Below are 54,758 nucleotides of genomic sequence, written 5' to 3'. Positions count from 1 at the left end.
GGCAGATTCTACAGGGATACTTGAGGCTGTCAAACCTTAATTTCGTAAAACCTCTTTATTGTTCAAACGCTTAGGCCTTTTTCGCGGTCTTCGCAGTGGCTTGAGGCCATGCTGGGCAAGGCTTTCAGCTCTATTGCGGGTGGCGCGTCGATTGAAAAAATAAATTCATTTCAAGCGCCCCGTGCAATCTGCAGCAAAGACTCAAACTACTGGTGCTATATACAGTTTCCGATGCGATACTGATGGCCCATGGTGTCCCGTCTTCAGAACTGTCCTACATGACGCAACGCAAAATCATTCATGTCGACTGCGATTGCTTTTATGCCGCGATCGAAATGCGGGATGAGCCGAGCCTGGCAGGCAGGCCCATGGCGGTGGGTGGTTCGGCGGAGCGTCGAGGTGTGATCGCTACCTGCAATTATGAGGCGCGGGCATTTGGCGTGCGCTCGGCCATGTCTTCGCGGCATGCCCTGGGCCTCTGTCCGGACCTGTTGATCGTCAAGCCACGCATGGACGTGTATCGGGAGGTCTCGAAGGAAATCCAGGCGATCTTCCGCGACTACACCGATCTGATCGAGCCGCTGTCCCTCGACGAAGCCTATCTCGATGTGTCCGATAGCCCCCATTTCTCCGGCAGCGCAACGCGGATCGCCCAGGACATCCGGCGCCGGGTTTCCCGGCAGTTGCATATCACGGTCTCGGCGGGTGTGGCGCCCAACAAGTTCCTGGCGAAGATCGCCAGTGACTGGAAAAAGCCCGATGGGCTGTTCGTGATCACCCCGGACCAGGTAGAGGATTTTGTCGCCGAGTTGCCGGTCAGCAAGCTCCATGGTGTCGGCAAGGTCACGGCACAGAAGCTGGAACGCCTGGGGATCGTCGACTGTCTGCAGTTGCGTGACTGGAGCAAATTGGCCCTGGTACGCGAATTCGGCAGTTTTGGCGAGCGGCTCTGGGGGTTGGCGCGGGGGATTGATGAGCGCCTGGTGCACAACGACAGCCGGCGGCAGTCCATCAGCGTGGAAAACACCTATGACACCGACTTGCCGGATCTCGAGAGTTGCCTGGAAAAGCTTCCGGAATTGATGGAAACCCTCGCGGGGCGCATGGCGCGACTGGACAGCAGCTATCGACCAGGCAAGCCGTTCGTCAAGGTCAAGTTCCATGATTTCACCCAGACCACTCTTGAGCAGGCCGGGGCCGCTCGGGATCTGGAAAGCTACCGGCAATTGCTCAGCCAGGCGTTTGCCCGTGGTGGCAAGCCTGTGCGCCTGTTGGGAATCGGTGTGCGCCTGCAGGATCTGCGGGGCGGGCATGAGCAGTTGGAGTTGTTCAGTCGCTAAGGGGTCCACCTGGTAGAAGGTAGACCTCCCGGGTGTTTCAGATAGCGCCTGGATCGGCCACGAGGCGCCCTGCATTCCTGGTCAGCGACTTGAGGAACTCGCGTTGTAGCTCGGGATCGTTGCGGGTCAGTTCGATCAGGCTCTGCTCCAGTTCGCTGGCTTCCTCTTCCAGGCCCAGTTCCGACAAACGCTTGACCCGATGGACCCACTGGCCGACATCGTCGCCCTCCAGGTCGTCGTAGATCAAGCCGTGGGCCTCCACCAGCTTGCCGCGCAGCTTGCTGCTGATCGACAGGCTCGAATCCGAATGGATCGCGTCCTCGGCATCCTCGACACGAATCGTCAGGCGGCTGATGAGGTTCAGATCCTGCTCGGCAAAAGGGCTGTCCAGCAGATTCAGGCGCAGCACGCCGTGCCGGTCGGTGGTCAGCTCGTAGGTCTGGCGACCTGCTACAACCTCGACCGGCCGCTCGGCCCAGGGCAGGCTCGAATGCTCCATGCGCTTGTCGCGCTGGACTTCCTCGATGCCGGCCAGGTTCTGCTGTGCGCGGCCATGGGACTGCATGTTCATGAACGGGTTGAGTCCATCGACGCCGTAGCTGAGCCAGTCGTGGGTCACGCTGGTGGGCAGGGAGCCGAGGGCGAACACGTTGACCACGTTGGCGCCGATGCCGCCGACCAATGCCACCGCGCCCAGCGGAATCTCATAAGCCTTGCGCCAGGGTTGGTAGGGCGTGTATCGGTCGTAGCGACGGGTGACATCGAACTCGGTGACTTCGAAGGTCTTCTGTTCGTGAATGCGTACGCGGCGTTGCGGCAACTCGAGGATCTTCGGGTCACCGACATCGATCTGCAGGCTATGTTCGAGCAGTTTTCGCTCGACACGCTCCTCGTGCTCGCTGCGCTGCGACATCGGGTTGGCACAGCCGCCAAGCAGCAGGGCGCCGCACAAGGCGGCGCCCCCGAGGGTCAAGGTACTTCGATTGGGCATGAGGTCTCTATCTGGGCTCAGCGACGGATACGGGCCTGGAGGAACGACAGTACATCGGCAACCGGCAGCGCTTGCGCCTCGCTTTCGGTGCGGCTCTTGTATTCCAGGTTGCCTTCAGCCAGGCCGCGGTCGCTGACCACGATCCGGTGAGGGATGCCGATCAGTTCCATGTCGGCGAACTTGATGCCCGGGCTGGTCTTCTTGTCGCGGTCGTCGAGCAGCACTTCGAAACCGGCGGCAGTCAGTTCGGCATAGAGCTTGTCGGTGGCCTCGCGAACCTGCTCGGTCTCGTAGCGCAGCGGTACCAGGGCGATCTGGAAGGGCGCGAGGCTGTCGCTCCAGATGATGCCGTTGTCATCGTTGTTCTGCTCGATGGCTGCGGCTACCACGCGGGAAACACCGATGCCGTAGCAGCCCATGGTCAGGACGACAGGCTTGCCGTTTTCGCCCAGGACCTGGCACTTCATCGCTTCGCTGTACTTGGTGCCCAGCTGGAAGATGTGCCCGACTTCGATGCCGCGCTTGATTTCCAGGGTGCCCTTGCCGTCCGGGCTTGGGTCGCCGGCAACAACGTTACGCAGATCGGCGACGGTCGGAACCGGCAGGTCACGCTCCCAGTTCACGCCGAAGTAGTGCTTGTCGTCGATGTTCGCGCCGATGCCGAAGTCGCTCATCAGGGCGACCGAGCGGTCGATGATGATCGGCAGTGGCAGGTTCAGCGGGCCGAGAGAGCCTGCACCGGCGCCGATGGCGTCGCGCAGTTCGGCGTCGGAAGCCATGACCAGCGGGTTGGCCACGCCAGGCTGCTGGGCCGCCTTGATTTCGTTCAGTTCGTGGTCGCCACGGACGATCAGGGCAATCAGCTTGCCTTCTTCCTCGGCGTGGACGATCAGGGTCTTGACGGTCTTTTCGATCGCCAGGTTGTAGCCTTCCACCAGTTGCGCGATGGTTTTCGCGTCAGGGGTATCGACCAGGCGCAGTTCCTCGGTCGGCGCAGGGCGCGAGGTTTCGCGCGGCACCGCTTCGGCCTTCTCGATATTCGCCGCGTAGTCGGAACCGTTGCTGAAGGCGATATCGTCTTCGCCGGATTCGGCCAGCACGTGGAATTCGTGGGAACCGGCACCGCCGATCGAGCCGTTGTCGGCTTCCACCGGACGGAAACGCAGGCCCAGGCGGGTGAAGATGTTGCAGTAGGCCTGGTGCATGCGGTCATAGGTGACCTGCAGCGACGCCTGGTCGGCGTGGAAGGAGTAGGCATCCTTCATGATGAATTCGCGGCCACGCATCAGGCCGAAGCGTGGGCGGATCTCGTCACGGAACTTGGTCTGGATCTGGTACAGGTTGATCGGCAGCTGCTTGTAGCTGCTCAATTCGTTGCGGCACAGATCGGTGATCACTTCCTCGTGGGTGGGACCTGCGCAGAAATCGCGGTCATGGCGATCTTTCAGGCGCAGCAGCTCGGGGCCGTATTGTTCCCAACGACCGGATTCCTGCCACAGTTCAGCCGGCTGGATGCCCGGCATCAACACTTCCAGGGCGCCTGCAGCGTCCATTTCCTCGCGCACGATGGCTTCGACCTTGCGCATCACGCGCAGGCCCATCGGCAGCCAGGTGTACAGGCCGGAGGCGAGTTTGCGGATCATCCCGGCGCGCAGCATCAGCTGGTGGCTGATCACGACCGCATCGGAAGGCGTTTCTTTCAGTGTGGCGAGCAAATATTGGCTGGTGCGCATGAATTGGCCGTTGTCGGTGCTTATGACTGGAAATGACGGAGCATTGTACGGGCGGGATACGGCGGCGTACAGGCATGTGGCGGGTCTGACGCGGGGGGAGTGGGGCTCCCCCCGTATTTACGGGGCTTCCCCTTCCGGAGACGGCACCGGGCCACCGCGGCGGATTTCCTGATACCAGTGCAGGGCAATCAGCAGCAGGGTCGGAATACCCATTATGGCGGTGATGATGAAGAACTTGTGGTAGCCGAGTTTCTCCACCATCACGCCTGAATAGCCACCGATCAGGCGTGGCAACAGCAGCATGATCGAACTGAGCAGCGCGTACTGGGTGGCGGAGAATTTCAGGTTGGTCAGGCTCGACAGATAGGCGACGAACGCCGAAGTCGCCAGGCCCGAACTGAAGTTGTCCAGGGAGATGGTGACGATCAGCATGTTCAGGTTCGGGCCCATGTCGGCCAGCAGCATGAACAGCAGGTTGGTCGCGGCCGAAGCGGCGCCACCGATGAACAGGATCGGCAGGATGCCGAAACGCACGATCAGCAAGCCGCCCATGCCGGCGCCGACCAGGGTCATGATCAGGCCGAAGATCTTGCTGACGCCGGCGATCTGGTCCTTGGTGAAGCCCTGGTCAATGTAGAAGACGTTGGCCATCACTCCCATCACCGTGTCCGACATCCGGTAAGTGGCGATCAGCCCGAGCAGTAGCAGTGCCTGCCAGCGGTAGCGCACGATGAAGTCGTTGACCGGTGTCAGCACCGGTGCCAGGCCCCGACGGCCCATGCTCGACAGGCAGAGCACGGTCAGGGTGGTGTAGAGGATCGCGCGCAGGAAAGCGCGGTCCTCAAGCAGCAGGTCGAGCAGGCTGACGCCGTGGAACAGCACGCTGGCGAAGTCGGTGTTGTAGAGCTGGGTGAACATCGCCGGTACCGAAACCAGCAGGATGATCAGCACGAAGACCGAGGCCAATTGGTGCACGAAGCTATAGCGCCCGGCCGATAGCTGCGTACGCAGAGGCACTGGCGGCTCGCGCATCAGAAGCGTTGTGATCAGTGCCGGGACCATCAGCACGCCGAACAGTACGTAGGTGCCGGTCCAGGCCGAGTGCTTGTAGCTGAACCCGGTGGAGCCGAAGCCCTCGGCGAAGAACAGCGCACCGGCGGTCGCCAGCAGCGCCGCGACGCGATAACCGGACATGTAGCTGGCGGCGAGGGCGGCCTGCTGGCTGTCGTTGGCGATTTCCAGGCGATAGGCGTCGACCGCGATATCCTGGGTGGCGGAAGCGAAGGCGACGATGACGGCAATGGCGATCAGCCAGGACAGGTGCTTCTGCGGATCGCAGAAACCCATGCCGATCAAGCCGAGGACGATCAGCGTCTGTGCGAGCACCAGCCACGAGCGGCGCCGGCCCAATTTGCCCAGCAACGGCAGGCGCCACTGGTCGAGCAGGGGCGACCAGACCCATTTGAACGCGTAGGCCAGGCCGATCAGGCTGGCATAGCCGATGGTTTCACGAGCCACGCCAGCCTCGCGCAGCCAGACCGAAAGCGTCGAAAACACCAACATGTAGGGCAGACCGGCAGCGAAACCGAGCAGCAGCAACACAAATGTCGAAGGGCTGGCATAGGCAGCAAGCGCGGCGCGCCAGGTTTTACGGGGCATGGGCTGGAATCTGCCTCAGGGTTGACGGAAACAAAGCGCGCACTCTAACCGCTGTGCTCTATCGGGCGCCAGCCATGGCGCTTCATATCGACACGATTGTTCAGGACGCTGAGGCCCTCGGTGCGTAGCCGGGCGCGTTGTTCGTCGCCAGACGGGCTACCGGCGGGCAGGCTGATCCGACCGCCGGCAGCCAGGACCCGGTGCCAGGGCAGGCGGGAATCGGCCGGCAGTTGGCTCAGGGTGCGGCCTACCCAGCGGGCGGCGCGACCGAGCCCGGCCAGTTCGGCCAATTGGCCGTAAGTGACCACCTTGCCCTCGGGCACCTGGGCCAGGGTCAGGTAGAGCGCGGTGCGGCGCATCTGGGCGGGGCTTTCGCCGGCGTCTGCTTCGCTCAAGCGGGCATTCCTGTAAGTATTCGTTGCCTTTTATGTAGGCAATTTCTGATTGCTGAGAATCATTATTGAACTCGACGCCTCTTGGCCGGTCAGTCGTTGTCCAAGCGTTATCCAGCGTGATAATGCCGGTTCATTATTGCAAACCCGAGCCCCTTGTTGCCCATGTTGTCCAGAACCCTGCTGTGCCTTGCTGTTTTCAGCGCCTCCACGCCCCTGCTGGCCGATACCGTCTGGTTGAAGAACGGTGATCGCCTGACGGGCAAGATCAGACTGTTCGACGGCGGCAAACTGGTGGTCCAGACCACCTATGCCGGCAACGTCTCGCTGGACTGGTCCCAGGTGAAGACCTTGGAAAGCGATCAGGAGCTGCTGGTCAAGCAGGATGGCTATACCGGTGAGAAAGCCAAGTCCCTGCAGCCCGCCGATGCCGGTAAGGTGACGTTGGCCAATGGCGAAGCGCCGAAAACCGTCGAGCTGGCCAGTATCCAGCAGATCGTCAAGCCCAAGCCGCTGGTCGAGGATCTGGTCTGGAAGGGGAATGTCGATGTCGCCATGGACTACAAGCGGGCAGAGAAGGACACCGACGACTACGACATCGACTTCAAGACCACCGCCCGCCATGGCGCCTGGCGCCATCATGCCGAAGGCGAGTACAACCGCGAGTTCCAGGACAACGTGGTGACCACCGACAACTGGGGCGTCGAGTACGCGCTCGACCGCTTCCTGACCGAGAAATGGTTCTGGCAGGGGCGGCTGACCTACAAGCGTGACCGGGTCGAGGACCTGTCGCGCCAGCGTACCATCGGTACCGGTCCGGGCTACCAGTTCTGGGACGACGAGCTGGGTGCCTTTTCCCTGGGCTCGTTGCTCAACAACACCAACTATGAATATTCCGATGGCGAGAAGAAAAATTTCTACTCATTGGGCATGAAGTGGGACTACAACCGCTACCTGGTCGGCAAGACGATCGAGCTGTTCACCACTGGCGAGGTCGGTCGGCCGCTGAGCGGTCCTTCGAAATACTCCCTCGATGCCGAGCTTGGCTTGCGCTACAAGGTCACCGAATGGGCGTCGCTGAACCTCAAGGCTGAGCGCGACATCATTAACGGTGACGATGACACCAGTCTGAACAAGACCCGTTACACCGTCGGGTTCGGCGTCGCCTGGTAGCCACCTCGCCAATGGCCGGCATTTGACGGACTGCCGGGTCGTTGCAGCGGGAACCTGCCCGTGGATGGCCTGGCAACTGGCGTCGATAACGTTTACCTTGTCATTGAGTTGCATTCGCATGTCCGGGTGGCGTTGCCAGTCCCGTTGCATTCGCGTGTGCCTGATGAATTCTGGATGAGGAGTGCAAAGGTGAGCGTTGAAGTGGTCAGGAATGCACGCGAATTGTTGCTCAAGGAGTATCGGGGCGTGTTGTCGACGCATTCCAAGGCCATGCCTGGGTTCCCTTTCGGCTCCGTGGTGCCTTATTGCCTGGATGATCAGGGCCGCCCGCTGATCCTGATCAGCCGCATTGCCCAACACACCCACAACCTGCAGAAGGATCCGAAGTGCTCCCTGCTGGTCGGTGAGCGTGAGGCCGAGGATGTCCAGGCGGTTGGGCGCCTGACGTACCTGGCCGAGGCGCAGAAGCTTACCGACGAGGACGCCATCGAGGCCGCTGCCGGGCGTTACTACCGCTACTTCCCGGATTCGCAGAACTACCACAAGGCCCACGATTTCGAGTTCTGGGTGCTTCAGCCGGTCCGTCATCGCTACATCGGCGGTTTTGGCGCGATCCACTGGCTGGACCAGGTGACCCTGGCCAACCCGTTCGCCGGCAAGGCCGAGGTGAGCATGGTCGAACACATGAACAGCGACCATGCCAAGGCGATCGCCCACTATGTGGAATTGACCGGGCTGCCCAGTCGCGAGCCGGCACAACTGGCGGGTATCGACACCGAAGGCATGCACCTGCGGATCGGCCAGGGGCTGCACTGGCTGGGTTTTGAAACACCTTGCAATACGCCGACAGAAGTTCGCGAAGCCCTGGTTTCCCTGGCTCGCGCTGAACAATGGCCGAAAAAGCAGGTCGTCGAGGGTTGAATTCACGGGATATCGACGTCATCTGATAGTGACTGGAAGGATTTCTTCCGAAGAGGACTTATTCGATGCGCGCTTTTCTGTTGCTCTTTCTACTGTTTCCGGTGTTGGAGCTGTACGTGTTTTTCCAGGTCAGTACGGCCATCGGGTTCTTCCCCGCGCTGGCGCTGATCATCCTCGGCTCGGCGGTCGGGGTGCTGGTATTGCGGCTGGCCGGCTTGACCACCGCCCTGCGCGCCCGGGAAAGCCTGAGCCGCGGCGAATTGCCGGCGCAGACCATGCTTGAGGGGCTGATGCTGGCCCTGGGCGGCGGCCTGTTACTGTTGCCCGGTTTCATCAGTGATGTATTCGGCCTGCTGCTGTTGCTGCCGATCACCCGTCGCCTGGCGGCCGACCGGATGCGTCGGCGGGCCGAGGAGCAGGCCGTGCGCCAACGCGCGTTCGCCGATGATCTCCACGCCCGTGGCCAGCCCGGTGCCGCGCCGACCCATGGCCGGCAACCTCAGGTGATCGAAGGCGAGTTCGAACACCGCGACTCCTGAGTGACGACTGAACACGCACGGCACCTTCGGGTGCCGTATTTTTTTTGCAGCTCGCCGATCTGCAAAAAAAATTGCCGGTCACCCTTGTAATCGCCTTTGGCGACCTTATGTAACGGTCACCGCAAGGTTTTTGGCGCAAGTCGCCAGACAGTCTTCCGCGGTTCGCTTGTCGAGCCGTAACCGGCAACGCCGGATTTGCTAACCGGCCGGTACCGATACCGGTCGCTGAAAACCATAATTAGGAGAGATCGACAATGAAGCTTCGTCCTCTGCATGACCGCGTCGTCATCCGTCGCAGCGAAGAAGAAAAGAAAACCGCCGGCGGCATCGTGCTGCCAGGTTCGGCTGCCGAGAAAGCCAACCATGGTGAAGTTCTCGCTGTAGGTGCCGGCCGCGTGCTGGAAAACGGTGAAGTGCGTGCGCTGTCTGTGAAGGTAGGTGACAAGGTCGTATTCGGCCCGTACTCCGGCAGCAACACTGTGAAAGTAGACGGCGAAGACCTGCTGGTAATGAGCGAGAACGAAATCCTCGCCGTTATCGAAGGCTGATTCCCCGCTCATTCTTCCCGTTACTACAAAGTATTTAAGGAATAACGATCATGGCTGCTAAAGAAGTTAAATTCGGCGACTCCGCCCGCAAGAAGATGCTGACTGGCGTTAACGTCCTGGCTGACGCGGTAAAAGCGACCCTGGGCCCGAAAGGCCGTAACGTGATCATCGAGAAGAGCTTCGGCGCTCCGACCATCACCAAGGACGGCGTTTCCGTTGCCAAGGAAATCGAGCTGGAAGACCGTTTCGAAAACATGGGCGCGCAGCTGGTCAAGGACGTTGCCTCCCGTGCCAACGATGACGCGGGCGACGGCACCACCACCGCCACCGTTCTGGCTCAGTCGATCGTCAACGAAGGCCTGAAGGCCGTTGCCGCCGGCATGAACCCGATGGACCTCAAGCGCGGTATCGACAAGGCCACCATCGCCATCGTCAAGGAACTGAAGGCGATGTCCAAGCCATGTGCCGACACCAAGGCGATCGCCCAGGTGGGTACCATTTCCGCCAACTCCGACAGCTCCATCGGCGACATCATTGCCGAAGCCATGGAAAAAGTCGGCAAGGAAGGCGTGATCACCGTTGAAGAAGGCTCGGGCCTGGAAAACGAACTGTCGGTCGTTGAAGGCATGCAGTTCGACCGTGGCTACCTGTCCCCTTACTTCGTCAACAAGCCGGACACCATGACCGCCGAACTGGATGGTCCGCTGATCCTGCTGGTCGACAAGAAGATCTCCAACATCCGCGAAATGCTGCCAGTGCTGGAAGCCGTTGCCAAAGCCGGCCGTCCACTGCTGATCGTGGCCGAGGACGTCGAAGGCGAAGCCCTGGCGACCCTGGTTGTGAACAACATGCGTGGTATCGTCAAGGTTGCTGCCGTCAAGGCACCAGGCTTCGGCGACCGTCGCAAGGCCATGCTGCAGGACATCGCCGTCCTGACCGGCGGTACCGTCATCTCCGAAGAGATCGGCCTGAGCCTGGAAAGCACCACCCTGGAGCACCTGGGTAGCGCCAAGCGCGTGACCCTGTCCAAGGAAAACACCATCATCGTCGACGGTTCCGGCGTACAGGGCGATATCGAAGCGCGCATTGCCCAGATTCGTGCCCAGGTTGCCGAAACTTCCTCCGACTACGACCGTGAAAAACTGCAGGAGCGTCTGGCCAAGCTGTCCGGCGGCGTTGCAGTGATCAAGGTTGGCGCCGGTTCCGAAGTTGAAATGAAAGAGAAGAAAGCCCGCGTTGAAGACGCCCTGCACGCTACTCGCGCAGCCGTCGAAGAAGGCGTGGTGCCTGGCGGTGGCGTGGCCCTGATCCGTGCCCTGCAAGCCATCAGCGACCTGAAAGGCGAAAACGCCGATCAGGACGTCGGTATCGCTGTACTGCGTCGTGCCGTTGAAGCACCGCTGCGCCAGATCTCCGCCAACAGCGGTGACGAGCCAAGCGTCGTGGTCAACGAAGTCAAGAACGGCAAGGGTAACTTCGGTTACAACGCTGCCAGCGGCCAATACGGCGACATGATCGAGATGGGTATCCTGGACCCAACCAAGGTCACCCGTTCGGCCCTGCAGGCTGCATCCTCCATCGGCGGCCTGATCCTGACCACCGAAGCTGCGATCGCCGAAGCACCGAAGAAAGACGCTCCAGCTGGCGGCGGCATGCCAGACATGGGCGGCATGGGCGGTATGGGCGGCATGATGTAAGCCACCCGGCTCCCGTATGGAAAGCCCCGCCTGGTGCGGGGCTTTTTCATGTCTGCGATTTGCCTGTCGGGGCCTGCGCGAGTGAACGTTGAGCCACTGGCAAGGCATCGGCGGCGATCGATTTTGCCGGCCCGGGCGTCCCCTGGCCGTGAACCTCAGGTGAAAAAACCATTAAATCTTCCCACCCTAGCCGTGGGCTGGACTAGACCGTAAGCTGCGCGAGCCAAGACGGTCGTTACCGCGTACGGAGGAAGTACCCATGCGAATTCTATTGGTTGAAGACAACCGCGATATCCTCGCCAACCTGGCTGACTACCTGGGGCTCAAAGGCTATACCGTCGACTGTGCGCAGGATGGCCTGTCGGGCTTGCACCTGGCCGCCACCGAACACTACGACCTGATCGTGCTCGACATCATGCTGCCGGGAATCGACGGCTATACCCTCTGCAAGCGCTTGCGCGAGGATGCCCGGCGCGACACGCCGGTGATCATGCTGACCGCCCGCGACCAACTGGACGACCGCCTGCAGGGCTTCAAGTCCGGTGCCGATGACTACCTGCTCAAACCCTTCGCGTTGTCCGAGTTGGCGGCGCGTATCGAAGCGGTCCTGCGTCGTGCCCAGGGCGGCGGGCGGCGGGCGCTGGAGGTCAGTGACCTGAGCTATGACCTCGATACCCTTGAAGTGACCCGCCAGGGACGCTTGCTCAAGCTCAACCCGGTCGGTTTGAAACTGCTCGCGGTGCTGATGCAGAAGAGCCCGCATGTGTTGCGCCGTGAAGTGTTGGAAGAAGCCCTGTGGGGCGATGATTGCCCGGACAGCGACAGCCTGCGCAGCCACGTGCACCAACTGCGCCAGGTGATCGACAAGCCTTTCGACAAGCCGTTGCTGCACACCGTGCATGGTGTCGGCTATCGCCTGGCCGAGGGTCGTGATGGAGTTTAAGCAGAGCCTGGCCCAGCGGATCATCATCGCCTTTGCGTTGATGAGTGCGCTGGTGGCGGGCACCTTTGCCATGGGCATCGTCGCGACGGTCCACCTGGTCGAAGAGAAACTCATCTCCGCCGGCCTGGGCGGTGATCTGCAACGCCTGCTGCTGATGGACAACGTGAGTGACTGGAGTCACCGACCCGAGCCCGACCAGTTGTTCTACTACAGCGGTGGCAAGGGGGACTTCGAACTGCCCAAGGATCTGCGCCATCTCGACCCCGGATTCCACGAAGTGTTTCGCGAGCAGTTGTCTTATCACGCGATGGTCGAGGTGGTCGACGGTCGGCGGTATGTGCTCCTGCAGGACCAGAGTGATTTCGAGGAGCGCGAGCGGGTGCTGTTCGCCGTGGTGCTGGTGGGTTTTGTCCTGGCCCTGGTGCTGGCGGTGTTCCTTGGCTGGGTACTCGCCCGGCGGGTGATGGCCCCGGTGGTACGGCTGGCCCGCCAGGTCCGCCACCGTGACCAGTTGCTCGGTTTTGCGCCACCGCTGGCGCCTGACTATGCCGCCGACGAGGTCGGCGAACTGGCGGTTGCCTTCGATGCAACCCTGGGGCGCCTGCGCGACGCGCTGACCCGCGAGCGGTTGTTTACCAGCGACGTCAGTCATGAGCTGCGCACGCCCTTGATGATCCTGGCCAGTTCCTGCGAACTGCTGCTGGAAAACCCGGCGCTCGATCCGCGCGGGCGCAACCAGGTCGAGCGAATTGCTCGCGCCAGTGAGGAAATGCGCGAGCTGGTGCAGACGTTCCTGATGCTTGCCCGGGCCCAGCGCGAGGATGCCAGCATGTCGCCGCAGGTTTCCCTGAGCCTGGTGGCTGAAGACCTTGTTGGCCTATGGCGTGCGCCGATCGAGGGTAAAGGCTTGACCCTCATTTTCGAGCCGGGCTGTCCGCTGAGCACACGCTACAACGCCACGTTCCTGCACGCCGTGATGGGTAACCTGCTGCGCAATGCCCTGCACTATACGGAACACGGATTTATCCGATTGACGCTGGAACCGGCGGGTTTCGTGGTCGAAGACACTGGGGTCGGGATTCCTGAGGAGAAGCGTGAGGCGATGTTCCAACCGTTCGTGCGCGGCGATGAAAAACGTGGTGAAGGCCTTGGACTGGGGCTTTCGCTGGTGCAGCGGATCTGCGAGAACCAGGGCTGGCATGTCAGCCTGACGACCACCGAGCCCAATGGTTGTCGTTTCCAGGTGGACCTGGCCCGTTCCAGCAACTGATGACCTTCCGTGCCCCGCTCGCTGGGCGCCTCTCCAAAGGGGGTTACGTTTGTGGCCCCTTGCTACTATTGTTGACCTGTAAAAATTTGTAATGATTTGTACTGGACGGTACGAATTTTTCACGGGGAGACGACCTGTTCCTGACGCGCACCTGCTTAACCTGGGGCTGTCAGTGACAGGAGATAGTTATGAATTCCCCGGTAAAGTTGGAGTTTTCCGACAAGTACGATGAGCAGCATGCTCAGGAATATTTGCACAAGCATCAGAACGGGATGGCGCGTCGGCTGTCCCATCTGCGCGATGAGCAATTGGCTCGTACGGCATTGGCACTGGCGGGTGAGCCGGGTCTGGTGCTGGATCTTCCCTGTGGTGCCGGACGGTTCTGGCCGTTGCTGGCGGAAAAGCCGAATCGGGTGATCGTTGGGGCCGACAACTCCGCCGCGATGCTGGAAACCGCACTCAAGGCGCAACCGGTCGATGTAGTCAGTCGGATACGTCCGTTGCAAACCTCGGCATTCGATATCGACCTGCCGGAGAACTCGGTCGACAGCATTTTCTGCATGCGTCTGCTACACCATATCGGTGAGTCGGCGCACCGGCTGGCGTTGCTCAAGGAGTTTCATCGGGTAACGCGTGACAGCGTCATTGTTTCATTGTGGGTCGACGGCAACTTCAAGGCCTGGCGCCGCAAGCGCCTGGAACGCAAGCGCCAGGCGATGGCAGAGCCGGACAGCTACCAGAATCGTTTCGTGTTGCCCGCCAGCCAGGTTGAAGAAGAATTCAAGCGCGCGGGTTTTCGAGTCCAGCAGCATCTGGATTTCGTTCCGTTCTACGCCATGTGGCGAGTCTATATCTTACGCAAGAGGTAGCAGGATGGCCGTTGAGTACGCTTCGTTTACCGCAGGAACCGCCACGGATCGCTTTGAACATTTCTGGACGCGCAAGGGCGAGTGGGTCGAAGAGCCCAACCGGCGTCGCGGAGGCGAAAGTGGTGTCCAGCGCGTGACGGGCACCGGCGGTCGGCTGCTGTACGTCAAGCGCCAGGTGGGACATACCTACCGCAGCCTGCTGCATCCCTTCGGCCGTCCGACCGTCCTGCGCGAGCAGAATGCACTGAAGAGCCTGCGCATGCTCGATGTTGGCGTGCCGGAGCTGGTGTTCTGCGGCGCCCGCCGCGATACCGATGGACAGTGGCAGGCGTTGCTGGTAACGGCGGCCCTGGAAGGGTTCTGCGAAATCGAGGACTGGTATGCCGGTGGCGGTCGCGAGCGACATGGCGAGGTGCTGCATGATCGCCTGCTCCAGGAGTTGGCCAACACGCTGGCACGCATGCATCGTGGCCGCTGGCAGCACGGTTGCCTGTATATCAAGCATGTGTTCGTCCGGGTTGTCGGCGAAGGTGAGTCGGCCAGTGTCGAGGTGGCCCTGCTGGATTTCGAGAAAGCTCGCCAGCGCTTGACCCGCCGGCGTGCCGCACAGCATGACATGAAACAACTACGGCGCCATTCGTCGTGGAGCGAAGCGGACTGGAGCAGGCTGAACTACTTTTACGGTATGGCGTTCGGCAGCACCATCAAAGGCTTACGGTGATGAAGTTAGAAATAGCTAGAGGTTTGTTTCTGGTCGGGGCACTGGCTGTCGCTTCCCTGGCGCTGGTGGTCTGGGAGCAGCCGCGGCCGCAGGTGCTCAGCATGGTCCAGGATGGCGAGCGTTGCCCCTTGCCACGAGTCGCAAAGGTCGGGGGCAATGTCCAGCCCACCCACGACCTGTTGTTGTTCGTGTTCGGCCTTTCCCAGGGCTTGAAACCGCAGAGTTGAAACCCTGTTCTTCCCCCGAAAGCCTCGTGATCCACGAGGCTTTTTTTCGTGGCCGCCCAGGCCGGTCGCCTCATTACTCGGCGTTGCATAGCGCCAGGCAGTTATCCAGCATGCGGTTGGAGAAGCCCCACTCGTTGTCGTACCAGGCCAGGACCTTGAGCAGCTTGCCGCTGGCTTTGGTGTGGTTGGCGTCGAAGATCGACGACAGGGGATTGTGATTGAAGTCGCTGGAGACCAGCGGCAGGGTGTTGTAGCCGAGGATTTTCGAGTGCTGGCTGGCTTCCTTGAACAGCGCATTGATCTGCTCGGCAGTGGCCGACTGCTTGAGCTGCACGGTCAGGTCGACCAGTGACACATTGATCACCGGGACGCGTACGGCCATGCCGGTCAGCTTGCCCGCCAGTTCCGGCAACACCAGGCCCACGGCTTCGGCGGCGCCGGTCTTGCTCGGAATCATGTTCTGCGTGGCCGAACGGGCCCGGTACGGATCGGTGTGGTAGACGTCGGTCAGGTTCTGGTCGTTCGTGTAGGCGTGGATGGTGGTCATCAGGCCACTTTCGATGCCCAGTTCGCGATGCAGCACCTGGGCCACCGGGGCCAGGCAGTTGGTGGTGCACGAAGCGTTGGAGATGATTTCGTGCGACTGGCGCAGGATATCGTGGTTGACCCCGTACACCACGGTGGCATCGGCGCCCTTGGCCGGTGCGGAAATGATCACCTTGCGCGCGCCGGCGCTGATGTGCGCGGCGGCTTTGGCGCGATCGGTGAACAGGCCGGTGCATTCGAACACCACGTCGATCTTCTCGGCGGCCCAGGGCAGTTCGGCCGGATTGCGGATCGCGCTGACGGCAATACGGTCGCCGTTGACGGTCAGGCTTTCGTGGTCATGTTCTACGCTGGCATCGAAGGTGCCGTGGACGGTGTCGTACTTGAGCAGGTGGGCATTGATCGAGCTGTCGCCCAGATCGTTGATGGCGACGACCTGCAAGTCCTGACGGTAACCTTGGGTATAGAGTGCCCGCAGGACGTTGCGGCCGATGCGGCCAAAGCCGTTGATTGCGATGCGTAGCGTCATGATGGAAGCGCCTGTCGTGGTTTTGTTGTTGGAATTACAAGATTATTCGCATAGAAATAGAAAACAAGCCTTTTTAATGGCAATATTTTGTTTTATCTACAACGAGTGACCTGAACCAACGGGTCCGGATGAACGAAAAGCCCCGCCAGCCGAGGCCTTCGCTCACCTCAGGACAAACAGGTCGCCATATCCGTTAGCCTGGAGTTCTACACATGCATCCCCGCGTTCTTGAGGTCACCGAACGGCTTATCGCCCGCAGTCGCGCCACCCGCGAAGCGTACCTGGCACTGATTCGGGGGGCCGCCAGCGACGGTCCCGTGCGCGGCAAGCTGCAATGCGCGAACTTTGCCCATGGCGTGGCCGGTTGCGGCAGCCAGGACAAGGAAACGCTGCGGATGATGAACGCCGCCAACGTGGCAATTGTTTCGTCATATAACGACATGCTCTCCGCGCACCAGCCCTACGAGACCTACCCGGAGCAGATCAAGCAGGCCCTGCGCGAGATCGGCTCGGTCGGCCAGTTCGCCGGCGGCGTGCCTGCCATGTGCGATGGCGTGACCCAGGGCGAGCCGGGCATGGAGCTGGGGATCGCCAGTCGCGAAGTGATCGCGATGTCGACCGCCGTGGCGCTGTCGCACAACATGTTCGATGCGGCGCTGATGCTCGGGATTTGCGACAAGATCGTGCCGGGCCTGATGATGGGGTCGCTGCGTTTCGGTCATCTGCCGACCATCTTCGTACCCGGTGGGCCGATGGTCTCGGGGATTTCCAACAAGCAGAAAGCCGATGTCCGCCAGCGCTATGCCGAAGGCAAGGCGAGCCGCGAGGAACTGCTGGAATCGGAAATGAAGTCCTACCACAGCCCCGGCACCTGCACCTTCTACGGCACCGCCAACACCAACCAGTTGCTGATGGAGGTCATGGGCCTGCACTTGCCGGGCGCTTCTTTCGTCAACCCGAATACCCCGCTGCGTGATGCGCTGACCCGCGAAGCGGCGTTCCAGGTCACGCGCATGACCAAGCAGAGCGGCAACTTCATGCCGATCGGCGAGATCGTCGACGAGCGGGCGCTGGTCAACTCCATTGTTGCCCTGCACGCCACTGGCGGCTCGACCAACCACACCCTGCACATGCCGGCCATCGCCCAGGCGGCGGGGATCCAGCTGACCTGGCAGGACATGGCCGACCTCTCCGAGGTGGTGCCGACCCTGTCCCACGTCTACCCGAACGGCAAGGCCGACATCAACCACTTCCAGGCGGCGGGCGGCATGTCATTCCTGATTCGCGAACTGCTCGAGGCCGGCCTGCTGCACGAAGACGTCAACACCGTGGCCGGTCGTGGCCTGAGCCTCTACACCCGCGAGCCGTTTCTGCAGGATGGTGAACTGGTCTGGCGTGAGGGGCCGATCGAGAGCCTCGATGAAAACATCCTGCGTCCGGTGGCCCGTGCGTTCTCGCCAGAGGGCGGCTTGCGGGTGATGGAAGGCAACCTCGGCCGTGGCGTGATGAAGGTCTCGGCGGTGGCGCCGGAGCACCAGGTCGTCGAAGCGCCGGCGCTGGTGTTCCAGGACCAGCAGGACCTGGCCGATGCGTTCAAGGCCGGCCAGTTGGAGAGGGACTTCGTAGCGGTCATGCGCTTCCAGGGGCCACGGTCCAACGGCATGCCGGAACTGCACAAGATGACCCCGTTCCTCGGCGTGCTGCAGGACCGTGGCTTCAAGGTCGCGCTGGTCACCGACGGCCGGATGTCCGGTGCCTCGGGCAAGATCCCGGCGGCCATTCATGTCTGCCCCGAAGCCCATGTCGGCGGCGCGCTGGCGCGGGTGCACGATGGTGATGTGATCCGGGTCGACGGGGTCAACGGCACGCTCAAGGTGCTGGTCGATGACGCCGAGTTCGCCGCGCGCGAGCCGGCAGTCGGTCTGCTGGGTAATAATGTCGGTTGTGGCCGCGAACTGTTCGGCTTCATGCGCATGGCCTTCAGCTCGGCGGAGCAGGGGGCCAGTGCGTTCACTTCGGCCCTGGAGACCCTTGAATGAAATTGGCCCTGGTTGGCGATATCGGCGGCACCAACGCTCGTTTCGCCTTGTGGAAAGACAACGGCCTGGACTCGGTGAAGGTGCTTGCCACCGCCGATCACGCTTGCCCGGAAGACGCCATCAAGGTTTACCTGGATGGCCTGGGATTGCCGTTGGGGGCGGTTGGCGCCGTGTGCCTTTCGGTGGCGGGGCCGGTCAGCGGCGACGAGTTCCGTTTCACCAACAACCATTGGCGACTGAGCCGCAAGGCGTTCTGCGAGACCCTGCAGGTCGACCAGTTGCTGCTGCTCAATGATTTTTCGGCCATGGCCCTCGGGATGACCCGCCTGGAGCCCGATGAGTTTCGTGTGGTCTGCGAAGGCACGGCGGAACCGCATCGGCCGGCGGTGGTGATCGGCCCGGGAACCGGCCTGGGCGTCGGCACTCTGCTGAACCTTGGCGACGCCGGTTTCATGGCGTTGCCGGGGGAGGGTGGCCATGTCGACCTGCCGCTGGGCAGCCCCCGGGAAACCCAACTGTGGCGACACATCCATGACGAAATCGGCCATGTCAGTGCCGAGACAGCCCTCAGTGGCGGTGGCTTGCCCAGGGTCTATCGGGCGATCTGCGCGGTGGATGGGCACACGCCCGTGCTGGACACGCCGGAGGCTATCACCGCGGCCGGCCTGGCGGGGGACCCGGTGGCCCAGGAGGTGCTGGAGCAGTTCAGTTGCTGGCTGGGGCGGGTGGCTGGAAACAACGTGCTGACCACGGGTGGGCGCGGCGGGGTGTATATCGTCGGTGGCGTGATTCCGCGCTTCGCCGATTTCTTCATCAAGAGCGGTTTCGCCAGGAGCTTTGCCGACAAGGGCTGCATGAGCGACTACTTCAAGGGTATACCGGTGTGGCTGGTCACGGCACCGTATTCCGGCCTGATCGGGGCGGGGGTGGCCTTGCAGCAGGCGCTGGCCGACTGATTCCGGTGTCGACCTTTTCGCGGGCAAGCCCTGCTCCTACAGGCATCGCAGTGACTTCAATATCACCGCAGTGCCTGTAGGAGCAGGGCTTGCCCGCGAAGAGGCCCTCAAGAGCAACACATCTTCACGGCTCAATCGATTGAGGCATAATCCGCGTTTCGGTCCTAACCACAACAACAGGGACACCCACCGTGAGCGCATTCAGTAAGTCCATTCTCCTGGTCGATGATGACCAGGAAATCCGTGAACTGCTGGACACCTACCTCAGTCGCGCCGGTTTCCAGGTGCGTACGGTCGGTGATGGCGCCGGTTTTCGCCAGGCGCTCAACGAAGCTTCCTGCGACCTGGTCATCCTCGATGTGATGTTGCCCGATGAAGACGGCTTCAGCCTCTGTCGCTGGGTCCGCCAGCACCCACGCCAGGCCCACGTGCCGATCATTATGCTGACGGCCAGTTCCGACGAGGCCGATCGGGTGATCGGCCTTGAGCTGGGCGCGGACGATTACCTCGGCAAACCCTTCAGCCCCCGCGAATTGCAGGCTCGGATCAAGGCGCTGTTGCGCCGTGCCCAGTTCGGCCAGGAGCGCGCCGGCAGCGAAGTGCTGGCCTTCGACGAGTGGCGGCTGGATACGGTCAGCCACCGGCTGTTCCACATCGATGGCGAAGAGGTGATTCTTTCCGGGGCCGACTTCGCCCTGCTCAAGTTGTTCCTCGATCATCCCCAGGAAATCCTCGATCGCGACACCATCGGCAATGCTACCCGTGGGCGTGACCTGATGCCCCTGGACCGGATCGTCGACATGGCAGTCAGCCGGCTGCGCCAGCGCCTGCGCGACACCGAGAAACCACCGCGGCTGATCCGCACCGTGCGCGGCAGCGGTTATCAACTGGCCGCCAACGTTACGGCTGCCAATGCTCTCTGATTTGCGCCAGCGCCTGCCGGTACCGCGTTCGCTGCTGGGGCGGATGCTGCTGCTGACGCTGTTCGCGGTGTTGCTGGCCCAAGCCCTGTCCAGCGTGATCTGGCTTTCGCAGTTGCGCGCGACCCAGCTCGAAGGGTTGGTCACCAGCGCCCGCAGCCTGGCCCACTCGATGACGGCCAGCGTCAGCTACCTGCGTTCGTTGCCCCTGGCCTACCGGCCACTGGTACTCGACCAGTTGCGTAGCATGGGCGGCACGCGGTTCGTCGTGACCCTCAACGACAAGCCACTGGACATGCAACTGCTCGGCCCGACGCCACGCAAGACAGCGGTGCTCGAAGCCGTCCACGAGGTGTTGCGCCAATCGCTGGGTAACGACGTGGACATCTCGGTGAACTTCGTCAGCCCCGACAACCTGCGGATCTTCAATGGCGGCCTGAAACTCGACGAGCTGCCGCGTTCCTGGGCGCATTACGCGTTGACCCTGGAACCGGTGAACCCGCCGGTGCTGGTGACGCAGATCCAGATGTCGCCGGGCGAATGGCTGTACATCGCCTCGCTGCTACCCGAGCCCTATACAAGCCTGGAAGAGGAAGGCCTGCCGGCCCAGCAGGTCTGGTTCATCCTGCTTACCAGCGGCTTCCTGCTGCTGTTCATCGGCCTGCTGGTGCATTGGCAGAGCCGGCCGCTCAAGCGCCTGGCCCGTTCGGCGCGGGACATGTCGCTGGGAGCGGAGGAGGTGCGACCGGTGCTGGAGGGCGGTGGCAGCGAAGTGATGGAAGTCGGGCGGGCGCTCAATACCATGCGCGAGCGCATCAGTCGCTACCTGACCGAGCGCAGCCAGTTGTTCAGTGCGATTTCCCATGACTTGCGCACCCCCATCACCCGCCTGCGCCTGCGGGTCGAATTGCTTGAGGATGAACAACTGCAATTGAAATTCGGACGTGACCTCGACGAACTGGAGATGCTGGTCAAGGGCGCCCTGCAATGTGTGAAGGACACCGATATCCACGAGAATATCGAGCCGGTTGACCTCAACCAGGCCCTCGATACACTGGTCGAGTGCTACTTGTCTCCCAGTGGCAACGGTCTGGTGAGTCTTACCGGGCGGGCGCTCGGGACCTACCCTGGCAAGCCGTTGGCGCTGCGTCGGTGCATGGGCAACCTGATCGACAATGCCCTCAAGTACGGCGCACGGGCACACCTGCACATCGAGGATGATGACAGTGCGTTCGTCCTGCATGTCGACGACGAAGGCCCCGGTGTACCCGAACAGCGCCTGGAGCAGGTGTTCGAACCGCATTTTCGCTTGTCCGGCCAACAGCAGGGGTATGGCCTGGGCCTGGGCATCGCCCGCAATATCGCCCACAGCCACGGTGGCGAGGTGAGCCTGCAGAACCTGCGTGAAGGTGGCTTGCGGGTTACTTTGTTCTTGCCGCGAAATGCCGACTGATCGATAGCGAAGCCTGTTCCGGGCTGATCAGCAGCTCTGGCTCGCCGTTATCCGGCAGTTGGCAGTTGGCTGAGTCACGCAGGCCGCGCGCCTGGCCGATGGCCGCCTGGATACGATGTTCGCGCAAGCGGGCATTGGTCTGGCTGAAGTGCTGCTGCAGGGTCTTCATGGCCTGCTCGAAGGGCTCCTCGCAAATCGCCAGTTGTCGTTGGCGCTCACCCAGGGCCAGCCGCTTGGCCTGCTCCTCGCCATGACGCTCGACGCTGAAACTGCGGCTCAGATTGTAGCCATGGATGCGGGTGCTGGCGCGCCAGTAGCCGGTGCCATGGGTCTCGACCCTCATCACGCCCGGATGACCACTGGTGTTGTTGGGCAGCAGGCGCTGGCGAGTTTCATAAGTCAGTGCTGCGGGCATTTTCAGTACCAGCGCATTACGACACGACTCGGCCGCCAGTCGCGCGGGCTGCTCGCCGCCGTAATCCTCGAAGGCGAACACCTCGCTCAGCAACTGGCCGCCTCGTTGTACTTCCACCTTCCAGGCGTACTGCCGGTCTCCCTGGCGCAACGGGAAAATGCAGCATTGGCGAGCCAGGCGCGGATTGTCGTTGACCATGGTGGAGGGCTCCTCGGGCGTCGGCGTTCATGGGGCAGGTTACGGATGCCGGTTTGCGAGATTCGCCCAGGCAAAGTCGCGTTTCAACGTGGGAAAACGCTTTAGGGATGGCTCCTACGTTTAAAAGGGAAACGGCTTAGTCGGCATTTTTCTTACATTGGCTCATGAATGATGCGTGGCGGCGTGGTGTGCCAAGGGGGCGGGAATTGTCACTGGATGGTGACATTCTCCCCGGCCTTCGTTACCTGTCGTCGACCGATGGCTGGTTAGAATCCGCTGCATCACATGCGAGCGACCTGCTCCCGGGGCGTTCGTGAATAACAAGAAAGATGAATAGCATGACAAGCGACAGCCTTGAGTTTTCGTTCGGCAGTTGGTTGAACGCTCCGGCCCACAATGCCTGGTTGATGGATGAAGGACGGCGCCTGCTAGTGTTCGCCAAGGCCGCCAGGCTCGATGGCGGCTTCGGCAATCTCGACGGCCAGGGCCGCCTGCCGGCAGGCACCATGGCCGAAACCATGAATACCGCGCGCATGACCCATTGCTTTGCCATGGCCCACATCCAGGGCGTTCCCGGCTGCCTGCCGCTGGTCGAGCATGGTGTCGCGGCGCTTTGGGGGCCGTTGCGCGATGCGACCTTCGGCGGCTGGTACGCGGCGCCGGAACACCGTGACGGCAACAGCGGCAAGGCCGCCTACCTGCACGCCTTCGTCGCCCTTGCCGCCAGTTCGGCGGTGGTTGCCGGCAGCGAGGAAGCCCCAGGCCTGCTGGCCGAGGCGATTCGAGTGATCGACACGCATTTCTGGAGCGAGGAGGAGGGCGCGCTGCGCGAATCCTTCGCTCGGGACTGGAGCCAGGAGGAAGCCTATCGTGGTGCCAATAGCAACATGCACGGTACCGAGGCCTTCCTGGCCCTGGCCGATGTCACTGGAGACAGCCGCTGGCTGGATCGCGCACTGCGTATCGTCGAACGGCTGATCCACCAGCAGGCTGCGGATAACGGCTTTGCGGTCGTCGAGCATTTCGATCGGCAGTGGCAGGCCCAACGGGACTACAACCAGGACAACCCGGCAGACGGCTTCCGCCCCTACGGCACGACGCCGGGGCACGCCTTCGAATGGGCCAGGCTGCTGCTGCATCTCGAGGCAGCCCGCCAGGCAGCGGGGCTGGTCGCTCCAGCATGGCTGCTGGACGACGCCCGCGAGCTGTTCGCCAGCGCCTGTCGTCATGCCTGGGCCGCGGATGGCCGGCCGGGAGTGGTCTATACCCTTGATTGGGAAAACCGCCCGGTGGTCAGCGAGCGCCTGCACTGGGTGCACTGCGAGGCCAGCGCGACGGCTGCGGCCCTGCTGCGGCGTACGGGAGAGCAGCAGTACGAAACCTGGTACCGCCGCTTCTGGGATTTCAACGAGCTGCATTTCATCGACCGGCTGTATGGCAGCTGGCACCACGAACTGGATGACCACAACCGGCCCAGTGCGCGGATCTGGGGCGGAAAACCCGACCTCTATCACGCCTACCAGGCAGTCCTGTTACCCTGCCTGCCGCTGGCGCCGAGCCTGGCAAGCGCTCTGGCCCGGTACTTTGCTGGCAGTTCAGTGGTCTGAATTCCTGTGTTCATTCCATGTAACCATGCGGTGACATTTGCGCGTCCCTTCGTTACCTGCGAAGGCTTTCGCCTTTACTAGAATCCGTTGCAGCGCAAGCACCAGACTTGCATGCATAACAACAAGAAAGGTACTTCAGATGAATTCGATTTCTCGCCTCGCCGCAGTGATTTCCCTCGCCTCGTTGTTTCCTCTCAGTGCATTGGCTGCCGACTCCAAGGGGAGTGTGGAAGTGGTTCACTGGTGGACGTCCGGTGGTGAAAAAGCGGCTGTCGATGTGCTCAAGGCCCAGGTTGAAAAGGATGGTTTCACCTGGAAGGACGGCGCTGTCGCCGGCGGTGGCGGTGCCACGGCCATGACCGTGCTGAAAAGCCGTGCCGTAGCCGGCAACCCACCTGGCGTCGCCCAGATCAAGGGCCCCGATATCCAGGAATGGGCCTCCACCGGGCTGCTCGACACCGACGTTCTCAAGGACGTTGCCAAGGAAGAGAAGTGGGACAGCCTGCTCGACAAGAAAGTCTCCGATACCGTCAAGTACGAAGGCGACTACGTGGCTGTGCCGGTCAATATCCACCGCGTCAACTGGCTGTGGATCAACCCCGAGGTGTTCAAGAAGGCCGGCATCGAAAAAGCGCCGACCACGCTCCAGGAATTCTACGCCGCCGGCGACAAGCTCAAGGCCGCGGGTTTCATCCCACTCGCCCACGGTGGCCAGCCTTGGCAGGACAGCACCGTATTCGAAGCGGTGGTGCTCTCGGTGATGGGGGCCGACGGCTACAAGAAAGCCCTGGTCGACCTGGACAATGCCGCCCTGACCGGTCCTGAAATGGTCAAGGCCCTGACCGAACTGAAGAAAGTCGCGACCTACATGGACGTCGACGGCAAGGGCCAGGACTGGAACCTGGAAGCAGCCAAGGTCATCAACGGCAAGGCCGGCATGCAGATCATGGGTGACTGGGCCAAGAGCGAGTGGACCGCGGCCAAGAAAGTCGCTGGCAAGGACTACCAGTGCGTAGCCTTCCCGGGCACCGACAAGGCCTTCACCTACAACATCGACTCCCTGGCAGTGTTCAAGCAGAAGGACAAGGGTACCGCGGCTGGTCAGCAGGACATCGCCAAGGTGGTGCTGGGCGAGAACTTCCAGAAGGTCTTCAGCATCAACAAGGGTTCGATCCCGGTGCGTAACGACATGCTCGCCGACATGGGCAAGTATGGCTTCGACTCCTGCGCGCAGACCGCGGCCAAGGACTTCCTCGCCGATGCCAAGACCGGTGGCCTGCAGCCGAGCATGGCGCACAACATGGCGACCACGCTGGCGGTGCAGGGCGCGTTCTTCGATGTGGTGACCAACTACATCAACGACCCGAAAGCCGATCCGGCCGACGCGGCGAAGAAGCTCGGCGCGGCGGTCAAGTCCGCCAAGTAAACCCTCGACCTGCAACCCCGCTCCTGTAGGAGCAGGGCTTGCCCGCGAAGGCGGTACATCAGCCGACCCATTCGTTGACTGACACACCGCCTTCGCGGGCAAGCCCAGCTCCTACAGGGGGCGGTGTAGTTCCTTTTTCCTGTACTGGATTTTCCCATGAGCTCTGTTGCTGCGTTCAGCAAGGCCTCGCCGTTCGATTTCCTGCAGCGCTGGCTACCCAAGCTCGTGCTGGCACCCAGCATGTTCGTCGTGCTGGTGGGCTTCTACGGCTACATCCTGTGGACGTTCATCCTGTCGTTCACCAACTCGACATTCCTGCCCACCTACAAATGGGTCGGCCTGGCGCAATACGCGCGGCTGTTCGATAACGACCGCTGGTGGGTGGCGAGCAAGAACCTGGCGGTGTTCGGTGGCCTGTTCATCGGCATCACCCTGGTCATCGGGGTGATGCTGGCGGTCTTCCTCGACCAGCGCATCCGCCGCGAAGGTTTCATCCGCACCATCTACCTGTACCCGATGGCGCTGTCGATGATCGTCACCGGTACTGCCTGGAAATGGCTGCTCAATCCGGGCATGGGCCTGGACAAGCTGCTGCGCGACTGGGGCTGGGAAGGCTTTCGCCTGGACTGGCTGATCGACCCTGACCGCGTCGTCTACTGCCTGGTGATCGCCGCGGTCTGGCAGGCCTCGGGTTTCATCATGGCGATGTTCCTCGCCGGCCTGCGTGGCGTCGACCAGTCGATCATCCGTGCCGCGCAGATCGATGGCGCGAGCATGCCGAAGATCTACTGGAAAGTGGTGCTGCCGAGCCTGCGCCCGGTGTTCTTCAGTGCGGTGATGATCCTCGCGCACATCGCGATCAAGAGCTTCGACCTGGTAGCGGCGATGACTGCGGGCGGCCCTGGCTACTCGTCCGACCTGCCGGCGATGTTCATGTATTCCTTCACCTTCAGTCGCGGCCAGATGGGCATGGGCTCGGCCAGTGCGATCCTGATGCTCGGTGCGATTCTCGCGATCATCGTGCCTTACCTGTACTCCGAGCTGAGGACCAAGCGTCATGACTAGTCTCGCCGACAAACCTTCCATCAGCCTGAGCCGTATCGCCATCCACACGGTACTGTTCATCGCCGTGCTGCTGTACCTGGTGCCTCTGGTGGTGATGCTGTTGACCAGCTTCAAGTCGCCGGAAGACATCAGCACCGGCAACCTGCTGAGCTGGCCGACGATCTTCACCGACATCGGCTGGATCAAGGCCTGGGCCACGGTCAACGGCTACTTCTGGAACTCGATCAAGATCACCGTTCCGGCGGTGCTGATCTCCACCGCCATCGGTGCGCTGAACGGCTACGTGCTGTCGATGTGGCGTTTTCGCGGTTCGCAGCTGTTCTTCGGCCTGCTGCTGTTCGGCTGCTTCCTGCCGTTCCAGACCGTGTTGCTGCCGGCCTCGTTCACCCTCGGCAAGATGGGCCTGGCCAGTACCACCACCGGCCTGGTGTTCGTCCACGTGGTCTACGGCCTGGCCTTCACCACGCTGTTCTTCCGCAACTACTACGTGAGCATTCCCGACGCACTGGTCAAGGCGGCACGCCTGGATGGCGCGGGCTTCTTCACCATCTTCCGGCGGATCATCCTGCCGATGTCGACCCCGATCATCATGGTCTGCCTGATCTGGCAGTTCACCCAGATCTGGAACGACTTCCTGTTCGGCGTGGTGTTCTCCAGCGGTGACTCGCAACCGATCACCGTGGCCTTGAACAACCTGGTCAACACCAGCACCGGGGTCAAGGAATACAACGTGGACATGGCGGCGGCGATGATCGCCGGGCTGCCGACACTGCTGGTCTATGTGGTCGCAGGCAAGTATTTCGTGCGCGGGCTGACGGCCGGCGCAGTCAAGGGGTAATCATGGCAACGCTCGAACTTCGCAATGTAAACAAGACCTATGGCGCCGGCCTGCCGGACACCCTGAAGAACATCGAACTGTCGATCAAGGACGGCGAGTTCCTGATCCTGGTCGGACCTTCGGGCTGCGGCAAGTCGACCCTGATGAACTGCATCGCCGGTCTGGAGAGCATCACCGGCGGTGCGATCATGATCGGCGACCAGGACGTCAGCGGCATGAGCCCCAAGGATCGCGACATCGCCATGGTGTTCCAGTCCTACGCGCTGTACCCGACCATGAGCGTGCGCGAGAACATCGAGTTCGGCCTGAAGATCCGCAAGATGAGCCAGTCGGCCATCGATGAGGAAGTGGCCCGCGTGGCCAAGCTGCTACAGATCGAACACCTGCTCAACCGCAAGCCGGGCCAGCTCTCCGGCGGTCAGCAACAGCGCGTGGCGATGGGCCGGGCGCTGGCGCGACGGCCAAAGATCTACCTGTTCGACGAGCCGCTGTCGAACCTCGACGCCAAGCTGCGGGTCGAGATGCGCACCGAAATGAAACTGATGCACCAGCGCCTGAAGACCACCACCGTCTACGTCACCCACGACCAGATCGAGGCGATGACCCTGGGCGACAAGGTGGCGGTGATGAAGGACGGCATCATCCAGCAGTTCGGCACGCCGAAGCAGATCTACAACGATCCGGCCAACCAGTTCGTCGCCAGCTTCATCGGTTCGCCGCCGATGAACTTCATCCCGCTGCGCCTGCAGCGCAAGGATGGCCGCCTGGTGGCGCTGCTCGACAGCGGCCAGGCGCGCTGCGAGCTGCCGCTGAACACCAGCGATGCTGGCCTCGAAGACCGTGAAGTGGTACTGGGCCTGCGTCCCGAGCAGATCTTGCTGGCGTCCGGCGATGCCGGTCTGCCGAGCATTCGCGCCGAGGTGCAGGTGACTGAGCCGACCGGCCCGGACACCCTGGTTTTCGTCACGCTCAACGACAGCAAGGTCTGCTGCCGCCTGGCGCCGGATGTGGCGCCGCAGGTCGGCGAGACCCTGACCCTGCAATTCGATCCGGCCAAGGTGTTGCTGTTCGACGCCGCGACCGGCGAACGCCTCGGCCGGATAGGGCAGCCCCAATCCCAAGCACATGGCGACAACGTGGCGCAATTCAAGGGCCGCTGAACTCAGGACGGGCGGCTTGCCGCCCGTCGCAATCGATGTAAACCACGTTCAATAAAAACTGTTAATAAAAATAAAGACGAGGATGTAGGGATGAAAAAGAGCACCACCAACACACGCCTGATCTGCCAATTGTCAGCGGCTGCGGCCTTGGTCATGGCCGGCCATGCCATGGCGGACGACGCGTTCAGCGCCGACTCCAAATGGATGACCGGCGACTGGGGCGGCGAGCGGACCCGACTCATCGAGCAAGGTATCGACATCAAGGCCGACTATGTCGGTGAAGTCGGTGGCAACCTGCACGGTGGCTACAACGACGACAAGACCGCACGCTACGCCGACCAGTTCGGCCTGGGTGTGGCACTGGACCTGCAAAAACTGTGGGGCTGGGATAACACCCAGGCCAAGATCCAGTTGACCAACCGTAACGGCTACAACATTTCCAACGACCGCGTCGGCGATCCGCGTGCCGGCACCTTGAGCTCTTCCCAGGAAGTCTATGGTCGCGGCCATATGGTGCGCCTGACCCAATTGTGGATCCAGCACCAGTTCCTCGACGGCAAGCTGGACGTCAAGGCCGGTTACTTCGGTGAAGGCGAAGACTTCAACACCTTCCCCTGCGAATTCCAGAACCTGGCGTTCTGCGGCTCCCAAGTGGGCAACTGGGCGACCGGCATCTGGTATAACTGGCCAGTCAGCCAGGCAGCCCTGCGCGTGAAGTACCACATCACCCCCGAGCTGTATGCGCAGATTGGTGCGTACAACCAGAACCCATCGCAGCTGGAGCACGGCAACGGCTTCAAGCTCAGCGGCAGCGGCACCAAGGGTACCGTGCTGCCGGTCGAGCTGGTCTGGTCGCCGAAGGTCAACAACCTGCCTGGCGAATACCGTGTTGGCTACTACAAGAGCACCGCGCCGGCCAACGACGTGCGTGAGGACGTCAACGGTGGCGACGCCGCGACGACTGGCGATGCCTATCGCGTTCACGATAGCAAGCACGGCTACTGGTTCGTTGCCCAGCAGCAACTCACCAGCCACAACGGCGATGCCTCGCGCGGCTTGAACATTGCAGCCAACGCGACCTTCCACGACAAGGACACCAACGTCGTCGACAACTACCAGTCGCTGATGCTGGTGTACAAGGGGCCGTTCGATGCACGTCCCAAGGATGACATCGGTATCGGTTTCGCCCGTATCCATGTCAACGACGACGTGAAGAAAAACGCTGAGCTGGCCAACGCCGCCATTGGTGTCAGCGACTACGACAACCCGCTGTACTCGCCACTGCGCAACACCGAGTACAACTACGAACTCAACTACGGCATTCATGTCACCAACTGGCTGACCGTGCGTCCGAACCTGCAATACATCACCCATCCGGGTGGCGTGGACCAGGTCGACAACGCCCTGGTGGCCGGCCTGAAAATTCAGTCGGTCTTCTAAGCCTCGGCTGATAAGCTCTCTCTCAATGTGCGCATCTTGCGGATGGTCCACTCGACCGTCCGCTTTTTTTTGCGCATGAGGACGCGTTTGGCTTCACGACGACAGAGATTCCAGGATTCGCGGCACATGCACGAGCAACCGCTACAACGTTTCTTCAAATCCCGGCGCGAGCAGCCGGTGTTCCAGTGGGAGCGCTTTCAGCAGCGCGAGGTGCTGGTGATTGATCATCCGCTGTGCCAGGCGGTGTTCAGCCGCCAGGGCGCGCAGTTGTTGCATTTCCAGCCTCGGGGGCAGAAACCCTGGCTGTGGTGTGCGGCGAAGTGGCCGCAGGTCGGCGCGATTCGCGGCGGCGTACCGGTATGCTGGCCGTGGTATGGCCGTCATCCAAGCGAAAATGCCTGGCCGTCCCATGGTTGGGCGCGGCTGATCGACTGGAAACTGCTGGAGAGCAGTTCCGACGAGGAGGGCGTCAGCCTGCACTGGCGCCTGCAATTGTGCGATTGGCAGGTCGACCTGCACGCGCGCCTCGGCGAGAGCATGGATTTACGCCTGAGCACCGAGCACCAGGACAGTGAACCTTGCCAGTTGAGTCATGCCTTGCACGCCTATTGGCGTATTGGTGACGTCGGCGAGGTAGCGCTGTCTGGACTCGATGGTGCACAGGGTTACGACCAGTTGAATCGCCAGGTTTGCCAGCAGCAGGGGGAGTTGCGGGTCGAGGGCGGATGCCAGCGGGTATTCCAGCATGAGGGCGAACTGCACCTCAAGGATCACGCTTGGCAACGCGAGTTGTGCATCGATACCGGCGACAGCGCCGACACCGTGGTCTGGCATCCGGGGCCGCGACCGCTACTCGGCGTGAGCTGGAGCGAGGTGATGGGCTTCGTCTGTGTCGAAGCGGCGAGTGGCGGTACCGACAGCCTGTGCCTGGCTCCAGGGGAGCAGGCGCACCTGAGCTTGCAGGCACGTGCGCAGGCCTGATTGTGGCAGCAGGCTGGTGTGTGGCTGCGGGCTTGTGTGGCGAGCGGGCTTGCCCGCGCTGGGCTGCAAAGCAGCCCTAAAACCGGCTACCACGATCCAGCAGACACAACGAGTGGCCTGAACTTGCGACTGCTTCGCAGTCGAGCGCGGGCAAGCCCGCTCGCCACCCAAGCCCGTTTGCCACAACAGGCCCGCTTGTCACAATGAGCTGATCCGGGGAGCAACCGCCGCGCTGTCAGTCGTACTCGTCGCCAACCGGGTAACGGCTGGCGTTGAGGCTTTCCTTGATCTTGCGCAAGTGTGGCTGGAAGTCTACGCCGCGGCGCAGGGTCATGCCGGTGGCCAACACGTCGAGCACGGTCAGCTGGACGATTCGCGAGGTCATCGGCATGTAGATGTCGGTGTCCTCCGGCAACGGAATGTTCAGGCTCAGGGTGCTGGCCTTGGCCAGTGGCGAGCCGGCCGCGGTCAGGCCCAGAACGGAGGCGCCGTTGGCCCTGGCGATGCGCGCCACTTCCACCAGCTCCCGGGTGCGACCGGTGTAGGAAATGATCACGAACAGCTCGCCGGTGTGGGCCACCGAGGCGATCATCCGTTGCATCAGCACATCGGCGTGGGCCGTGACCGAAATATTGAAGCGGAAGAACTTGTGCAGGGCGTCCATGGCCACGGGCGCGGATGCGCCGAGGCCGAAGAAATGGATCTGCCGGGCCTGGGTCAGGAGGTCGACGGCGCGATTGACCAGGTCCGGGTCCAGCACCTTGCAGACGCTGTCCAGGGACGCGATGGCGCTGGCGAAGATCTTCTGCGTATAGGCTTCGGAGTCATCATCGGCTTCCACCGCCCGGCTGACATAGGCCGCACCGCTGGCCAGGCTCTGGGCCAGTTGCAGCTTGAGTTCCGGGTAGCCGCTGACGTCGAACGAACGACAGAAACGGTTGACCGTCGGTTCGCTGACCGAGGCCGCCTGGGCGAGGGCGGCGATGCTGTAGCGGGTCGCCTGCTGTGGGTTGAGCAGGATGACTTCGGCGACTTTGCGCTCGGCCTTGTTCAGGTCTTCGAGGCGATTCTGGATCTGTTCCAGCAGGTTTCGCACGCGTTCCATGTTGGTGTTCCTTGGTTCTGCGATGCATGGGAAAGCGTGCCTTGGCAGCTCTCGGCGGTGGCCTATCCTACTGATGGTGCTTGTGGACCACCACTCGCAATCGTGATTTTGAAGAAATGTTGTAGTTATTACTACATTTTTTCCTTGAGTGATGCCTCGAAAAAAGGTATTTATCGTTTAACTTGATAAAAGAACAAACATCATGCCTTCGATAACGGTTGAACCGTGCACTTTTGCCTTGTTCGGCGCCCTTGGCGACCTCGCGCTGCGCAAGCTGTTTCCTGCCTTGTATCACCTCGATGGCGCCGGCCTGCTGCACGAGGACACGCGGATTCTCGCCCTGGCCCGTGAGCCGGGCAGCGTCGACGAGCACCTGGCGACCATCGCCAGCGATTTGCGCGAGTTCGTCGAGGCGAAGGAAATCGACGAAACGGTGGTCGAGCGTTTCCTCGGTCGCCTGAGCTACCTGCATGTAGACTTCCTCAAGGCCGACGACTACGTGGCCCTGGCCGATACCGTCGGTTCCAACGAACAACTGATCGCCTATTTCGCCACGCCCGCCGCGGTGTACGGCGCGATCTGCGAGAACCTGGCGAAGGTCGGCCTGGCCGAGAACACCCGGGTGGTACTGGAAAAACCGATCGGTTCGGACCTGGAGTCGTCGCGCAAGGTCAACGACGCAGTGGCGCAGTACTTCCCCGAGAACCGCACCTATCGCATCGACCACTACCTGGGCAAGGAAACGGTGCAGAACCTGATCGCCCTGCGTTTCGCCAACAGCCTGTTCGAGACCCAGTGGAACCAGCACTACATCTCCCACGTGGAAATCACCGTTGCCGAGAAGGTGGGCATCGAAGGCCGCTGGGGCTACTTCGACAAGGCCGGCCAACTGCGCGACATGATCCAGAACCACCTGCTGCAGCTGCTGTGCCTGATTGCCATGGACCCGCCGGCCGACCTGTCCGCCGACAGCATCCGTGACGAGAAGGTCAAGGTGCTCAAGGCCCTGGCGCCGATCAGCCCGGAAGGCCTGACCAACCAGGTGGTGCGCGGCCAGTACATCGCCGGACACAGTGACGGTCGGTCCGTGCCGGGCTACCTGGAAGAAGAGAACTCCAACACCCAGAGCGACACCGAGACCTTCGTTGCCCTGCGTGCCGACATCCGCAACTGGCGCTGGGCCGGCGTGCCGTTCTACCTGCGTACCGGCAAGCGCATGGCGCAGAAGCTGTCGCAGATCGTCATCCACTTCAAGGAACCGTCGCACTACATCTTCGCCCCCGAGCAGCGCCTGCAGATCAGCAACAAGCTGATCATCCGCCTGCAGCCGGACGAAGGCATTTCCCTGCGGGTGATGACCAAGGACCAGGGCCTGGACAAGGGCATGCAACTGCGCAGTGGCCCCTTGCAGTTGAATTTCTCCGACACCTACCACAGTGCCCGGATTCCCGATGCCTACGAGCGTCTGCTGCTGGAAGTGATGCATGGCAACCAGAACCTGTTTGTCCGTAAAGATGAAATCGAAGCCGCGTGGAAGTGGTGCGACCAGTTGATCGCCGGCTGGAAAAAGTCTGGTGATGCGCCCAAGCCGTACGCGGCCGGGTCCTGGGGGCCGATGAGCTCCATTGCACTGATCACGCGGGATGGGAGGTCGTGGTATGGCGATATCTGAATTGAAACTGCCCGAGGGCGTGACCGGGCACGAGTTCCGTACACCGGTGCTGTTGGCCGAGGGCCAGGCCGTGGCGGTCGCGCAACAGTTGCGCACGGCCATTGCCGAGCGTGGCGTGGCGACTCTGGTGGTCTCCGGCGGGCGCAGCCCGGTGGCGTTCTTCCAGAATCTGGCCAGGCAGGACCTGGACTGGAGCAAGGTAGTGGTCAGCCTGGCTGACGAGCGCTGGGTGCCGGTCGAGCATGCCGACAGCAATGCCGGGCTGCTCAAGCGCTACCTGTTGCAGGGTGCGGCGGCCAAGGCGCGTTTCATCGGCCTTTACAACGCCGCGGCGAACCTGGACGAAGCGGCGCAGCAGGCCGACCAGTTCCTCGCCGAATTGCCGGCCATCGACGTGCTGGTGCTGGGCATGGGGGACGACGGACACACCGCGTCGCTGTTCCCGGACAGCCCGAACCTGCAGGCCGCCTTGCAGGTGGACGGCAGCCGGCGAATCTGGCCGATGCTGGCACCGACCGTGCCGCACCAGCGGCTGACCATGAGCCGGGCGCTGCTGGCTTCGGCGAGTTTTACCGTATTGGCGATTTCCGGTCAGTCGAAGCTGACCACCCTGAATGCCGCGTTGGCGGGCGATGACCTCGCTGCCATGCCGGTTCGTGCGTTTCTGCAACAACCCCCCCTAGAGATTTACTGGTGCCCATGAGCCAAGGATCAGCCGCTATGACAAAAAATGCCCCGACCGTCTCCATGGCAGACAAGGTCGCCCTGATCGATGAGTTGTGCACCCGCGCACGGATCCTGCCGGTCATCACCATTGCCCGCGAACAGGACGTGCTGCCGCTGGCCGATGCGCTGGCGGCCGGTGGCCTCACCGCGCTGGAAGTGACCCTGCGTTCGCAGTATGGCCTCAAGGCCATCGAGATTCTGCGTGAGCAGCGTCCGGAACTGGTGACCGGTGCCGGTACCGTGCTCGATCGGCAGATGCTGGCGGCGGCGGAGGCGGCGGGCTCGCAGTTCATCGTCACCCCGGGCATTACCCGTGACCTGCTGGAGGCGAGTGTCGACAGCCCGGTTCCCTTGCTGCCGGGTATCAGCAGCGCCTCGGGGATCATGGAGGGCTACGCCCTCGGCTATCGCCGCTTCAAGCTGTTCCCGGCGGAAGTCAGCGGCGGCGTGGCGGCGATCAAGGCCCTGGGCGGGCCGTTTGGCGAAGTGAAATTCTGCCCGACCGGTGGTGTCGGCCCTGGCAACATCAAGAGCTACATGGCGCTGAAAAACGTCATGTGCGTGGGTGGCAGTTGGATGCTTGATCCGGAGTGGATCAAGAACGGCGACTGGGGCCGCATCCAGGAGTGCACGGCCGAGGCGTTGGCCTTGCTGGACTGATCCACCCTTACCGAATTCGTTGTGTGTTCTACGGCTTTACGGTGCGCTTGGTCGGCGCACCGTTTTTTTTTGCCCGGAGAAAGTGGAAGTCTCTTCGCGGATAAATCCTGCTCCTGCAGTCTTGAACCGCTCACAAACTCTGTGGGCGGTGCCGAACCCTGTGGGAGCTGGATTTATCCGCGAACAGGTTTCACCCCGAATCCGGATTCAAGCTCCCAGCTCGGCCAGCGCCTTGATCAGTTGGCCAATCTCCTGCACCGAGGTGGTAAACCCCGGTGTAACCCGGATGCACGGTCCGCAAGCCGAACCACTGCGGGTCACGGTGAACAGGTCGTACTCCTTGAGCAGTCGCTCGACCATCGCCTGCTGGTCGGCCTCGCGAGTGAAGCGCAGCGAAGTGATCGCACCGTACAGCCGCGGATCGTCCGGGGTCACCACCTCGATTCCGGGCATCTTGCGTGCTTCACTCACCCACAGGTCCCGCAGGTAGTTCAAGCGTGCGCCCTTGACTGTCGCGCCACCGATCTCCCGATGCTCGGCGAACACTGTCGGCAAGGTCATCAGCGCCGGAATGTTCGGTGTGCTGTGGGGCGTGCGCGAGCGTATGTCGTCGAGTGGAAAGTGCTGCTCGCCCATGTCAGGGTCGATGTCGGCCAGGCGCTCGGGCGCGATGTAGGTCACTCCCAGGCTCAGCGGCGCGCCGATCCATTTCTGCAGGTTGAAACCGGCGAACGCGACGCCCAGTTCCCGCAGGTCGAAGTCGAGTTGGCCGAGGGCGTGGGCGCCATCGAGAATCACTTCGACCCCATGCTCGGCGGCCGCCTCGACGATGGCCTGTACGGGCATCACCAGCCCGGTGCGATGGGTGACATGGGTCAGCGCCATCAGTTTCAGGCGTGGATGGTGTACGAACGCCTCGCGATAGCTCGCCAGCAAGGATTCGAAACTGGCCGGGTGCACGTGCTCGATACGAACCACCTGCACGCCGCGATAACGCTCCAAACAGTTCAGCGCGCCCTTGACCGTCTCGTACTCCAGGTCGCTGTAGAGTACCTGGTCGCCCGGTTGCAGCCGGTTGTAGTTGCGGATCAGTGTTTGCAGGGAGGCGGTGGCGTTCTGGCTGAAGGTGATCGCCTGGTCGCTCACCCCCATGAGGTCGGCCAGGTCGGTGCGAATGTCGACGATGCCGGTCTGGTCGAAATGTCGGCGGACATGCACCGAGTTGCTGCGGTTGATGAAGTCGATGTTGCGCTGGTACTCCTCGCGCACCCGGCGGGTCATGCGGCCGAAATAGCCGTTTTCCAGGTTGATCGGGCCGGGCTCGACTTCGTAGCGTTGGGCCACGGCTTGCCAGAAATGTTCGTCACGGACGTTGTTTTCAGTGCCAGGCATACGGGCCTTTCCTTGGTGCGCAGGGTTTCAGTGACGGGGCTTGGGTTTGCCGTGCTTGGCGCGTAGCGGATCGAGCAGGTCGGAAAGACCGTTGTGGTCGATCTCGTGCATCAATGCCAGCAGGCCGCCGAGTTCACCGTGAGGGAAGCCTTGGCGGGCGAACCAGTTCAGGTACGGTCCCGGCAGGTCGGCGAGAATCCGCCCCTGGTATTTACCGAAAGGCATTTCGCGAGTGACCAGCAGTTCGAGTTTCTCGGGATTCATGCAGCACGTGCCTCAAGTGTTCAAGCAAGGGGAAAATAACGGCATTCTGCATGCAGGCCAATTGACAGATCATGCAAATAACCGTGATACAGATTTTTGTTTTTTTATTAAGTCATTGAAAATAAAGACAAAAATTTTAAGCTAAAGGCTGGCATGGCGGGTGCAATGTACTACTCAACTTCCACCACCAGAAGGAATTGAGTCATGACCGATGTTAATAAAGAAGCCGTTTCGATCCTCAACGACCTGATCGAAGTCAGCAAGGACGGCCAGGAAGGCTTCAAGACCTGTGCCGAAGACATCAAGCATCCTGAGTTGAAGGCGCTGTTCGCCAAGCGCTCCAGCGAGTGTGCCGCCGCGGCTGCAGAACTGCAGGCCGAAGTGCGCAAGCTCGGTGGCGATCCCGAGACCTCCACCAGCGTATCCGGTGACTTGCATCGTCGTTGGGTCGATGTGAAAGCACTGTTCACCGGCAAGGGCGAAGAAGCGGTACTCAATGAGGCCGAGCGTGGTGAAGACCATGCCAAGAAAGCCTACCGCGAGGCGCTGGAAAAGTTGGCCAAGCACAACATGCTGGGCCTGCGTGATCTGGTCGATCGCCAGTACCAGGGCGTGCTGCGCAACCATGACCAGGTCAAGGCGCTGCGCAACATCGCTCGCGCGAGCTGAGTATCGGGTTGAACAAAAAACGCCGGCTTGCCGGCGTTTTTTCATGGGGAGCGTACGTGGCCAGGGCTCGTCCGAACGCCGAGAATGGCTCAGACGCCGCCGATGGTGATCGGTGGCGGGCTGGTCAGGGTCACGGTCTGCTGCTTGCGTGGCGCCAGGATTTCCGCCTCGCCATCCACGACCAGCTCATCGCGCTGGTTGAACACGCGTGTGGCGATACGCACGCGGAACTTCGGCAGCTTTTCGAGGATTTCCAGGCGTACGGTCAGGGTGTCACCGATTTTCACCGGTTTCTGGAAGCTCATCTGCTGGCCCAGGTAGATGGTGCCCGGCCCAGGCAACTCGCAGGCGACCGCCGCGCTGATCAGTGCGCCGCTGAACATGCCGTGGGCGATACGTTCCTTGAACATGCTCGCGGCGGCGAACTCGGCGTCCAGGTGCACCGGGTTGTGGTCGCCGGACATCGCGGCGAACAGCTGGATGTCGCGCTCTTCCACGGTCTTGCTGTAGTTGGCGGTCTGGCCGACTTCGAGTGCTTCGTAAGGGGTGTTGGTCACCTGGGTCATCTGATACCTGTCCTGTGAAGATATTTTTAAAATCAAACTGCTGATTTTAAACGATAGAAATTATTCGGCGTGCACCGGCCGACGATGCGAGAGGGTCTGTTCCAGCCACTGCAGCAGGTCATTGGTCACCTCATCGCGGTTGGTTTCATTGAAGAGTTCATGCCGCGCCTGAGGGTAGACGCTCAATTGCAGGTTCTGGCTACCTGCATTGCGCAATGCGTCAGCCAGATCCTGCAAACGCTTGCCTTCGCTGACCGGGTCATGCTCGCCACCCATCACCAGCAACGGCAGGCCGGGGTCGATCTGCGCCAGGTTGCTGGCCTTGCTGATCTGCTGCAGGCCGCCGAGCATGTCGATCCACATCTGGTTGGTGCAACGGAAGCCGCAGAGCGGGTCAGCGACGTATTTGTCGACCTCCATCGGATCGCGACTGAGCCAGTCGAACGCCGTGCGGTTGGGCTTGAAGGTCTTGTTGAACGAGCCGAACGACAGCCAGTCGATCAGTGCGCTACGGCCGGTCGGGCCCTGGCGCCAGCGTTCGAATCGGGCAATGGCACGGGCGGCGCGGTAGAGCGCCACGGGCTGGAAGTTCGAGCCGCTGAGTACTGCGCCCTGCAGGCTGGCGCTGTGATGCAGCAGGTAGGCCTGGGCGATATAGCTGCCCATGCTGTGGCCGAGCAGGATGATCGGCTTGCCCGGATGCTCTTCGCCAATGTGCTGGTTGAGGCTCGCCAGGTCGCTGACCACGGTGCTCCAGCCGTCCTGGTCGGCGTAGTGGCCGAGCACCGCGTGTTCGGCGGTCTTGCCATGCCCGCGCTGGTCGGGGGCATACAACCCGTACCCGGCCTCGCACAACGCCTTGGCCAGACGGGCATAACGCCCGCTGTGCTCGGCCATCCCATGGGACAGCATCACCAGCGCCACGGGCTCGCCCTGCGGCAACCAGCGATTGACGTAAAGGCGGCTGTGGTCACTCACGCTCAGCCAGAAAGTGTCATGGATCATGGCGATTCCCTTGCAGGACGATACGGGACAGCTGATGGAACAGGCAGTTGCCCCATTGTATAGCGCATCCTCGCCCAGGAAGCAGGCCAAGCTGCACATTGGCAGCAAGATTCATGATGTTAATGAGTGTGTCCCGCATATTTGCCTGATTCACCATTGCTGCTACCGTCCGCTGAGCAGCGCTTTTTCGCCTTGGCGAAGCGGCTCCGGATAGGCTCAGGCAAGAGGACAAGAACAATGCAACCTGATTTCTGGAATGACAAACGCCCGGCCGGCGTACCCGTGGACATCGAGATCGGTGCCTACAAGTCGGTCATCGAGGTTTTCGAGCGTTCCTGCAAGAAATTCGCCGATCGCCCGGCTTTCAGCAGCATGGGCGTGACCCTGACCTACGCTGAGCTGGAGCGCTACAGCGCAGCCTTCGCCGGCTACCTGCAAGCCAACACCGACCTGCGTCCGGGCGAGCGCATCGCGGTCCAGTTGCCCAACGTGCTGCATTATCCGATCGCCGTGTTCGGTGCCATGCGCGCCGGGCTGATCGTGGTCAACACCAACCCGCTGTACACCGTTCGCGAGATGCGCCATCAGTTCAAGGACTCCGGCGCCAGGGCGCTGGTCTACCTGAACCTGTTCGGCTCGCGGGTCGAGGAGGTGTTGCCCGACACCGGGATCGAGTTCCTGATCGAAGCGAAGATGGGCGACCTGATGTCGCCGGCCAAGGGCTGGCTGACCAACCTGGTGGTCGACAAGGTGAAGAAGCTCGTGCCGCCCTACCGGTTGCCCCAGGCGATTTCGTTCAAGAGTGCCTTGCACATGGGCCGCGGCCAGGGCATCCAGCCACAGCAGGCCGGTCTCGACGACATCGCGGTGCTGCAGTACACCGGTGGCACCACCGGCCTGGCCAAGGGCGCGATGCTGACCCACGGCAACCTGGTGGCGAACATGCAGCAGGCGCGGGCCTGCATGTCCCAGACGGGAGCCGATGGTCATCCGTTGCTCAAGGAAGGCCAGGAGGTGATCATCGCGCCGCTGCCGCTGTACCACATCTATGCATTCACCGCGCATTGCATGTGCATGATGGTCACCGGCAATCACAACGTGCTGATCGGCAATCCACGGGACATCGGCGGTTTCATCAAGGAGCTGAAGAAGTGGCGCTTCTCCGCGTTGCTGGGGCTCAACACCCTGTTCGTCGCGCTGATGGAGCATCCGGAGTTCAAGCACCTGGACTTCTCCGCCCTCAAGCTGACCAACTCCGGCGGCACCGCGCTGGTCCGGGCCACGGCCGATCGCTGGCAGAAATCCACGGGCTGTCGCATCACCGAGGGCTACGGGCTGACCGAGACCTCGCCGGTTGCCTGCACCAACCCCTATGGTGACCTCGGGCGCCTGGGCACGGTCGGCCTGCCGATACCGGGCACCACCTTGAAAGTCATCGACGACAACGGCGTCGAGCAGCCGCTGGGGCAGCCGGGCGAGTTGTGCATCAAGGGGCCGCAGGTGATGAAGGGCTACTGGCAGCAACCGCAGGCGACGGCCGAGGTGCTGGACGGCGAGGGCTGGTTCAAGACCGGCGACATCGCGGTGATCGACCCGGATGGCTTCGTGCGCATCGTCGACCGCAAGAAGGACATGATCATCGTCTCCGGTTTCAACGTGTACCCCAATGAAATCGAAGACGTCGTGATGGCCCACCCGAAAGTCGCCAACTGCGCGGTGATCGGCGTGCCGGACGAGCGTTCCGGCGAAGCGGTGAAGCTGTTCGTGGTGGCGCGGGAGGCGGGCGTCAGCGTCGAGGAACTCAAGGCCTACTGCAAGGAGAATTTCACCGCCTACAAGGTACCCAAGCATATCGTGCTGCGTGATTCGTTGCCGATGACGCCGGTGGGAAAGATTCTGCGGCGGGAGTTGCGTGATATCGCCTAGCGGGGAATAGCGGCGGTCTTTCGCGCCTATTCGCGGGCAAGCTCTGCTCCTACAGTTCGGTGTCGTCGTATCAACAAGACGTACGACACAGAACTGTAGGAGCAGGGCTTGCCCGCGAGGCTTTTGAGGCCTGAAAACCCCGTGCTAGAGCGAAAAATCGCGCAAGTAGAACTTTTGCTCTAAAATGACCGATTAGTATTCTTGAGTCATGTTTATGACTGTAGGGGCCGTGTTTGGCTCTAGTCGACCCTCGGCAAAGCTGCTACTCTCGGCGCGCTTTGTGACTTCTCGGCGTAGGTTAAAGCCAGATCACCCAATAACAAACACAGACAAATAATAATCGCATCAAATGCGGTGCTGAATTCGCGTTGCTGAGGAGTGGGCTTCCATGATCGAAGACTTTTGGAAGGATAAGTACCCAACTGGGATTGCTGCCGAAATCAATCCAGATGAGTACCCGAATGTTCAGACGGTATTGAAACAGTCTTGCCAACGATTCGCCAGCAAGCCTGCCTTCAGCAACCTCGGCAAGACGCTCACCTATGGTGAGCTGTATGAGTTGTCCGGGGCCTTTGCCGCCTACCTGCAACAACACACGGACCTGCAGCCCGGCGACCGCATCGCCCTGCAGTTGCCGAACCTGCTGCAATACCCGATCGCCGTATTCGGTGCCATTCGCGCCGGGCTGATCGTGGTCAACACCAACCCGCTGTACACCGCGCGGGAAATGGAACACCAGTTCAACGACTCCGGCGCCAAGGCCCTGGTATGCCTGGCGAACATGGCGCACCTGGCCGAGGCCGTGGTGCCCAAGACCGGCGTTCGGCATGTCATCGTCACCGAAGTGGCGGACATGCTGCCGCCGCTCAAGCGCCTGCTGATCAACAGCGTCGTCAAGTACGTGAAGAAGATGGTGCCGGCCTATCACCTGCCCAAGGCCGTCAAGTTCAATGATGTGCTGAGCAAGGGCCTTGGCCAGCCGGTCAAGGAAGCCAATCCGGCCAGCAGCGATGTGGCAGTGTTGCAGTACACCGGCGGGACCACCGGCGTGGCCAAGGGCGCGATGCTGACCCATCGCAACCTGGTGTCGAACATGCTGCAGTGCCGGGCACTGATGGGGTCTGAGCTCAAGGAAGGCTGCGAGATCGTCATCACGCCGTTGCCGCTCTACCACATCTACGCGTTCACCTTTCACTGCATGGCGGTCATGCTGCTGGGCAACCACAACATCCTGATCAGCAACCCGCGCGACCTGCCGGCGATGGTCAAGGAACTGTCGAAGTGGAAGTTCAGTGCCTTTGTCGGCCTCAACACCCTGTTCGTCGCGCTGTGCAACAGCGAGGCGTTTCGCAAGCTGGACTTCTCCGCACTCAAGGTCACCCTTTCGGGCGGCATGGCGTTGCAGTTGGCAGCGTCCGAGCGCTGGAAGGCCGTGACCGGCTGCTCCATCTGCGAAGGCTACGGCATGACCGAGACGAGCCCGGTGGCGTCGGTCAACCCGAGCCAGAACATCCAGCAGGGCACTATCGGCATTCCGGTGCCATCGACGCTGTGCAAGGTGATCAACGACGAAGGCGTCGAGCAGCCGCTCGGTGAAATCGGCGAGCTGTGCATCAAGGGCCCGCAGGTCATGAAGGGCTATTGGCAGCGCCAGGATGCCACCGACGAGATCCTCGACAGCGAAGGCTGGCTGAAGACCGGTGACATCGCGATCATCCAGCCGGATGGCTACATGCGGATCGTCGATCGCAAGAAGGACATGATCCTGGTGTCGGGCTTCAACGTCTATCCGAACGAACTGGAAGACGTGCTGGCGACCTTGCCGGGTGTGCTGCAGTGCGCGGCCATCGGCGTGCCGGACGAGAAGTCGGGTGAAGTGATCAAGATCTTCATCGTCGCCAAGCCGGGTGTGACCCTGACCAAGGAGCAGGTGATGGAACACATGCGCGCCAACGTGACCGGCTACAAGGTGCCCAAGTCCGTCGAGTTCCGCGATGCGCTGCCGACCACCAACGTCGGCAAGATCCTGCGCCGCGAGCTGCGTGACGAAGAACTGAAGAAGCTGGGCCTGAAGAAAACCGCCTGACGCTGCCGAAACGACAAAGCCCCGCATTGCGGGGCTTTGTCGTTCATGAGGCACTCTGCGAGTGGGCTTTCGATGTTGTGGCGAGCGGGCTCGCCCGCGCTAGGCTGCGAGGCAGCCGCAAACCAGACACCGCCATTTACCCTGACAGAATGGGGATTGCCGATTTCAGGGGCGCTTCGCGCCCCAGCGCGGGCAAGCCCGTTCGCTACACGAGCCCGTAAGCGACACGCTTGGTCTACTGCTGGAACTGCGCGAAATTCACGCCGGTGCCATTGGGGCGCACGTCCTGGAGAAACGCGTCCTTGTCCGCGCTCAGTTCCAGGCTCACGGTCGGCTTGCGCTTGCCGGCGTTGCGGACCTCCATGCCCTCGAGCTTCTCGCGCAGGAATACCGTTGGCACCTTCAGGTGCAGCAATTGGTCGGTGCTCGGCGTGTGCAGCAGCAGATGCACCCACTCGTACTGCCCGATCGCCAGGCGTCCCAGCGGGATGTCGAACCACCAGATATTCCGGTTGCGGCTCAGTTCGGTGAAGTGGCAGTTGTTCGTGCCCAGTACCGCCCCGCCCAGTTCCTGGTTCCTGCGGGCGATCGCCTGCTTTTTATCGAGTTTCATCAATTTCCTACCGTTATCGATCTTCAGCGCCGTAGCCTGAATCTGCTGCCTATTCTCGGGGGTTGGCCGGCAAACATAAAGGTAAACCTGCCTGCTGCGACGAAACAGCCGACGAAAAAAAATGAAACTCCCGGCAAGGGAAGCGGGTCAACCTTGTGTAGCGACACTGATACCCCGCAATTTCCCCATGGAGAAATATCATGAGCAGCACTGGCGATAAGATCAAAGGCACGGCAAACGAAGCGGTTGGTAACGTCAAGCAGGGCATCGGCAAGGCCACCGACAACGACCGGCTGCGCGCCGAAGGCAAGGCCCAGGAGCTGAAGGGCGAAGCCCAGAAGGCCAAGGGCAACGTCAAGGAGTCGATCAAGAAAGGCATCGACCGGGCGTGAAGCCCTGATCGATGATCGACCGAACGGCCATCCAAGGATGGCCGTTCTGCTGTTTCGGCAAGCGCATACCCAATCCGGAAATTGTTTAGCGCTTGCCAACTGCGCTACCGTGAGTGAAAACCCGCCCTTGAGTCGCTTGCTGACTGACTCCGTGATTGCGGCGAAAGGAGACGCTATGATTTTTCCGGACTTGCGGGGCCTGCCCCTGCACCGCGTGCTGATACGTACGGTCAAGGAGTTCGTCGACGACGAAATGCCGACCTATGCTTCGGCGCTGGCCTACCAGATGCTGTTTTCGCTGTTTCCCTTCCTGCTGTTCCTGATCGCCCTCATCGGTTTCCTGCACCTGCCGGATTTTTTCAGTTGGTTGCGCACGCAATCGGAACTGGTGCTGCCACCCCAGGCGCTGGATCAGGTCAATCCGGTGATCGATCAGTTGCAGCAATCCAAGGGGGGGCTGCTGTCGGTGGGTATCGTCATCGCGTTGTGGACCGCCTCGGCGGGCGTGCGCCTGATGATGAGCGCGATGAACGCCGCCTACGACGTGCCTGAGGGCCGACCGATCTGGAAGCGCCTGCCGCTGTCGATCCTCTACACCGTGGGTATCGCCGGCATGCTGCTGGCCGCCGCCGCGCTGATGGTGCTCGGGCCGCAGGTGATGAGCTGGCTGGCCGGGCAGATCGGCATGGAGGAGTTTGTCGTCACGCTTTGGACCATTCTGCGCTGGCCGGTGATCGTGATCCTGCTGATGTTTTCCGTGGCGCTGATGTACTACGTGATGCCGGACGTGAAGCAGAAATTCGTGTTCATTACCCCAGGCTCGGTGCTGGCGGTGGTGGTGTGGATCGTCGCTTCCCTGGGTTTTGGCTACTACGTGAAAACCTTTGCCGACTACAACGCGATGTATGGCAGTATCGGTGCGATCATCGTGTTGCTGCTGTATTTCTACATCTCGGCGGCGGTGCTGCTGCTGGGCGCGGAGATGAACGCGGTGATCGAACACATGTCGTCCGAAGGCAAGGACCCCGGCGAGAAGGATTTCCCCGAACAGGACGACCGGGCGCCGGTCCATGTACTGGGGCACGAACACTCCCTCAAACCGACCACTGACGAAACCTGATCATGATCCGAGAAATCCTGAAGATGGGCGATCCGCGCCTGCTGCGCGTGGCGCCGCCGGTTCCCCCGGAGATGTTCGACAGCCCGGAGCTCTGGCAACTGATCGACGACATGTTCCAGACCATGGAGCATGTCGGCGGGGTTGGTCTGGCCGCGCCTCAGGTCGGGGTCGACCTGCAACTGGTGATCTTCGGCTTCGAGCACAGCGAGCGCTATCCGGATGCCGAGGCGGTGCCACAGACGATCCTGATCAATCCGCTGATCACCCCGCTGGGGCCGGAACTGGAAGAGGGCTGGGAAGGTTGCCTGTCGGTGCCGGGCCTGCGCGGCGTGGTCGATCGCCACACCCGTATCCGCTACGAGGGTTTCACGCCCAAGGGCGAGCCGCTGGTGCGGGTCGCCGAAGGGTTTCATGCGCGCGTCGTGCAGCATGAGTGCGATCACCTGATCGGTCGCCTGTATCCGTCGCGGATCAGCGACTTCAGCAAGTTCGGTTTTACCCAGGTCTTGTTCCCCGATCTAGACCCGGCTGCCGACGACTGAGCTATCGGTCCGCCACTTTGTTCGGCTTGACGAAGCGCAGGGTCAGGCGGTCCGATTCACCGATGGCCTGGTAGCGGGCCTTGTCCTGTTCACCCAGGCGTAGCGTCGGCGGCAGGGTCCAGACGCCACCGGGATAGTCCTTGGTGTCTTTCGGATTGGCGTTGATCTCGCTCTGCTCCTCCAGCACGAACCCGGCATCGGTGGCCAGTTTCACTACGTAGGCGGTGGGCAGGTAGCCGCTCTGCTTGATGCTTTCCAGATCCGCGCCATCCTTCGCGCGATGATCGACCACACCCAGCACGCCGCCCGGCTTGAGCACCGTGAAGAACGCCGAGAACATCGCCGGCGCGTCATCGGCCAGGATCCAGTTGTGCACGTTGCGGAACGTCAGCACCCGGTCGGCCGAGCCAGGCTTGCCGAGCACCGGCGCCTGCGGATCGAACTCGACGACACTGGCGCGGACGTACTGGCTCGGGTCCTTGGCGAACTTCTGCTTCAGGGTGTCGGCCGAACGCTTGGCGTACTCGCTGCTCGAGGGCGCCTGGACGGCCGCGATGTAGCGGCCCTGGCTCCGGAGCAACGGCGCGAGGACTTCGCTGTACCAGCCGCCGCCCGGCGTGATCTCGATCACCGTCTGGTTGGCCTGCAGGCCGAAGAACTGCAAGGTCTGCCGGGGATGGCGAGCGCTGTCGCGCACGCTGTTTTCCGGGGCGCGCCAGCTGCCGGCGAGGACCTTGGCATACTGGGCATCGGTGATGGTGGTGTCGGCTGTTGCGGCCTGGCCGAAAGCGGGTGCGAGCAGGGCGGTGAGGGATAAAGCCACGAGAGTACGGTTCATGATCATCCTGTCAGGAACGGGTGGAAACCGAGGCTATCACGCAGCCAGCGACGGCTGATCACACATTTTTCGCAGTCGGGCTAACCAATGGTTCTATGCCCAGGGCAATCAACGGCTTGCTGCGCGAGTAGCGTGCCAGACGGTCGGCGAGGGCCTGGGGCAGTTGGCTGGTCAGGCTGAACCCGAGTTGCTCGTAGAAACCGCGAAGGTCCGGGTGGCAGAACAGCCAGGTGGGGCCAGCAGCACTCAGGGCACTGGTGACCAGTTGCCCGGCAACGCCCTGGCCGCGCCGTTGTGGCTCGACGAACAGGCCGGTCAGCCAGTAGCCGTCGGCGACGGCGGTCAGTGACAGGCCGGCAATGATCCCGCCGTCGCGGGCGACCCACAACTGGCCCTCGCCGCTGGCACGAATGGAGGAACCGTGGGCCTTGTAGAACTTGTCGAGCAGGGGGCGCAGTGCCGGGGGAAGGAGGCTGCAGTCGAGAGTTGGCATGGCCTTGGGAGTGAAGTAGGGGTGCTGATTATAAAGGTCTTTGGCTTGTGTGCTGATTATTCGTTTTTATTATATAAAAATACCTTTTGAATATTATTAATGAATAATTCGGGTTGGTAGCATCCCGCCACCGGACCACCGGACATAAAAGTACAACTTTCTTTCAAGGAGCCACCATGTCCGGCGCCGCAATACCTCGCAGCAGCTTCGTCCTACGGTTTGTGTACCCGCTCAAGCAGGTCAATCCATTCAAGGCCCTGCTTGGCCGCTCGCTGCTGGCCCTGACCCTGCTGAGCCAACTTGCCCAGGCCGCCGACCCTGCCGTGCTGCGGGTCGGCTACCAGAAAAGTTCGGTGAGCATGGTCCTGGCCCGCGAACACCACCTGCTGGAGAAGGCCCTGCCAGACACCCGGGTGCAGTGGGTCGAGTTCCCCGGTGGGCCGCAACTGATCGAGGCTCTCAACGGCGGTAGCCTGGATGTTGGCAACATCGGCGACATCCCGCCAATCTTCGCCCAGGTCGCCGGTATCGATTTCGTCTATATCGGTATAGAGCCGACCGACGGCCAGACCGAAGGGATCGTCGTTCCCAAGGCCAGCGAGGTGCAGAGCGTGGCGCAGTTGAAGGGCAAGCGCGTGGCCCTGCTCAAGGGTTCCAGCTCGCACAACCTGTTTCTCAAGAGCCTGGGCAGGGCGGGCCTAACGCTCAGCGATGTGAATCTGGTCTACCTGTCGCCGGCGGATGCCCGGGCGGCTCTCGAGCAGGGCAAGCTGGATGCCTGGGTGATCTGGGATCCGTACTACTCCGCAGCCCTGCTCAGTGGCAGCGCCCGCCTGCTCAGCGACGGGCAGGGGCTCAATTCCGGTGGTTCGCTGTACATCGCCAGTGGTCCGTTCGCCCGCCAGTACCCGCAGAGCATCGCGCCCATTCTCAAGGCCATCGGTCAGGGACAGCAGGAGTCCTTCGACCAGCCCGACGCCAGCATCGACCTGATGACCCAGACCCTTGGCCTGGAGCGGGCGGTGGTCCAGCGCTATTTCGAGCATCGCTCACGGGTACCGCTGCGTGTCATCGACCAGGATACTATCGATAACCAGCAGCGCACCGCCGACCTGTTCCTGGCCAATCACCTTGTGCCCAAGGCGATTCAGGTGCGGCAGAACGTGTTCAGGGCCGAGTGAGTCAAGCCGACTCAACCTCCAGCGCCGCCTTCACGCTCGGCCGCTCACCGATCCGCGCCATGAACCGCAGCAACGCGGGCCAGGGCGCGAGGTCGATGGCAAAGAAGCGGTTCCAGCGCATGACCGTGAACAGGTAGACATCCGCCACGCTGAAACCGCCCTCCAACAGATAGTCCTGCCGCGCCAGCGTGCTTTCCAGTAACGCGAAGCGCTGGAGCAGGCGCGTGCGGAAGATTGCCTTGACCGTTTCGGGGATCGCCGCGTTGAACAGCGGCCCCATCGTCCCATGCACCTCGCTGCCGAGAAAATTCAGCCACTCCTGCAGGCGCACCCGTTGCCAACTGCCATTGGCCGGTGCCAGCCCGGCCTCGGGCTTGAGATCGGCGAGAAACTGCAGGATCGCCGCGCCTTCGGTCAACACTTGGCCATTGTCCAGTTGCAGTGCTGCGACATAGCCCTTGGGGTTGATGCCGAGGAAGTCATCACCGTGCTCGGTGACCTTGCTGCGGTTGTCGATCCGAACCAGCTCGAACGGCATGTCGAGTTCACGCAGGACGACATGGGGTGACAGGGAGCAGGTTTCAGGGGCGTAGTACAGCTTCATGGGGGGGCTCCGGATGAAAGAAACATGAGGGCGCCAGTCTCGTCTCCCGCTTCGAACCAGGTAAAATTAATCCTTCAGAAATGCTCCATAAGGACAGCTACTGGGATGATGAACCTGATGCACTGGCGCCTGCTGGTGGCGGTACTCGACACGGGCACTATCAGCCGTGCCGCCGAGCAGGTCGGCATGACCCAGTCGGCTGCCAGCCAGGCATTGGCCGCCATGGAGCAGACCCTTGGCGTGCAACTGTTCGTCCGCGAGGCGCGGCAGGCGGTGCCGACGGCGGTTGGCCTGCAGGTGTTGGAGCAGGCGCGGTTGATGCTGGCGGCCCTGCAGAACATCCGCCTGCAGGTCGACAGCGCCAAGGGGCTGGTCAGCGGCACGATCCGCCTGGCGAGTTTTCCGATGGTATTGGGCACCTTGCTGCCACCGTTGTTGCAGCGGTTTCGCCAGCGTCATCCGAGGATTGAAGTCATCGCGCTGGAGGTCAGCGACCATGAGGTCGAGGCGATGCTGGCCGACAATCTGGTAGATGTCGGGGTAGTGCTCAATCCGGCGCCCGCGCGCACGGCCCATGAGCTGGGGCGCGATCGCTGGGTCGCGGTTTTGCCCATGGGGCATCGGCTGGCGGCCCGTGGCGCCGAGGGGCGGGTCAGCCTGGCGGAACTGGTCGGCGAGGCCTTCGTGCTAGCAACCGGTGGTTGCACCGTGAACGCCCGGAGCATCGCTGCCGAGACCGGTCTGCAACTCGCGGATGTACGGGTCGAGGTAAGGGAGTGGAGCAGTGCCTTTGCCTTGGTGCGAGAGGGCCTGGGCGTGAGCCTGGTACCGGAGCTGACCCTGCCGAAGGAGCGCCGCGGGCTACGGGTGCTGCAACTGGAGGTACCGGTCGAACGCCGCTTTGCCCTGGTGGCCTGTCCAGCGGCCAGCCATCGCGCGGCCGTGGCGGCGCTATTCGAAATGCTGGATTGACTTGATCTGCCAGGGCCTGTTCGCGGTGGCTTGTCGGAAGCCGAACCACCGCGAAGCTTCTGGCGGCCCGGAGAGCCGCGTCCGATCAGGTATTGCTGGTGAGGAACGCGCTGGCGGCCTGTTTATCGACCGGGTTGGGGCTGTTCTTCTCGTTCTGGGCGTTGAACTGCTCCTTGATGCGTTCGGCGATCTTGTTGTTGATCGCTTGCTGCTGCTCGGGCGGCAACTGCTGGAAGCTTTCCTCGGTCAGCCCCTGCTCCTTGAGCAGTTGGTCGCGCAGACGCTCGGCTGGCGACTTGTTCATGTAATCCTTGAATTCCTTCATCACATCGCTGTCGTTAGTGGTAGCGGACGGCGCGGTGCGGGTGGTCGGCGGCGTGGCGGTGAGGGTCGCGGCGGCGGCCACGTCCGGTATCTTCGCCTGCAGGTGCACGCGGGTCTTGGCGAACGCGGCATTGACGTTGTCGGCGACCTTGTCGGCGGCGGTCTGGGTAGCGTTCGAACTGAGGCCGGCCGCCGCCTGGGCGGTTTGCACGTAGCCGCTGGACAGTACGTTGTTGGCGGCGGTGGTCGGGTCCAGATCGGGACGATTGGTGGGCTGGATCACCGGGTTGTTACGGGCATTGACCAACATGGGATAAATACCTGAGTGTTAGAAAGACCCGGGGTACCGAGCAATATGTATGCCGCTTGGTACAAAGCCCGGTTTAGTGCGCCTGGGGCGATACAGGCCTGCAGGCAGTGGCCGCAAAGCGGACAATTCTTGCCGCCGGGTTTGCCGCGCGGGCATTTTTAAAATTCACTTGCAGCCCTGGGCGATAGCGCGTTCAGTGGTGTGCTTTCGACGCCGTGAAGGATTAATTGGGAGAGTACCGATGACCGATGCGAACTATGTGAATACGCAGCTGCTGATCGATGGAGTATGGAGTGATGCACTGGGCGGCAAGACCATCGATGTGCTGAACCCGGCCACCGGCCTGGTCATCGGCCAGGTTGCCCATGCCGATATCGCCGATCTTGACCGGGCCCTGGCGGCTGCGCAGCGCGGTTTCGACGTCTGGCGCTGGGTGCCGGCCAACGAGCGGGCGGTGATCATGCGCAAGGCGGCGCAACTGGTTCGCGAGCGTGCCGAAGGCATTGCGCAACTGCTGACCCTGGAGCAGGGCAAGCCGCTTTCCGAGTCGCGTGTGGAGGTCAACTCTGCCGCGGATATCATCGAATGGTTCGCCGATGAAGGTCGGCGTGTCTACGGTCGGGTCGTGCCCTCGCGCAACGTGGCGGTGCAGCAGACCGTCATCCGCGAGCCGGTCGGCCCGGTGGCGGCCTTCACCCCGTGGAACTTCCCGGTCAACCAGGTGGTGCGCAAGCTGTGTGCGGCCTTGGCCACCGGCTGCTCCTTCCTGGTCAAGGCTCCCGAGGAAACTCCGGCGTCGCCGGCGGCTCTGCTGCGGGCGTTCGTCGATGCCGGCGTGCCGCCCGGTGTGGTCGGGCTGGTATTCGGCGACCCGGCGCAGATTTCCTCCTACCTGATCGCCCACCCGGTGATACGCAAGGTGACCTTTACCGGCTCGACCCCGGTCGGCAAGCACTTGGCAGCGCTCGCCGGCCAGCACATGAAGCGCGCAACGATGGAGTTGGGCGGGCATGCGCCGGTGATCATCGCCGAGGACGCCGACGTCGAGGCCGCAGTGAAGGCCATGGCCGGTGCCAAGTTCCGCAACGCCGGGCAGGTGTGCATTTCGCCGACCCGCTTCCTGGTGCATAACAGCATCCGCGAGGAGTTCACTCGGGAGATGGTGCGCTATGCCCAGTCGCTCAAGGTCGGCAACGGCCTGGAGGCCGACACCACCCTCGGCGCCCTGGCCAACGACCGTCGCCTGAGCGCGATGAGTCAGGTGGTCGAGAGTGCGCTGGCCAGCGGTGCGCGCCTGGAAACTGGCGGTGAGCGGATCGGCAACGCCGGCAACTTCTTCGCGCCGACCATCCTTTCCGGCGTGCCGCTGGATGCGGACGTGTTCAACAATGAACCATTCGGCCCGGTTGCCGCGGTGCGCGGATTCGACTCGCTCGACGAGGCCATTGCCGAAGCCAACCGCCTGCCCTACGGCCTGGCCGCCTACGCCTTCACCCGTTCGTTCGCCAATGTGCATCGGCTGACCCAGCGGGTCGAGGCCGGCATGTTGTGGATCAATCAGGCGATGACACCGTGGGCGGAAATGCCGTTTGGTGGGGTGAAGGACTCCGGCTACGGCTCCGAGGGTGGACCGGAAGCGCTGGAACCGTACCTGGTGGCGAAGTCGGTGTACGTCAACTCGCTGTAAAGGGGCGGCCATCCAGCAGGATGGCCGCGATCCCTGTCACCTGCCCGCGAACCGTCAGCCCTGGACGGCATTGGCGGGCAGGGCCGACAGCGGCAGGCCGAACACCCGGTCGAAAGCCCAGTTGAAGGCAAAGGTGTAGAAGGGGATGAACACGATCAGCGCCACGTCCAGCAGGAATGCCTGGAGCAGGCTGATGTCCATCCACCAGGCGATCAGCGGAATCAGGTAGACGATCAGCGTCAATTGAAAACCTACCGCGTGGGCGATTCGCCGTCCTACCGTGCGGGTGCGTGAGCGTTGACGGCTCTCCCAGCGCTCGAACAGGCTGGTGAAAATGAAGTTCCAGGTCACGGCGATGCTGGTGATGACCACTGCCAGCGGCCCGGTGCTGCTCGGTGCGGTGCCGGACAGTGCGGCGAGCGTCAGGGCGCACAGCGTCATGCCGATCACTTCGTAGAGCGTGACAAAGATCAGTTTGCGTTTCAGGCCTTGCATGTCTTCTCCTCGATGAGGGCCATGGTCGTGCCCATCGATTGAACAGGCGCAGCGACGATAGCTTCAATCGGGATGACAGAAAAAGTCAGAAGCTTTCAGTAAAACTGATAGATTGGCTTTATGAATTTCTCCAGTGACAACATCGAACTCTTTCTCGCGGTGATCGAGCGGGGTTCCTTTTCGGCCGCTGCCCGGGCCTTGGGCAAGGTGCCTTCGGCTGTCAGTATGGCCATTGCCAACCTGGAGGCGGAGCTGGGTTATCCGCTCTTCGACCGCAGTCATCGCGAGCCGTTGCCGACTGCCCAGGCTGTTGCCCTGGTGCCCCATGCACGGTTGATTGCCGCTCAACTCAGGCAATTGCAGGTGCATGCGGTGCAACTGTCGCTGGGCCTGGAGAGCAAGCTGGCCATCGGCGTGGTCGAGGATCTGGATCGGACCCGGCTGCTGGCGGCGATCCGGGCCATCAGCGACCGCTATCCGTTGCTGGAAATCGAGGTGCTGAGTGCGCCGCAGGATGAGGTGTTGCGCCTGCTGCACAGTGGCCGGGTCAGCTTGTGCCTGGCGTTTGCCGGACTCAACCTCAACGTCCAGGAGCGTTTCCAGTTCGTCGGTATCGAACGATTGGTGGCGACGCTCTCGGCGGACCATCCGGCGTTGCGGCAGCTAGGGCCGGACCCGCACCTGGAAGACCTGGTCAATGTCCGGCAGATTCTGGTCGCGGCACCCGACCTGCCGCTCTCGGAGCCACGGCCATTGCTCGGTACCTCGCACTGGCGGACCAACAGCCTGGCGGTGGCGCTGGAAATGGTCGAGCAGGGCCTGGGCTGGGGCAACTTCCCTCTGGCGGTGGTGGCGCCGCTGCTGGAGCAGGGGCGCCTCAAGCGGCTGGATTTCAGGAATGTCGAGAACGGCCTGCTGTTGCCGGTGCATGCCGTCTGGCTGGCACAGCAGCCCCTGGGCAAGGGCGCGGCGGCGCTGGTGCAGTGGTTGGGCGAAGCCTGAGCCGCCCTGGCCGCTAGCTGCTTTCGCGCACCATCAGTTCGAAGCCCATGTCCACCACCAACTGGGCCACGGCATTGCCGGCCATCAGGTTCAGCAACTGTTCCGCCGCCCTTTGGCCGATCGCTTCGCGGGGTGTGCGGATGCTGCTCAGGCGCGGGACCATGAAGGCCGACACCGGCAGGTCGTTGAAGCCAAGTACCGCGACCTGTTCCGGTATCTTGATGCCGCAGCGCATGGCTTCGAGCAGGGCACCCTGGGCCAGGTCATCGTTGCCGAAGAAGATCGCATCGACCCGCGGGTGGCTGTTGATCATCTGTAGGAACAGTTCGCCGCCCAGCCCCACCGACGAAGGCCGCGGTGTCAGCAGTTCCAGGTCCGGGTCGTAGAGCCCGGCCCGTTGCAGCGCCTGGCGAAAGCCTTCCCCGCGCAGCAGGGTGCGTTGGTCGAGCTGGGCGCCGATGTAGGCCAGGTGCCGCCGACCGCGGGAAATCAGGTGCTCGGCGGCGGTGGCGCCGGCGCTCTGTTGCGAGAAACCGACGCAGTTCACCCCGGCGCCGGGGTCGAGGTCCATCATGTACACGCACGGCACATTGCTCGCCTCGATCATCCGCCGGGCGCTTTCCGAGCGGTCGAAGCCGGTCAGCAGCAGGCCGCGCGGCTGGTAGGCCAGGTAGTTGCGCAGCAGGTTCTCTTCTTCGTCACGGGAATAGTGGTAGTTGCCGATCAGCACTTCGAAGCCGCGTGGGCGCAAGACCTTGTGAATGGCTTCCAGGGTATCGATGAACAGCAGGTTCGAGAGCGACGGCACCAGTACCACCACCGAATGGCTCTGGGCCGAGGCCAGGGCCCGGGCCGCCGGGTTGACCACGTAGTTCAGTTCGTCGGCTGCCCGTCGGACCTTTTCCACCAGTTCCGTGGCCACCGTGCTGATACCGCGCAAGGCGCGGGACGCGGTGATCGGGCTGACGCCGGCCAGGCGTGCGACTTCGTTGAGGGTAGGGCGGCCGGTGGTGCGGGCGTTCTTGTCGTTCTTGGTGGAGGTCATCGGGCGGCTTGCCAAACAAAATTCGAGGCACTAAGGTAGCGCTGTCTCGATGGGGCTGCAATTGTCTGGGCGTGGTTTGCCTGAACCCGCCTGGTAATACCTGCATGCTGTAGCGCGGCAATCGATAAAAACGACAAGAAGACGTCGGCAACGGGTGTTTTGTGCTTTGCTTTTGCAGTATCAAGAGCTCTGGCAAAGACAGCGCTGTCTTCGTGCTGAGGTGTTACATGAGTCAACCCATCACTGCCCTGGTTATCATGGGTGTTTCCGGTTGTGGCAAATCCAGCGTGGGTGAGGCGATCTGCCGGCTTGGCGCGGCCACCCTGATCGAAGGCGACAGCTTTCACCCTGCGGCGAACATCGCCAAGATGAGCGCCGGTACTCCCCTCACCGATGAAGATCGTGCCGGCTGGCTCGACACCCTGTGCGACGAATTGCGTCGTGCCGTGGCGGCTGGCGAGCATCCGGTGCTG

At 62.1% G+C, this 54,758-nt stretch carries 54 protein-coding genes (1 of these 54 running past the window's edge); 36 read left to right on the top strand and 18 right to left on the bottom strand.

Annotated features, from left to right (window positions below; translation table 11 throughout):
* Positions 1-278: 278 nt before the first annotated feature.
* Positions 279-1,340, top strand: a complete 1,062-nt coding sequence (dinB, locus tag AC6I6U_RS30365; protein WP_497879623.1) for a DNA polymerase IV — start codon at positions 279-281, stop codon at positions 1,338-1,340.
* A 37-nt stretch (positions 1,341-1,377) separates the two neighbouring features.
* Here dinB and AC6I6U_RS30360 read toward each other — a convergent pair whose 3' ends face one another.
* From AC6I6U_RS30360 to AC6I6U_RS30345, 4 genes are all read right to left on the bottom strand, one after another.
* Positions 1,378-2,331: a hypothetical protein gene (locus AC6I6U_RS30360; RefSeq protein ID WP_497879622.1), complete on the bottom strand. Its 954-nt coding sequence runs from the start codon at positions 2,329-2,331 to the stop codon at positions 1,378-1,380.
* 17 nt (positions 2,332-2,348) lie between these two features.
* Positions 2,349-4,064: a proline--tRNA ligase gene (locus tag AC6I6U_RS30355; RefSeq protein WP_497879621.1), complete on the bottom strand. Its 1,716-nt coding sequence runs from the start codon at positions 4,062-4,064 to the stop codon at positions 2,349-2,351.
* A gap of 117 nt (positions 4,065-4,181) precedes the next feature.
* Complete coding sequence (locus AC6I6U_RS30350; protein WP_497879620.1) at positions 4,182-5,723, bottom strand: AmpG family muropeptide MFS transporter; 1,542 nt, start codon at positions 5,721-5,723, stop codon at positions 4,182-4,184.
* A gap of 44 nt (positions 5,724-5,767) precedes the next feature.
* The gene (locus tag AC6I6U_RS30345) at positions 5,768-6,082 is read right to left on the bottom strand and encodes an MGMT family protein (protein ID WP_497883138.1); all 315 of its coding nucleotides are present in this window, start codon (positions 6,080-6,082) and stop codon (positions 5,768-5,770) included.
* A 198-nt stretch (positions 6,083-6,280) separates the two neighbouring features.
* Here AC6I6U_RS30345 and AC6I6U_RS30340 point away from each other — a divergent pair, with 198 nt between their 5' ends.
* The 10 genes from AC6I6U_RS30340 to AC6I6U_RS30295 all read left to right on the top strand — a co-directional run bounded on the left by AC6I6U_RS30340 (position 6,281) and on the right by AC6I6U_RS30295 (position 15,023).
* On the top strand, positions 6,281-7,288 hold the full coding sequence (locus AC6I6U_RS30340) for a DUF481 domain-containing protein (RefSeq protein ID WP_497879619.1): 1,008 nt from the start codon (positions 6,281-6,283) through the stop codon (positions 7,286-7,288).
* A gap of 189 nt (positions 7,289-7,477) precedes the next feature.
* Positions 7,478-8,209, top strand: a complete 732-nt coding sequence (locus AC6I6U_RS30335) for a HugZ family pyridoxamine 5'-phosphate oxidase (protein ID WP_497879618.1) — start codon at positions 7,478-7,480, stop codon at positions 8,207-8,209.
* 65 nt (positions 8,210-8,274) lie between these two features.
* Complete coding sequence (locus AC6I6U_RS30330) at positions 8,275-8,748, top strand: FxsA family protein (protein WP_497879617.1); 474 nt, start codon at positions 8,275-8,277, stop codon at positions 8,746-8,748.
* 254 nt (positions 8,749-9,002) lie between these two features.
* Entirely contained in the window at positions 9,003-9,296 is a 294-nt protein-coding gene (locus tag AC6I6U_RS30325; protein WP_497879616.1) for a co-chaperone GroES, read from the top strand.
* Between the two features lie 50 nt (positions 9,297-9,346).
* Entirely contained in the window at positions 9,347-10,993 is a 1,647-nt protein-coding gene (gene groL / locus AC6I6U_RS30320; protein ID WP_497879615.1) for a chaperonin GroEL, read from the top strand.
* Positions 10,994-11,252: 259 nt separating this feature from the next.
* Positions 11,253-11,936 (top strand): two-component system response regulator ColR, encoded by a 684-nt coding sequence (gene colR, locus AC6I6U_RS30315; protein ID WP_497879614.1) that lies wholly within the window; start codon positions 11,253-11,255, stop codon positions 11,934-11,936.
* On the top strand, positions 11,926-13,206 hold the full coding sequence (locus AC6I6U_RS30310; protein WP_497879613.1) for a sensor histidine kinase: 1,281 nt from the start codon (positions 11,926-11,928) through the stop codon (positions 13,204-13,206). Before colR ends, AC6I6U_RS30310 begins: the two co-directional genes overlap by 11 nt.
* A 188-nt stretch (positions 13,207-13,394) precedes the next feature.
* Positions 13,395-14,075, top strand: a complete 681-nt coding sequence (locus tag AC6I6U_RS30305; RefSeq protein WP_497879612.1) for a class I SAM-dependent methyltransferase — start codon at positions 13,395-13,397, stop codon at positions 14,073-14,075.
* A gap of 4 nt (positions 14,076-14,079) precedes the next feature.
* On the top strand, positions 14,080-14,796 hold the full coding sequence (locus tag AC6I6U_RS30300; protein ID WP_497879611.1) for a lipopolysaccharide kinase InaA family protein: 717 nt from the start codon (positions 14,080-14,082) through the stop codon (positions 14,794-14,796).
* Positions 14,796-15,023, top strand: coding sequence for a hypothetical protein (locus tag AC6I6U_RS30295; protein ID WP_497879610.1), 228 nt, complete (start codon positions 14,796-14,798; stop codon positions 15,021-15,023). Before AC6I6U_RS30300 ends, AC6I6U_RS30295 begins: the two co-directional genes overlap by 1 nt.
* Before the next feature lie 73 nt (positions 15,024-15,096).
* Here the strand turns inward: AC6I6U_RS30295 and gap are convergent, their stop codons facing one another.
* On the bottom strand, positions 15,097-16,098 hold the full coding sequence (gene gap / locus AC6I6U_RS30290; protein ID WP_497879609.1) for a type I glyceraldehyde-3-phosphate dehydrogenase: 1,002 nt from the start codon (positions 16,096-16,098) through the stop codon (positions 15,097-15,099).
* A gap of 212 nt (positions 16,099-16,310) precedes the next feature.
* On the opposite strand from gap, the gene edd reads away from it, so the two are divergent.
* The 4 genes from edd to AC6I6U_RS30270 all read left to right on the top strand — a co-directional run bounded on the left by edd (position 16,311) and on the right by AC6I6U_RS30270 (position 21,466).
* Entirely contained in the window at positions 16,311-18,137 is a 1,827-nt protein-coding gene (gene edd / locus AC6I6U_RS30285) for a phosphogluconate dehydratase (protein WP_497879608.1), read from the top strand.
* Complete coding sequence (locus AC6I6U_RS30280) at positions 18,134-19,093, top strand: glucokinase (protein WP_497879607.1); 960 nt, start codon at positions 18,134-18,136, stop codon at positions 19,091-19,093. Before edd ends, AC6I6U_RS30280 begins: the two co-directional genes overlap by 4 nt.
* Before the next feature lie 191 nt (positions 19,094-19,284).
* Positions 19,285-20,016: a response regulator gene (locus tag AC6I6U_RS30275; protein WP_497879606.1), complete on the top strand. Its 732-nt coding sequence runs from the start codon at positions 19,285-19,287 to the stop codon at positions 20,014-20,016.
* Positions 20,006-21,466 (top strand): ATP-binding protein, encoded by a 1,461-nt coding sequence (locus AC6I6U_RS30270; RefSeq protein WP_497879605.1) that lies wholly within the window; start codon positions 20,006-20,008, stop codon positions 21,464-21,466. Before AC6I6U_RS30275 ends, AC6I6U_RS30270 begins: the two co-directional genes overlap by 11 nt.
* Here the strand turns inward: AC6I6U_RS30270 and AC6I6U_RS30265 are convergent.
* Entirely contained in the window at positions 21,435-22,079 is a 645-nt protein-coding gene (locus AC6I6U_RS30265; protein WP_497879604.1) for an AP2/ERF family transcription factor, read from the bottom strand. The genes AC6I6U_RS30270 and AC6I6U_RS30265 overlap by 32 nt on opposite strands.
* Before the next feature lie 338 nt (positions 22,080-22,417).
* On the opposite strand from AC6I6U_RS30265, the gene AC6I6U_RS30260 reads away from it, so the two are divergent.
* The 7 genes from AC6I6U_RS30260 to AC6I6U_RS30230 all read left to right on the top strand — a co-directional run bounded on the left by AC6I6U_RS30260 (position 22,418) and on the right by AC6I6U_RS30230 (position 30,596).
* Positions 22,418-23,686: a D-mannose isomerase gene (locus AC6I6U_RS30260; protein ID WP_497879603.1), complete on the top strand. Its 1,269-nt coding sequence runs from the start codon at positions 22,418-22,420 to the stop codon at positions 23,684-23,686.
* A gap of 139 nt (positions 23,687-23,825) precedes the next feature.
* Positions 23,826-25,112 carry an ABC transporter substrate-binding protein gene (locus AC6I6U_RS30255; protein ID WP_497879602.1) on the top strand — a complete coding sequence of 429 codons (1,287 nt, stop codon included), beginning with the start codon at positions 23,826-23,828 and terminating at the stop codon, positions 25,110-25,112.
* A gap of 156 nt (positions 25,113-25,268) precedes the next feature.
* Positions 25,269-26,177, top strand: a complete 909-nt coding sequence (locus tag AC6I6U_RS30250) for a carbohydrate ABC transporter permease (RefSeq protein WP_497879601.1) — start codon at positions 25,269-25,271, stop codon at positions 26,175-26,177.
* On the top strand, positions 26,170-27,015 hold the full coding sequence (locus AC6I6U_RS30245; protein ID WP_497879600.1) for a carbohydrate ABC transporter permease: 846 nt from the start codon (positions 26,170-26,172) through the stop codon (positions 27,013-27,015). Before AC6I6U_RS30250 ends, AC6I6U_RS30245 begins: the two co-directional genes overlap by 8 nt.
* 2 nt (positions 27,016-27,017) lie before the next feature.
* Positions 27,018-28,175 carry an ABC transporter ATP-binding protein gene (locus AC6I6U_RS30240; RefSeq protein WP_497879599.1) on the top strand — a complete coding sequence of 386 codons (1,158 nt, stop codon included), beginning with the start codon at positions 27,018-27,020 and terminating at the stop codon, positions 28,173-28,175.
* Positions 28,176-28,265: 90 nt separating this feature from the next.
* Complete coding sequence (locus AC6I6U_RS30235; protein ID WP_497879598.1) at positions 28,266-29,615, top strand: carbohydrate porin; 1,350 nt, start codon at positions 28,266-28,268, stop codon at positions 29,613-29,615.
* 126 nt (positions 29,616-29,741) lie between these two features.
* Positions 29,742-30,596, top strand: coding sequence for a D-hexose-6-phosphate mutarotase (locus AC6I6U_RS30230; protein WP_497879597.1), 855 nt, complete (start codon positions 29,742-29,744; stop codon positions 30,594-30,596).
* A gap of 235 nt (positions 30,597-30,831) precedes the next feature.
* Here AC6I6U_RS30230 and AC6I6U_RS30225 read toward each other — a convergent pair whose 3' ends face one another.
* Complete coding sequence (locus AC6I6U_RS30225) at positions 30,832-31,692, bottom strand: MurR/RpiR family transcriptional regulator (RefSeq protein ID WP_497883137.1); 861 nt, start codon at positions 31,690-31,692, stop codon at positions 30,832-30,834.
* Positions 31,693-31,903: 211 nt separating this feature from the next.
* Here AC6I6U_RS30225 and zwf point away from each other — a divergent pair, with 211 nt between their 5' ends.
* Genes zwf through AC6I6U_RS30210 form a run of 3 tightly spaced genes read left to right on the top strand, consistent with a single transcriptional unit; the run spans position 31,904 to position 34,759 of the window.
* Positions 31,904-33,373 carry a glucose-6-phosphate dehydrogenase gene (gene zwf, locus AC6I6U_RS30220; protein ID WP_497879596.1) on the top strand — a complete coding sequence of 490 codons (1,470 nt, stop codon included), beginning with the start codon at positions 31,904-31,906 and terminating at the stop codon, positions 33,371-33,373.
* Positions 33,360-34,076 (top strand): 6-phosphogluconolactonase, encoded by a 717-nt coding sequence (gene pgl / locus AC6I6U_RS30215; protein ID WP_497879595.1) that lies wholly within the window; start codon positions 33,360-33,362, stop codon positions 34,074-34,076. The genes zwf and pgl overlap by 14 nt, the downstream gene beginning before the upstream one ends.
* Before the next feature lie 17 nt (positions 34,077-34,093).
* Complete coding sequence (locus AC6I6U_RS30210) at positions 34,094-34,759, top strand: bifunctional 4-hydroxy-2-oxoglutarate aldolase/2-dehydro-3-deoxy-phosphogluconate aldolase (RefSeq protein WP_497879594.1); 666 nt, start codon at positions 34,094-34,096, stop codon at positions 34,757-34,759.
* A gap of 207 nt (positions 34,760-34,966) precedes the next feature.
* On the opposite strand, the gene AC6I6U_RS30205 is transcribed toward AC6I6U_RS30210, so the two are convergent.
* Together AC6I6U_RS30205 and AC6I6U_RS30200 are read right to left on the bottom strand one after the other, a co-directional pair.
* On the bottom strand, positions 34,967-36,151 hold the full coding sequence (locus AC6I6U_RS30205; protein WP_497879593.1) for an aminotransferase class V-fold PLP-dependent enzyme: 1,185 nt from the start codon (positions 36,149-36,151) through the stop codon (positions 34,967-34,969).
* 27 nt (positions 36,152-36,178) lie between these two features.
* The gene (locus AC6I6U_RS30200; protein WP_497879592.1) at positions 36,179-36,415 is read right to left on the bottom strand and encodes a DUF3820 family protein; all 237 of its coding nucleotides are present in this window, start codon (positions 36,413-36,415) and stop codon (positions 36,179-36,181) included.
* Between the two features lie 204 nt (positions 36,416-36,619).
* Here AC6I6U_RS30200 and AC6I6U_RS30195 point away from each other — a divergent pair, with 204 nt between their 5' ends.
* On the top strand, positions 36,620-37,084 hold the full coding sequence (locus tag AC6I6U_RS30195) for a PA2169 family four-helix-bundle protein (RefSeq protein WP_497879591.1): 465 nt from the start codon (positions 36,620-36,622) through the stop codon (positions 37,082-37,084).
* Between the two features lie 89 nt (positions 37,085-37,173).
* Here AC6I6U_RS30195 and AC6I6U_RS30190 read toward each other — a convergent pair whose 3' ends face one another.
* Both AC6I6U_RS30190 and AC6I6U_RS30185 read right to left on the bottom strand, forming a co-directional pair.
* Positions 37,174-37,650 (bottom strand): MaoC family dehydratase, encoded by a 477-nt coding sequence (locus tag AC6I6U_RS30190; protein WP_497879590.1) that lies wholly within the window; start codon positions 37,648-37,650, stop codon positions 37,174-37,176.
* A 60-nt stretch (positions 37,651-37,710) separates the two neighbouring features.
* Positions 37,711-38,655, bottom strand: coding sequence for an alpha/beta hydrolase (locus tag AC6I6U_RS30185; protein WP_497879589.1), 945 nt, complete (start codon positions 38,653-38,655; stop codon positions 37,711-37,713).
* A gap of 237 nt (positions 38,656-38,892) precedes the next feature.
* Between AC6I6U_RS30185 and fadD2 the strand changes: the two genes are divergently transcribed.
* On the top strand, positions 38,893-40,581 hold the full coding sequence (gene fadD2 / locus AC6I6U_RS30180; protein ID WP_497879588.1) for a long-chain-fatty-acid--CoA ligase FadD2: 1,689 nt from the start codon (positions 38,893-38,895) through the stop codon (positions 40,579-40,581).
* Positions 40,582-40,969: 388 nt separating this feature from the next.
* Entirely contained in the window at positions 40,970-42,667 is a 1,698-nt protein-coding gene (fadD1, locus tag AC6I6U_RS30175; protein ID WP_497879587.1) for a long-chain-fatty-acid--CoA ligase FadD1, read from the top strand.
* 235 nt (positions 42,668-42,902) lie between these two features.
* Here the strand turns inward: fadD1 and AC6I6U_RS30170 are convergent, their stop codons facing one another.
* Entirely contained in the window at positions 42,903-43,280 is a 378-nt protein-coding gene (locus AC6I6U_RS30170) for a hypothetical protein (RefSeq protein ID WP_497879586.1), read from the bottom strand.
* Positions 43,281-43,480: 200 nt separating this feature from the next.
* Here AC6I6U_RS30170 and AC6I6U_RS30165 point away from each other — a divergent pair, with 200 nt between their 5' ends.
* From AC6I6U_RS30165 to def, 3 genes are all read left to right on the top strand, one after another.
* Positions 43,481-43,672 (top strand): CsbD family protein, encoded by a 192-nt coding sequence (locus tag AC6I6U_RS30165; RefSeq protein WP_497879585.1) that lies wholly within the window; start codon positions 43,481-43,483, stop codon positions 43,670-43,672.
* A 175-nt stretch (positions 43,673-43,847) separates the two neighbouring features.
* On the top strand, positions 43,848-44,792 hold the full coding sequence (locus AC6I6U_RS30160) for a YihY/virulence factor BrkB family protein (protein WP_497879584.1): 945 nt from the start codon (positions 43,848-43,850) through the stop codon (positions 44,790-44,792).
* Positions 44,793-44,794: 2 nt separating this feature from the next.
* Complete coding sequence (def, locus tag AC6I6U_RS30155; protein WP_497879583.1) at positions 44,795-45,334, top strand: peptide deformylase; 540 nt, start codon at positions 44,795-44,797, stop codon at positions 45,332-45,334.
* 1 nt (position 45,335) lies between these two features.
* On the opposite strand, the gene AC6I6U_RS30150 is transcribed toward def, so the two are convergent.
* Together AC6I6U_RS30150 and AC6I6U_RS30145 are read right to left on the bottom strand one after the other, a co-directional pair.
* A complete protein-coding gene (locus AC6I6U_RS30150; protein WP_497879582.1) occupies positions 45,336-46,172 on the bottom strand; it encodes a class I SAM-dependent methyltransferase in 837 nt (278 codons plus the stop codon).
* 58 nt (positions 46,173-46,230) lie between these two features.
* Positions 46,231-46,665, bottom strand: coding sequence for a GNAT family N-acetyltransferase (locus AC6I6U_RS30145; protein WP_497879581.1), 435 nt, complete (start codon positions 46,663-46,665; stop codon positions 46,231-46,233).
* 176 nt (positions 46,666-46,841) lie between these two features.
* Between AC6I6U_RS30145 and AC6I6U_RS30140 the strand changes: the two genes are divergently transcribed.
* A complete protein-coding gene (locus AC6I6U_RS30140; RefSeq protein ID WP_497879580.1) occupies positions 46,842-47,846 on the top strand; it encodes an aliphatic sulfonate ABC transporter substrate-binding protein in 1,005 nt (334 codons plus the stop codon).
* 1 nt (position 47,847) lies between these two features.
* On the opposite strand, the gene gstA is transcribed toward AC6I6U_RS30140, so the two are convergent.
* Positions 47,848-48,450: a glutathione transferase GstA gene (gstA, locus tag AC6I6U_RS30135; RefSeq protein WP_497879579.1), complete on the bottom strand. Its 603-nt coding sequence runs from the start codon at positions 48,448-48,450 to the stop codon at positions 47,848-47,850.
* Positions 48,451-48,555: 105 nt separating this feature from the next.
* Here gstA and AC6I6U_RS30130 point away from each other — a divergent pair, with 105 nt between their 5' ends.
* A complete protein-coding gene (locus AC6I6U_RS30130) occupies positions 48,556-49,422 on the top strand; it encodes a LysR family transcriptional regulator (RefSeq protein ID WP_497879578.1) in 867 nt (288 codons plus the stop codon).
* An 85-nt stretch (positions 49,423-49,507) separates the two neighbouring features.
* On the opposite strand, the gene AC6I6U_RS30125 is transcribed toward AC6I6U_RS30130, so the two are convergent.
* Complete coding sequence (locus AC6I6U_RS30125) at positions 49,508-50,056, bottom strand: hypothetical protein (RefSeq protein ID WP_497879577.1); 549 nt, start codon at positions 50,054-50,056, stop codon at positions 49,508-49,510.
* 241 nt (positions 50,057-50,297) lie between these two features.
* Between AC6I6U_RS30125 and AC6I6U_RS30120 the strand changes: the two genes are divergently transcribed.
* A complete protein-coding gene (locus AC6I6U_RS30120; RefSeq protein WP_497879576.1) occupies positions 50,298-51,743 on the top strand; it encodes an NAD-dependent succinate-semialdehyde dehydrogenase in 1,446 nt (481 codons plus the stop codon).
* 54 nt (positions 51,744-51,797) lie between these two features.
* Here the strand turns inward: AC6I6U_RS30120 and AC6I6U_RS30115 are convergent, their stop codons facing one another.
* Complete coding sequence (locus AC6I6U_RS30115; RefSeq protein ID WP_497879575.1) at positions 51,798-52,238, bottom strand: PACE efflux transporter; 441 nt, start codon at positions 52,236-52,238, stop codon at positions 51,798-51,800.
* 120 nt (positions 52,239-52,358) lie between these two features.
* Here AC6I6U_RS30115 and AC6I6U_RS30110 point away from each other — a divergent pair, with 120 nt between their 5' ends.
* Positions 52,359-53,240 (top strand): LysR family transcriptional regulator, encoded by an 882-nt coding sequence (locus AC6I6U_RS30110; protein WP_497879574.1) that lies wholly within the window; start codon positions 52,359-52,361, stop codon positions 53,238-53,240.
* A 13-nt stretch (positions 53,241-53,253) separates the two neighbouring features.
* On the opposite strand, the gene gntR is transcribed toward AC6I6U_RS30110, so the two are convergent.
* A complete protein-coding gene (gene gntR, locus AC6I6U_RS30105) occupies positions 53,254-54,285 on the bottom strand; it encodes an HTH-type transcriptional regulator GntR (protein ID WP_497879573.1) in 1,032 nt (343 codons plus the stop codon).
* A gap of 227 nt (positions 54,286-54,512) precedes the next feature.
* On the opposite strand from gntR, the gene AC6I6U_RS30100 reads away from it, so the two are divergent.
* Positions 54,513-54,758, top strand: the 5' portion of a protein-coding gene (locus tag AC6I6U_RS30100; protein ID WP_497879572.1) for a gluconokinase. The gene runs 285 nt beyond the window's last position; the window shows 246 of its 531 coding nt (coding positions 1-246); the start codon lies at positions 54,513-54,515; its stop codon lies beyond the right edge, outside the window.

It is taken from the genome of Pseudomonas sp. UTLPPB19802, from assembly GCF_059730225.1.
The sequence above is the reverse complement of the archived record's forward strand: the minus strand, read 5'-3'. Positions and strand labels throughout refer to the sequence as shown.

What these genes read in the sequence shown, in the direction of transcription:
- dinB (WP_497879623.1), top strand. Translation starts at nt 279, where the DNA reads ATGACGCAACGCAAAATCATTCATGTCGACTGCGATTGCTTTTATGCC.
- AC6I6U_RS30360 (WP_497879622.1), bottom strand. Translation starts at nt 2,331, where the DNA reads ATGCCCAATCGAAGTACCTTGACCCTCGGGGGCGCCGCCTTGTGCGGC.
- AC6I6U_RS30355 (WP_497879621.1), bottom strand. Translation starts at nt 4,064, where the DNA reads ATGCGCACCAGCCAATATTTGCTCGCCACACTGAAAGAAACGCCTTCC.
- AC6I6U_RS30350 (WP_497879620.1), bottom strand. Translation starts at nt 5,723, where the DNA reads ATGCCCCGTAAAACCTGGCGCGCCGCGCTTGCTGCCTATGCCAGCCCT.
- AC6I6U_RS30345 (WP_497883138.1), bottom strand. Translation starts at nt 6,082, where the DNA reads ATGCGCCGCACCGCGCTCTACCTGACCCTGGCCCAGGTGCCCGAGGGC.
- AC6I6U_RS30340 (WP_497879619.1), top strand. Translation starts at nt 6,281, where the DNA reads ATGTTGTCCAGAACCCTGCTGTGCCTTGCTGTTTTCAGCGCCTCCACG.
- AC6I6U_RS30330 (WP_497879617.1), top strand. Translation starts at nt 8,275, where the DNA reads ATGCGCGCTTTTCTGTTGCTCTTTCTACTGTTTCCGGTGTTGGAGCTG.
- AC6I6U_RS30325 (WP_497879616.1), top strand. Translation starts at nt 9,003, where the DNA reads ATGAAGCTTCGTCCTCTGCATGACCGCGTCGTCATCCGTCGCAGCGAA.
- groL (WP_497879615.1), top strand. Translation starts at nt 9,347, where the DNA reads ATGGCTGCTAAAGAAGTTAAATTCGGCGACTCCGCCCGCAAGAAGATG.
- colR (WP_497879614.1), top strand. Translation starts at nt 11,253, where the DNA reads ATGCGAATTCTATTGGTTGAAGACAACCGCGATATCCTCGCCAACCTG.
- AC6I6U_RS30310 (WP_497879613.1), top strand. Translation starts at nt 11,926, where the DNA reads ATGGAGTTTAAGCAGAGCCTGGCCCAGCGGATCATCATCGCCTTTGCG.
- AC6I6U_RS30305 (WP_497879612.1), top strand. Translation starts at nt 13,395, where the DNA reads ATGAATTCCCCGGTAAAGTTGGAGTTTTCCGACAAGTACGATGAGCAG.
- AC6I6U_RS30300 (WP_497879611.1), top strand. Translation starts at nt 14,080, where the DNA reads ATGGCCGTTGAGTACGCTTCGTTTACCGCAGGAACCGCCACGGATCGC.
- AC6I6U_RS30295 (WP_497879610.1), top strand. Translation starts at nt 14,796, where the DNA reads ATGAAGTTAGAAATAGCTAGAGGTTTGTTTCTGGTCGGGGCACTGGCT.
- gap (WP_497879609.1), bottom strand. Translation starts at nt 16,098, where the DNA reads ATGACGCTACGCATCGCAATCAACGGCTTTGGCCGCATCGGCCGCAAC.
- edd (WP_497879608.1), top strand. Translation starts at nt 16,311, where the DNA reads ATGCATCCCCGCGTTCTTGAGGTCACCGAACGGCTTATCGCCCGCAGT.
- AC6I6U_RS30280 (WP_497879607.1), top strand. Translation starts at nt 18,134, where the DNA reads ATGAAATTGGCCCTGGTTGGCGATATCGGCGGCACCAACGCTCGTTTC.
- AC6I6U_RS30270 (WP_497879605.1), top strand. Translation starts at nt 20,006, where the DNA reads ATGCTCTCTGATTTGCGCCAGCGCCTGCCGGTACCGCGTTCGCTGCTG.
- AC6I6U_RS30265 (WP_497879604.1), bottom strand. Translation starts at nt 22,079, where the DNA reads ATGGTCAACGACAATCCGCGCCTGGCTCGCCAATGCTGCATTTTCCCG.
- AC6I6U_RS30260 (WP_497879603.1), top strand. Translation starts at nt 22,418, where the DNA reads ATGACAAGCGACAGCCTTGAGTTTTCGTTCGGCAGTTGGTTGAACGCT.
- AC6I6U_RS30255 (WP_497879602.1), top strand. Translation starts at nt 23,826, where the DNA reads ATGAATTCGATTTCTCGCCTCGCCGCAGTGATTTCCCTCGCCTCGTTG.
- AC6I6U_RS30250 (WP_497879601.1), top strand. Translation starts at nt 25,269, where the DNA reads ATGAGCTCTGTTGCTGCGTTCAGCAAGGCCTCGCCGTTCGATTTCCTG.
- AC6I6U_RS30245 (WP_497879600.1), top strand. Translation starts at nt 26,170, where the DNA reads ATGACTAGTCTCGCCGACAAACCTTCCATCAGCCTGAGCCGTATCGCC.
- AC6I6U_RS30240 (WP_497879599.1), top strand. Translation starts at nt 27,018, where the DNA reads ATGGCAACGCTCGAACTTCGCAATGTAAACAAGACCTATGGCGCCGGC.
- AC6I6U_RS30235 (WP_497879598.1), top strand. Translation starts at nt 28,266, where the DNA reads ATGAAAAAGAGCACCACCAACACACGCCTGATCTGCCAATTGTCAGCG.
- AC6I6U_RS30230 (WP_497879597.1), top strand. Translation starts at nt 29,742, where the DNA reads ATGCACGAGCAACCGCTACAACGTTTCTTCAAATCCCGGCGCGAGCAG.
- zwf (WP_497879596.1), top strand. Translation starts at nt 31,904, where the DNA reads ATGCCTTCGATAACGGTTGAACCGTGCACTTTTGCCTTGTTCGGCGCC.
- pgl (WP_497879595.1), top strand. Translation starts at nt 33,360, where the DNA reads ATGGCGATATCTGAATTGAAACTGCCCGAGGGCGTGACCGGGCACGAG.
- AC6I6U_RS30210 (WP_497879594.1), top strand. Translation starts at nt 34,094, where the DNA reads ATGACAAAAAATGCCCCGACCGTCTCCATGGCAGACAAGGTCGCCCTG.
- AC6I6U_RS30205 (WP_497879593.1), bottom strand. Translation starts at nt 36,151, where the DNA reads ATGCCTGGCACTGAAAACAACGTCCGTGACGAACATTTCTGGCAAGCC.
- AC6I6U_RS30200 (WP_497879592.1), bottom strand. Translation starts at nt 36,415, where the DNA reads ATGAATCCCGAGAAACTCGAACTGCTGGTCACTCGCGAAATGCCTTTC.
- AC6I6U_RS30195 (WP_497879591.1), top strand. Translation starts at nt 36,620, where the DNA reads ATGACCGATGTTAATAAAGAAGCCGTTTCGATCCTCAACGACCTGATC.
- AC6I6U_RS30190 (WP_497879590.1), bottom strand. Translation starts at nt 37,650, where the DNA reads ATGACCCAGGTGACCAACACCCCTTACGAAGCACTCGAAGTCGGCCAG.
- AC6I6U_RS30185 (WP_497879589.1), bottom strand. Translation starts at nt 38,655, where the DNA reads ATGATCCATGACACTTTCTGGCTGAGCGTGAGTGACCACAGCCGCCTT.
- fadD2 (WP_497879588.1), top strand. Translation starts at nt 38,893, where the DNA reads ATGCAACCTGATTTCTGGAATGACAAACGCCCGGCCGGCGTACCCGTG.
- fadD1 (WP_497879587.1), top strand. Translation starts at nt 40,970, where the DNA reads ATGATCGAAGACTTTTGGAAGGATAAGTACCCAACTGGGATTGCTGCC.
- AC6I6U_RS30170 (WP_497879586.1), bottom strand. Translation starts at nt 43,280, where the DNA reads ATGAAACTCGATAAAAAGCAGGCGATCGCCCGCAGGAACCAGGAACTG.
- AC6I6U_RS30165 (WP_497879585.1), top strand. Translation starts at nt 43,481, where the DNA reads ATGAGCAGCACTGGCGATAAGATCAAAGGCACGGCAAACGAAGCGGTT.
- AC6I6U_RS30160 (WP_497879584.1), top strand. Translation starts at nt 43,848, where the DNA reads ATGATTTTTCCGGACTTGCGGGGCCTGCCCCTGCACCGCGTGCTGATA.
- def (WP_497879583.1), top strand. Translation starts at nt 44,795, where the DNA reads ATGATCCGAGAAATCCTGAAGATGGGCGATCCGCGCCTGCTGCGCGTG.
- AC6I6U_RS30150 (WP_497879582.1), bottom strand. Translation starts at nt 46,172, where the DNA reads ATGAACCGTACTCTCGTGGCTTTATCCCTCACCGCCCTGCTCGCACCC.
- AC6I6U_RS30145 (WP_497879581.1), bottom strand. Translation starts at nt 46,665, where the DNA reads ATGCCAACTCTCGACTGCAGCCTCCTTCCCCCGGCACTGCGCCCCCTG.
- AC6I6U_RS30140 (WP_497879580.1), top strand. Translation starts at nt 46,842, where the DNA reads ATGTCCGGCGCCGCAATACCTCGCAGCAGCTTCGTCCTACGGTTTGTG.
- gstA (WP_497879579.1), bottom strand. Translation starts at nt 48,450, where the DNA reads ATGAAGCTGTACTACGCCCCTGAAACCTGCTCCCTGTCACCCCATGTC.
- AC6I6U_RS30130 (WP_497879578.1), top strand. Translation starts at nt 48,556, where the DNA reads ATGATGAACCTGATGCACTGGCGCCTGCTGGTGGCGGTACTCGACACG.
- AC6I6U_RS30125 (WP_497879577.1), bottom strand. Translation starts at nt 50,056, where the DNA reads ATGTTGGTCAATGCCCGTAACAACCCGGTGATCCAGCCCACCAATCGT.
- AC6I6U_RS30120 (WP_497879576.1), top strand. Translation starts at nt 50,298, where the DNA reads ATGACCGATGCGAACTATGTGAATACGCAGCTGCTGATCGATGGAGTA.
- AC6I6U_RS30115 (WP_497879575.1), bottom strand. Translation starts at nt 52,238, where the DNA reads ATGCAAGGCCTGAAACGCAAACTGATCTTTGTCACGCTCTACGAAGTG.
- AC6I6U_RS30110 (WP_497879574.1), top strand. Translation starts at nt 52,359, where the DNA reads ATGAATTTCTCCAGTGACAACATCGAACTCTTTCTCGCGGTGATCGAG.
- gntR (WP_497879573.1), bottom strand. Translation starts at nt 54,285, where the DNA reads ATGACCTCCACCAAGAACGACAAGAACGCCCGCACCACCGGCCGCCCT.